We start from the raw sequence: 40,373 nt of genomic DNA on the forward strand, positions 1-40,373 counted from the left end.
ACCGGCGACATTCAGGCGCATATCGTCGCCCTGCAGCAAGGCGCACGCGAGGCTGTGGCCGCGATTGGCCAGGCTGGGCGCCAGGCCAATGAAGGATTGCTGGTACTGCGTGACAGTGCGCGTTTGCAGCAGTCGGTGCAGGCCTCGGTTGAACAGGTGCATGCGGCCATCGGCCTGGCAACGCAGGCGGCGGCGCACCAGGCGCAAGGCGCGCAGGCGGTGCGGGGACGGGTTGAAACGATTCATGCCCAAGCGGAGAAGGCCGCTCAGGCGGTGGTCGAGACCACCGCCAGCGGCAAGGTGCTGGATGGTTTGGCGGCGCAGCTGAAGGCAAGCCTGGGGCAGTTCAGGGCTTAGATTTTGTACTGGCAGGTCTGACGCTATCGCGGGCAAGCCCGCTCCCACAGTGACTTCTGTTGAGCACAGATTGTGTGTTCACCGAAGAACACTGTGGGAGCGAGCCTGCTCGCGAAAGCTATATCAGCGGCTCAAATACATCCGAGTCGTAAGCAAATACACAGGCAATCCGGAAACCACAATCAACAACGCCGCATAAGGCGCCGCCGCCGCAAACTCGACATTCGCCGTATGTGCCCAGACCTCGGTCGCCAAGGTGTTCAGTCCGGTCGGGCTGAGCAGCAACGTCGCCGTCAATTCCTTCATCGCATCGAGAAACACCAGCGCAAACGCCGCGCCCAATGCCGGGAAGATGATCGGCAACGTCACCCGGCAAAACGCGCTGAAGGACGAAGCCCCCAGCGTACGCGCAGCCTCTTCCAATTGCGGCGCAGCCTTGTTCAATGCCGTACGAATCGGCGCCTGAGCCAACGGCAAAAACAGCAGCGCATAAGCGATCAGCAAGAGCCCGGAGGTCTGGTACAGCACGGGCACGTAATGCAGCGCGAAATACACCAGCGTCAGCGCAATCACCAACCCCGGCAACGCATGCAGCAGGTACGGCAAGCGCTCCGCCCAGATCGCCAATTGGCCTTTGTAACGCACCACCAGCAGCCCGACCGGCACCGCCAACACCAGACACAGCGCCGCGCCGCCCAGCGAAAGAGCAAGCGACGACAGCAGCGCCTCGCTGATCGCTGCTACGGGAAAGGCCGCCGACGAACCTACCGCCAGCCAGTACGCCAGCATCCCCAAAGGAATGCCGCTGCCAATGATTGCCAGCATCAGGCAGTACAGCCTGTCCGACCGACAGCCCAAGGCCCCAGGCGAACCTGCGCAGCCTGTCGCGCCGCGCCCTGGCCGGTGCGCACATGTCGACCCTTGCCGCGCACTCGCAAGCTCGAGCCAGAGCAGTATCAGGCACAGCGCCAGCAGTACCGCCGAAAGCATTGCCGCGTTGGCGTTGCTGAATTCGAGCTCGAACTGCTGGTAGATCGCTGTGGTGAAGGTTTGCAGGCCGATGATCGACAGGGCGCCGAATTCCACCAGCATGTGCAGGGCAATCAGCAGCGAGCCGGCCAGCAACGACGGCCAAAGCAGGGGCAGGGTGACACGGAAGAACACGCCCCAGCGGTTCTGCCCAAGGGTGCGGGCAGATTCTTCAAGCGAGGGATCCAGGTTGCGCAGGGTTGCCGCGACCGGTAGAAAAATCAGCGGGTATTTCGATAGGCTCATCACCAGAATCGCACCGCCGAGGCCTTCGAACTGTGCGCTCAGCGAAACCCAGGTAAAGCTGCTGACAAAGGCTGGCACCGCGAACGGCAGGCACAGAATCACGCCCCACAAACGTCGCCCAGGCAGATTGCTGCGTTCCAGCAGCCAGGCCAGCGACAGGCCGATCACGCCACAGGTGATGGTTACGCCGACCATCAACGCCAGGGTATTGCGCAGCAGGCCGAACACATACGGCCGCCAGAGCAAGTGCAGCGCTTCGGCCCAGCCGGCCTGCCAGGTTTTGAGGCCGACATACACCAGCGGTAGAAGGCTGAGCACAACCAGTAGCAAAACCGGCAGTAACAGCCAGATAGAAGGCCGCTTGCGACGCGGCACATAACCCCCGCGCGAGGTGGGGGCGGATAACGATGCGCTCATCAGTTCAAGCCAACGTCACGTTCCAGGTCCAGTGCTTCTTCGGCATTGCCGAGGTCGGCGGGGGTGACTTTCGGTGCTTCCAGCTCGCTGAACGGCTTGAGGCCGCGGTCCGATTGCATGCCTTTGTGGAGCGGGTACTCGGCGGTGGTTTGGGTGATCACGCGCTGGCCTTCTTCGCTCGCCATGTAGGCCAGCAACTGCTGGGCTTCCTTTGGATGTTTGCTGGATTTCAGCACGGCAGCGCTGGAAACAGTGATCAAGCCGCCGACGTCGCCGCCGGTGAAGTAATGCAGTTTCGAATCCAGCTTGCCTTTCTCGCGCTGCAGGGCGAACCAGTAGTAGTTGTTCACCAGTACCGTGGCGACTTCGCCGTTTTCCACGGCTTTGAGGGCGACCATATTGTTGCTATAGGTCTTGCCGAACGCACGCAGGCCAGTCAGCCATTCTTCGGCAGCATCACGACCGTGCACCTTGATGATCGCAACGGCCTGTTCCTGGAACGCGCCGCTGGTCGGTACGAAACCGACTTTGCCTTGCCATTTCGGATCGGAGAATTCCAATACCGATTTCGGCAGGTCTTTTTCATCGACCAGTTTCGGGTTGTAAGCGACTACGCGAACCCGCGCCGTCACGCCGATCCAGGTGCCGTCCGCGGCAACATAGTCCTTGGGCAGCACGGCGAGGGTGGCCGCATCGGCAGGCGCGAGCACGCCCTGTTGCCCGAGTTTGTTCAGCGGAGGCGATTCTTCGGTATAGATCACGTCGGCAGGGGAGCGCTCGCCCTCTTCGACAACCTGGCTGGCCAGCTGGTTGCTGCTGCCCTTGCGCACATTGACGTGAATGCCAGTCTTGGCTTCGAAGGCTTTGGCGATCGCGTCGCCGACTTCCTTGTGCTGGCCGTTATAGAGAGTCAGGGAAACTGCATCGGCAGCCTGGGTGAGGGGAGTGGCGAGCGCCAGGCCGAGGAGGGTGAAGGTCAGGCCTCGGCGCAGGGTATTTCGAAACGTCATTCGCAGGGTTCCTCACTGTCGCATTGCAAAAACTTGCAACAATGATAAACGATATTGTTTCTCAAGTGCGCCTTGCGGGGTGGGAATGCCTGTGCTGGAAAAGGGCGGGATGCACCAGCCCGCCGTAGGAGCTGCCGAAAGCTGCGATCTTTTGATCTTCAGCGCCGTCAGATCAGTCAACAAGCAAGATCAAGAGATCGCAGCCTTCGGCAGCTCCTACAGGGGGGTTGTGTTTTTTCGGAAGCCAGAAACGCAAAAACCCGCTTTCGCGGGTTTTTGTGAAATCCAAGGTCGTAACCTTGAATTTGAATTGGTGCCCAGAAGAAGACTCGAACTTCCACGACCGTAAGGTCACCAGCACCTGAAGCTGGCGTGTCTACCAATTTCACCATCTGGGCAATCATCGCTAGCGTTGCCGCTGTTGATGTGGCGCACTATACGGAGCGCTTTTTGATCTGTAAACCCCTGATTTAATTTTAATAAATCAGTTTTAACAAAAGCGTTCCTTAGAATGCAAAAAACCCGCTTTCGCGGGTTTTTGTATGAGTCTTGAAACTGATCTAGTCTCAAACTCGAAATTGGTGCCCAGAAGAAGACTCGAACTTCCACGACCGTAAGGTCACCAGCACCTGAAGCTGGCGTGTCTACCAATTTCACCATCTGGGCAGCATCGGCAACGCTTGTGCGTCGTCGATGGCGCGCACTATACGGAGCGTGTTTTTAACTGTAAACCCCTGGCATCAAAAAACCTGCAAAATGTTACCAGTGGCATTTAAATCGGCGTTGAGGTGTCGATAAAGGGCTTTGGACAGGCTCTCGCAGCCTGAAATTTCCCGTTTCATTACGCCTATGCCAAACTAACCGCATATAGACAAGGTGAAAACTCTCTAATGGCCGATTGGCAGTCCCTCGATCCCGAGGCCGCTCGTGAAGCGGAAAAATATGAAAACCCTATTCCTAGCCGCGAACTGATCCTGGCGCATCTCGCCGATCGGGGTTCGCCCGCTGCCCGCGAGCAACTGGTTGAAGAGTTTGGTCTGACCACAGAAGACCAGATCGAAGCCCTGCGCCGCCGCCTGCGCGCCATGGAGCGCGACGCACAACTGATCTACACCCGCCGTGGCACGTACGCGCCGGTAGACAAGCTCGACCTGATCCTCGGCCGCATCAGCGGTCACCGTGACGGTTTCGGCTTCCTGGTGCCGGACGACGGCAGCGACGACCTGTTCATGAGCCCGGCGCAAATGCGTCTGGTGTTCGATGGCGACCGTGCATTGGCGCGTGTTTCCGGCCTCGACCGTCGTGGTCGTCGCGAGGGCGTGATCGTTGAAGTGGTCTCGCGTGCTCACGAAACCATCGTGGGTCGCTACTTTGAAGAAGGCGGCATTGGCTTTGTCGTTGCGGACAATCCGAAGATCCAGCAAGAAGTGCTGGTCACTCCGGGCCGCAACGCCAACGCGCAGATCGGTCAGTTCGTCGAGGTGAAAATCACCCATTGGCCGACACCGCGCTTCCAGCCGCAAGGCGATGTGGTCGAAGTGGTCGGCAACTACATGGCGCCGGGCATGGAAATCGATGTCGCCCTGCGTACCTACGACATTCCGCACGTCTGGCCTGAAGCGGTTCTGAAAGAAGCCGCCAAGCTCAAGCCGGAAGTCGAAGAAAAAGACAAAGAGAAGCGCGTCGACCTGCGCCATTTGCCGTTCGTCACCATCGACGGCGAAGATGCCCGCGACTTCGACGATGCGGTTTACTGCGAAGCCAAACCGGGCAAGCTGCGCCTGTTCTCCGGTGGCTGGAAGTTGTACGTGGCGATTGCCGACGTTTCCAGCTACGTGAAAATCGGTTCGGCGCTGGACAACGAAGCCCAGGTGCGCGGCAACTCGGTGTACTTCCCTGAGCGCGTGGTGCCGATGCTGCCTGAGCAGCTGTCCAACGGCCTGTGCTCGCTGAACCCGCACGTCGATCGTCTGGCCATGGTTTGCGAGATGACCATCTCCAAGTCCGGCGAAATGACCGACTACTGCTTCTATGAAGCGGTGATTCACTCCCACGCTCGTCTGACGTACAACAAAGTCAGCGCGATGCTGGAAACGCCGAAAATCACCGAGGCGCGTCAGCTTCGCGGTGAGTACAACGACGTTCTGCCGCACCTCAAACAGCTGTATGCGCTGTACAAGGTTCTGCTGGCGGCCCGTCACGTACGTGGCGCGATCGATTTCGAAACGCAGGAAACCCGAATCATCTTCGGTACCGAGCGCAAGATTGCCGAAATCCGTCCGACCACCCGAAACGACGCGCACAAGCTGATCGAGGAATGCATGCTGGCGGCCAACGTGGCCACCGCTGAATTCCTCAAGAAGCACGAAATCCCTGCGCTGTACCGCGTCCACGACGGTCCTCCGCCGGAGCGTCTGGAAAAACTGCGCGCCTTCCTCGGCGAGCTCGGTCTGTCCCTGCACAAAGGCAAGGACGGCCCGTCGCCGAAGGACTATCAGGCACTGCTGGCAAGCATCAAGGACCGTCCGGATTTCCATCTGATCCAGACCGTGATGCTGCGTTCGCTGAGTCAGGCGGTGTACAGCGCGGACAATCAGGGCCACTTTGGCCTGAATTACGAAGCCTATACCCACTTCACCTCGCCGATCCGTCGTTACCCGGATTTGCTCACGCACCGCGCAATCCGCAGCGTGATCCATTCGAAACAGGACACCCCGCACGTTCGCCGTGCCGGTGCGATGACCATTCCGAAAGCGCGCATTTATCCGTACGACGAAGCGGCGCTGGAGCAACTCGGCGAGCAATGCTCGATGAGCGAACGGCGTGCCGACGAAGCGACCCGCGACGTAGTGAACTGGCTCAAGTGCGAGTTCATGAAGGATCGCGTGGGCGAGTCGTTCCCGGGCGTGATCACCGCCGTGACCGGTTTTGGTCTGTTCGTCGAACTGACCGACATCTATGTCGAAGGTCTGGTGCACGTCACCGCGTTGCCGGGCGATTACTACCACTTCGATCCTGTGCATCACCGTCTGGCGGGCGAGCGCACCGGTCGCAGCTTCCGTCTCGGCGACACCGTTGAAGTGCGCGTGATGCGCGTTGACCTCGACGAACGCAAGATCGATTTCGAGATGGCCGAAAAAACCATCAGCGCGCCGATCGGTCGCAAAAAGCGTGGTGCTGAAACCGAGCCAGCCAGCAAGTCCACGGCTAAAACCGTTGCCGAGCCGGCTCCAGCGAAAACAGCGGGTCGCCGTCCCGCCAAAGAAAAGGCTGCCGAAGCCTATCGCCCTAGCGATGCCGTGGCGAAAAACGCCGAGCTGCGCAAAAGCCGTGAAATGAAGAAAGCCCTGCTTTCCGATGCCAAAAACGGTGGTAAAGCGGCGTCCGGGGGAAAGACCGGACGGTCGGCGCCTGAAAAGGCCTCCGGCAGCAAGCCAGCGAAACCGAGCAAACACCGTAAAGGCCCGCCAAAAGCGGGTTCTGCTCCAGCCAAAAGTGGCGGGGCACGTAAACCGAAGGCGAAGTCATGAGTCAGTTGGAAAAAATCTACGGCGTTCACGCGGTAGAAGCGTTGCTGCGTCACCACCCGAAACGCGTCAAGCAGATCTGGCTGGCGGAAAGCCGCAACGATCCGCGCGTGCAGACGCTGGTTGAGCTGGCCAACGAAAATCGCGTCCAGGTCGGTCAGGCCGAGCGCCGCGAAATGGACGCCTGGGTTGAAGGCGTCCATCAGGGTGTGGTCGCGGAAGTAAGCCCGAGCCAGGTCTGGGGCGAAGCAATGCTCGACGAGTTGCTCGACCGCACCGACGGCGCGCCATTGCTGCTGGTGCTCGACGGCGTGACCGATCCGCATAACCTCGGCGCCTGCCTGCGTTCGGCCGATGCTGCTGGTGCGCTGGCGGTGATCGTGCCGAAGGACAAGTCAGCCACCTTGACCCCGACAGTGCGCAAGGTCGCCTGTGGCGCGGCGGAAGTGATTCCGTTGGTTGCAGTGACCAACCTCGCGCGCACCCTGGAAAAACTTCAGCAACGCGGTCTGTGGGTTGTCGGCACAGCGGGCGAAGCTGAAGTCAGCATTTACGACCAGGATCTGACGGGCCCGACCATTCTGATCATGGGGGCCGAAGGCAAGGGCATGCGTCGCCTGACCCGCGAACACTGCGACTATCTGGTGAAACTGCCGATGGCCGGCAGCGTCAGCAGCCTCAATGTGTCGGTTGCCACGGGCGTCTGCCTGTTCGAAGCCCAGCGCCAGCGTAGCGTCAAGGCGGCCACCAAAAAGTCCTGACACTCCGCAGGCCCCGTAGGAGCTGCCGAAGGCTGCGATCTTCTGATCTTGCTTTAAAAACAAAATCAAAAGATCGCAGCCTCGCTTCACTCGGCAGCTCCTACAGATGTTCGGAACGGCGTCCGGGTGATTGTTCAAATAATCACCAATTGCCTTGCACCTCTTCAGTCCCTTCTCTACAATTGCGCCCCTTGCTGTGACGGCAGGCACGCATGTGCCCCGCGCCAGCAAGTCCATAAGTGTCATTCACTCCTTGTCTGACCGTTTTTGAGCGGCAGGCTACAACCCGTAAGGAGCATTCATGCGTCATTACGAAATCATCTTTTTGGTCCACCCGGATCAAAGCGAGCAAGTCGGCGGCATGGTTGAGCGTTACACCAAGCTGATCGAAGAAGACGGCGGCAAAATCCACCGTCTGGAAGATTGGGGCCGTCGTCAATTGGCCTACGCAATCAACAATGTTCACAAGGCTCACTACGTGATGCTGAACGTTGAGTGCACTGGCAAGGCCCTGGCCGAGCTGGAAGACAACTTCCGCTACAACGATGCAGTGATCCGTAACCTGGTCATCCGTCGCGAAGAAGCCGTTACCGGCCAATCCGAGATGCTCAAGGCTGAAGAAAACCGCAGTGAGCGCCGTGAGCGTCGCGACCGTCCTGAGCACGAAGGCGCCGAAGGCACCGATAGTGATGACAGCGACAACAGCGATAACGCTGACGAGTAATCCACGGACCTTATTAAGGAGCCTATCAAATGGCACGTTTCTTCCGTCGTCGTAAATTCTGCCGCTTCACCGCTGAAGACGTGAAAGAGATCGATTACAAAGATCTCAACACTCTGAAAGCTTATGTATCCGAGACCGGCAAAATCGTTCCAAGCCGCATCACCGGTACCAAAGCTCGTTATCAGCGTCAGCTGGCCACCGCTATCAAGCGCGCCCGCTTCCTGGCCCTGCTGGCCTACACCGACAGCCACGGCCGCTGAGACCGGGCAGTCGACAAGTAGCAAAGGATTGAATGCATGCGTGCCTTAGCTGAGTTCATCATGCGCGGCCGCATGCAGGCCACTCTGGTAGTGGCTGGATGCGCGGCATTGCCGTTGTTGTATTGGTTGGGTGCTGCCGCGGGATGCTTCGTGCTCCTGCGGCGCGGATTGAAGGACGCGACGAGCGTTCTTGCTCTGGGACTGCTGCCGGCCTTGGTCTGGTGGTTGTACGCGGATGATCCACGGGCACTTCTGGTGCTGCTGGGTTCTTCGGCACTTGCGTTGGTTTTGCGCGCAAGTGAATCCTGGGTTCGTACGCTGCTGGTCAGCGTAGCGATTGGAGTGGTGTTTTCGGTGGTGCTCGGGGCCGCATTTGCGGCCCAGATCGAGATGCTCGCGCAGGCCTTGATAAAGGTCATGCCGGCGCTCCTCGGTGAGACCTACAAGCAATTGTCGGTCGAAGAGCAAGCGCGTTTCGCGTCCCTGATAGCACCAGTCCTGACCGGACTGATTGCGGCTTTGTTGCAGATCGTCAGCGTGCTGAGCCTGATTGTCGGGCGTCATTGGCAGGCGTTGTTGTACAACCCGGGTGGTTTTGGTCGCGAGTTTCGCGCCATCCGGATCCCGCTGGGGCCGGCGATGTTACTGCTGGCGTTGATGCTTCTGGGCCCGAATCTCGGTGCACAGATGGCCATGTTGACGCCGTTGTGCAGTGTACCGCTGGTGTTCGCCGGACTTGCCCTGATTCACGGGCTGGTCGGGCAGAAGCGACTGGCCGGTTTCTGGCTGGTGGGGTTGTACGTCACGCTGTTGCTATTCATGCAGCTGATCTATCCGTTGCTCGTGGTCCTGGCCATTGTCGACAGCCTGATTGATTTTCGCGGTCGTCATGTGTCGAAAGACACCGATAGCGCGAACGGTGAAGGTTAAAAGTTAAGAGGATTTTCACATGCAACTGATCCTTCTGGAAAAAGTCACCAACCTGGGCAACCTGGGTGACAAAGTGAACGTTAAGGCCGGTTACGGTCGTAACTACCTGCTGCCTTACGGCAAAGCTACCGCCGCGACCCCAGCGAACATCGCTGCGTTCGAAGAGCGTCGTGCTGAGCTGGAAAAAGCTGCTGCAGACCGTAAAGCATCGGCTGAAAGCCGTGCTGCCCAACTGGCCGAGCTGGAAGTGACTATCACTGCCACCGCTGGCGACGAAGGCAAGCTGTTCGGTTCGATCGGTACTCACGACATCGCTGACGCACTGACCGCCTCCGGCGTTGAAGTTGCGAAAAGCGAAGTTCGTCTGCCGAACGGCACCATCCGCAACGTAGGTGAATTCGACGTGGCTGTGCACCTGCACGCCGAAGTTGAAGCCACCGTACGCGTTGTCGTGGTAGCAGCTTAAGCAACACCTGATCGGCTGGCACCCTTGGGTGCTTGCCGGTAACATCGGGCACGATCCTGTTTACAGGTCGTGCCCTTTGTCTTTCTGCAGTTCCTGTTTTTCACAAACCTATTCAAGTGGCCATGAACGATATCTCCGCTCCCGAGCAATACGATCTGCAAACCGCTGCCCTGAAGGTGCCGCCACATTCCATCGAGGCCGAACAGGCTGTACTCGGTGGTCTGATGCTGGACAACAACGCCTGGGAACGCGTGCTTGATCAAGTCTCCGACGGTGATTTCTATCGACATGACCACCGCCTGATCTTCCGGGCGATTGCCAAACTGGCCGATCAGAACTCCCCGATCGACGTCGTGACCCTTGCCGAGCAACTGGACAAGGAAGGTCAGACGTCGCAGGTGGGCGGCCTCGGTTACCTTGGCGAACTGGCGAAAAACACGCCGTCCGTCGCCAACATCAAGGCTTATGCGCAGATCGTCCGTCAGCGTGCGACGTTGCGCCAGCTGATCGGCATCAGCACCGAGATCGCCGACAGCGCCTTCAACCCGGAAGGGCGCACCGCCGAGGAGATCCTCGACGAAGCCGAGCGCCAGATCTTCGCGATTGCCGAGGCCCGGCCAAAAACCGGTGGCCCGGTGGGCGTGAACGATTTGCTGACCAAGGCCATTGATCGCATCGACACGCTGTTCAACACGGACAACGCCATTACCGGCCTGTCCACTGGCTACACCGACCTAGATGAGAAGACCAGCGGCCTGCAGCCGGCTGACTTGATCATCGTCGCCGGTCGTCCGTCGATGGGTAAAACCACCTTCGCGATGAACCTCGTGGAAAACGCCGTACTGCGTAGCGACAAGGCCGTTCTGGTGTATTCCCTCGAGATGCCAGGCGAATCGCTGGTCATGCGTATGCTCTCGTCCCTCGGCCGCATCGACCAGACCAAGGTGCGTTCCGGCCAACTGGAAGATGACGATTGGCCGCGTCTGACCTCGGCGGTCAACCTGCTCAATGACCGCAAGCTGTTCATCGACGACACCGCCGGTATCAGTCCGTCGGAAATGCGTGCGCGTACCCGGCGTCTGGCCCGTGAGCACGGTGACATCGGCTTGATCATGATCGACTACCTGCAATTGATGCAGATTCCAGGTTCCGGCGGCGACAACCGAACCAACGAGATTTCTGAAATCTCGCGTTCCCTCAAAGCCCTGGCCAAGGAATTCAACTGCCCGGTGGTGGCGCTGTCCCAGCTCAACCGTTCCCTCGAGCAGCGACCGAACAAACGCCCGATCAACTCCGACCTCCGGGAATCCGGAGCGATCGAGCAGGATGCCGACGTGATCATGTTCGTGTACCGGGATGAGGTGTATCACCCGGAGACCGAGCACAAGGGCATTGCCGAAATCATCATCGGCAAGCAGCGTAACGGCCCGATCGGCTTTATCCGCCTGGCGTTTATCGGCAAGTACACACGTTTCGAAAACCTTGCGCCGGGCAGCTACAACTTCGACGACGAATAAGCTGTAGCGCCTGAGAGAGCTTCATCGCGGGCAAGCCTGCTCCCACGAGAATCTCACCGAACCTGTGGGAGAGGGCTTGCCCGCGATGGCGGCGACGCAATTTCCGACCACAGCCGTCGGAATTGGTCAAAATTTGTGCTATATTCCGCGCCCGCGAAATTCAATGAAAGCCAACACCGGTTATCGACATGCAAGCAGCCAAGCCGTTATTTGACTATCCAAAGTACTGGGCCGAATGTTTCGGGCCAGCGCCATTCCTGCCGATGAGCAGGGAGGAGATGGATCAGCTTGGCTGGGATTCCTGCGACATCATCATCGTTACCGGTGATGCTTACGTCGATCACCCGTCGTTCGGCATGGCGATCATCGGCCGGCTGCTGGAGTCGCAAGGCTTCCGCGTCGGGATCATCGCGCAGCCAAACTGGCAGTCGAAAGACGACTTCATGAAGCTCGGCGAGCCGAACCTGTTCTTCGGCGTCGCGGCCGGCAACATGGACTCGATGATCAACCGCTACACCGCCGACAAGAAAATCCGTTCCGACGACGCCTACACCCCCGGCGGTATGGCCGGCAAGCGGCCGGATCGCGCGAGCCTGGTTTACAGCCAGCGCTGCAAAGAAGCCTACAAGCATGTACCGATCGTGCTTGGCGGCATCGAAGCTTCCCTGCGTCGCATCGCGCACTACGACTACTGGCAGGATCGCGTGCGTAACTCGATCCTGATCGACGCCAGCGCCGACATTCTGCTGTACGGCAACGCCGAACGCGCAATTGTCGAAGTGGCCCAGCGTCTGTCCTACGGTCACAAGATCGAAGACATCACCGACGTGCGCGGCACCGCATTCATTCGTCGTGACACGCCGCAAGGCTGGTACGAAGTTGACTCGACGCGTATCGACCGTCCGGGCAAGGTCGACAAGATCATCAACCCGTACGTCAATACCCAGGACACCCAGGCTTGCGCCATCGAGCAAGAGAAGGGGCCGGTCGAAGATCCGCAGGAAGCCAAGGTCGTACAGATTCTGGCCAGCCCGCGCATGACCCGCGACAAGACCGTGATTCGTTTGCCATCGGTTGAAAAGGTCCGTGGCGACGCCGTTCTGTATGCTCACGCCAACCGCGTGCTGCACCTGGAAACCAACCCGGGCAACGCCCGCGCACTGGTGCAGAAGCATGGCGAAGTCGACGTCTGGTTCAACCCGCCGCCGATTCCGATGACCACTGAAGAAATGGACTACGTGTTCGGCATGCCTTACGCCCGTGTTCCGCACCCGGCGTACGGCAAGGAGAAAATCCCGGCCTACGACATGATCCGTTTCTCGGTAAACATCATGCGTGGCTGCTTCGGCGGTTGCACCTTCTGCTCGATCACCGAGCACGAAGGCCGGATCATCCAGAACCGCTCCGAAGAGTCGATCATTCGCGAAATCGAAGAGATCCGCGACAAGGTGCCAGGCTTCACCGGCGTCATCTCCGACCTTGGCGGCCCGACCGCGAACATGTACCGCATCGCCTGCAAAACGCCGGAAATCGAATCCGCGTGCCGCAAGCCGTCCTGCGTGTTCCCGGGCATCTGTCCGAACCTGAATACCGACCACTCGTCGCTGATTCAGTTGTACCGCAGCGCCCGCGCCTTGCCGGGTGTGAAGAAGATCCTGATCGCCTCCGGCCTGCGTTACGACCTCGCGGTCGAGTCGCCGGAATACGTCAAAGAGCTGGTGACCCACCACGTTGGCGGTTACCTGAAGATCGCCCCGGAACACACCGAGGAAGGTCCGCTCAACCAGATGATGAAACCGGGCATTGGCAGCTATGACAAGTTCAAGCGCATGTTCGAGAAGTACACCAAGGAAGCGGGCAAAGAGCAGTACCTGATTCCGTACTTCATTGCCGCGCATCCGGGCACCACCGACGAAGACATGATGAACCTGGCCTTGTGGCTCAAGGGCAATGGCTTCCGCGCTGACCAGGTGCAGGCGTTCTACCCGTCGCCGATGGCCACTGCCACCGCGATGTACCACTCGGGCAAGAACCCACTGCGTAAGGTCACTTACAAGAGCGACGGCGTGACCATCGTCAAGAGCGAAGAGCAGCGTCGTTTGCACAAGGCGTTCTTGCGTTATCACGATCCTAAAGGCTGGCCGATGCTCCGCGAGGCGCTGATTCGCATGGGTCGCGCTGACCTGATCGGTTCGGGCAAGGATCAGCTGATCCCGACGCATCAGCCGGCCACCGACAGCTACCAGAGCGCACGTCGCAAGAACTCGACACCGGCCGGTAGCCATAAAGTGGCGAAGGAAGGCAAAGAGAAGACCACCAAGATTCTCACCCAGCACACCGGTCTGCCGCCGCGTGCCAGTGACGGTGGTAACCCTTGGGACAAGCGTGAACAGGCCAAGGCTGCGGCGTTCGCCCGCAACCAGCAAGCGGCCAAGGAGCGCAAGGACGCCGCCAAAGGCAAAGGGCCGAAGCCGACCCGCAAGCCAGTAGTGCCGCGCTAAGCAACGCTTAAGCTGAACAGAACGCCAACCTTCGGGTTGGCGTTTTGCATTTGAAGATCAAAAGATCGCCACATTTGCGTGCAATCGATCCCAACCAAATTCCCGCATCGCCCGATTTTGGTGCTGTACTGCCCTGAGCATTCCACTAAAGCGCCCAAGCCTCTGCATGGCATAAGTCTTGCGCGCTTTCGAATACGCTTAGGCTCGCAGGAGGCACGCCGTGTCGATTCATGTCGCATTGCATCACGTCACGCATTACCGCTACGACCGCGCTGTCGAACTCGGCCCGCAGATCGTTCGCCTGCGCCCGGCCGCCCACAGCCGCACGCGGATTCTCTCGTACGCGCTGAAAGTCTCGCCCGAGCAGCACTTCATCAACTGGCAGCAGGACCCCCAGGGCAATTACCTGGCGCGGTTGGTGTTTCCGGAAAAAACCGAAGAGCTGCGTATCGAAGTCGATCTGCTGGCGGAGATGGCCGTCTTCAATCCCTTCGACTTTTTCCTCGAGCCCTATGCCGAGAAAATCCCGTTCACCTACGCAGTCGACGAGCGCAAGGAACTGGCGCCGTATCTGGAAACCCTGCCGCTCACACCGAAGTTCAAGGCCTACCTCGACGGCATCGACCGCACACCCTTGCCCAGCGTCGACTTCCTGGTCGGCCTCAACCAGCGCCTGAGCGAAGACATTGGCTACCTGATTCGCATGGAGCCGGGTGTGCAGACGCCCGAGCACACGCTCGAACACGCGAGCGGTTCCTGCCGTGACTCCGCCTGGCTGTTGGTGCAACTGTTGCGCAACCTTGGCCTGGCGGCGCGTTTCGTGTCCGGGTACCTGATCCAGCTGACCGCCGATGTGAAAAGTCTCGATGGCCCTTCCGGTACCGAGGTGGATTTCACCGACCTGCATGCCTGGTGCGAAGTCTATCTGCCGGGTGCCGGCTGGATCGGCCTGGACGCCACCTCCGGGCTGTTTGCCGGCGAAGGCCACATTCCGTTGGCCTGCAGTCCCGATCCGGGCTCTGCGGCCCCGATCAGCGGCCTGGTGGAACCGTGCGAATGCGAATTTACCCATGAGATGTCCGTCGAGCGCGTCTGGGAAGCGCCTCGCGTCACCCGGCCCTACACTGAAGACCAATGGCTGGCGATTCAGGCGCTGGGTCGCCAGATCGATGCGGACCTGCTGGAAAGCGACGTACGCCTGACCATGGGCGGCGAGCCAACCTTTGTCTCCATCGACGACCCTGACGGCGCGGAGTGGAACACGGCCGCGCTCGGGCCAGACAAGCGGCGCCTGTCGGCCGAACTGTTCGAGCGCATGCGCAAGCACTACGCCCCCAATGGCCTGGTGCATTTCGGCCAGGGCAAATGGTACCCCGGTGAGCAACTGCCGCGCTGGTCGTTGAACTGCTACTGGCGTCGCGACGGTGTGCCGATCTGGAGCAACAGCGCGTTGATTGCCGACGAGCAGGAGGACTACGGCGCTGACGGCGCACTGGCCGGGCGTTTCCTGGCAAGCGTGGCTGAACGTCTGAAAATTCCGACGCGCTTTGTGTTTCCTGCCTACGAAGACAATTTCTATTACCTCTGGCGCGAAGGCACATTGCCCCAGAACGTCAGCGCCGAAGATTCGCGCCTGGAAGAGCCCCTGGAGCGGGCGCGCCTGCGCAAGGTCTTCAGCCAGGGCCTGGATAAAGTCATCGGCCAGGTACTGCCCCTGGCACGTACTGCCAAGGGGGACCAATGGCAAAGCGGTCGCTGGTACCTGCGCGACGAGCATTGCCGGCTGGTACCCGGTGACTCGCCCTTGGGGTATCGCCTGCCGCTGGGCTCGCAACCCTGGGTCAAGGCTGCAGAGTATCCCTTTATCCATCCCCGGGATCCGAACCAGGAGTTCCCGCCGCTGCCCGACTCGGCACAGTTGCAAAGCCAGGACCAACCGGCAGTAGTCGAGGAGCGCGCGCCAAAGATTGACGAATCCGCCGACTGGCTGACCCGCACCGCTTTCTGTGCCGAAGCGCGCGAGGGTCGCTTGTACCTGTTCATGCCGCCTCTGGAGCGGGCCGAGGACTATCTGGAACTGGTCGCCGCCATCGAGGCCACCGCAGAGGAGTTGCATTGCCCTGTGTTGCTGGAAGGCTACGAGCCGCCGAGCGATCCGCGCCTGAGCAACTTTCGCATCACCCCTGATCCGGGTGTGATCGAAGTCAACGTCCAGCCCTCTGCCACCTGGGACGAACTGGTCGAACGAACCGAGTTTCTTTACGAACAGGCACGCCAGACTCGCCTGACCACGGAAAAATTCATGATCGATGGCCGCCACACCGGAACCGGCGGCGGCAACCATTTTGTCCTGGGTGGTGCGACGCCGGCCGACTCGCCATTCCTGCGGCGCCCCGACCTGCTGCGCAGCCTGATCAGCTACTGGCATAACCATCCTTCTCTGTCCTACCTGTTCTCGGGGCTGTTCATCGGCCCCACGTCGCAAGCGCCGCGAGTCGATGAGGCGCGCAACGATGCGTTGTATGAACTGGAGATCGCCTTTGCGCAGATGCCCGAACCTGGCGAGGACTGTGCGCCGTGGCTGGTGGACCGGTTGCTGCGCAACCTGCTGATCGACGTGACAGGCAACACGCACCGTGCCGAGTTCTGCGTCGACAAGCTGTATTCCCCGGATGGCGCAACCGGTCGCCTGGGCTTGCTGGAGCTGCGCGCCTTTGAAATGCCACCCCATGCGCGCATGAGCCTGACCCAACAGCTGTTGCTGCGGGCGCTGGTCGCACGATTCTGGCGTGAACCCTATGCACCGCCGAAACTGGCGCGCTGGGGTACCGAACTGCACGACCGTTTCCTGTTGCCGCACTTTATCGAACAGGATTTTGCCGATGTTATCGTCGACCTGAATTCGGCCGGTTATCCCGTGCGTGCCGAGTGGTTCGCCGCACACCTGGAATTTCGCTTTCCCAAAGTGGGCGATTACGCGGTCAGCGGTATCGAACTGGAGGTGCGTCAGGCGCTTGAACCCTGGCATGTGCTGGGCGAGGAGGGCGCGCCTGGCGGCACCGTGCGCTATGTTGACTCATCCCTGGAACGCCTGCAGGTCAAGCTCAGCGGCTTGCCGCCGCAGCGCTACCTGCTGACCTGCAATGGCGTTGCCGTGCCGCTGCAACCGACCGGACGAGTCGGCGAGTTTGTCGCCGGCGTGCGTTTTCGCGCCTGGCAACCGGCCAACTGCCTGCAGCCGACCATCCCGGTTCACGCGCCATTGGTGTTCGACTTGCTCGACACCTGGATGCAACGCTCCCTGGGCGGTTGCCAGTATCACGTGGCTCATCCGGGAGGGCGTAGCTACGACAGCTTGCCGGTGAACGCGAACGAAGCCGAGAGCCGGCGCATGGCGCGGTTCTTCCGTATCGGCCACAGCCCCGGGAAACTGCCGGTGCCCCTTCTGGAGATCAACGACGAGCTGCCAATGACGCTCGATTTACGACGTTTTTGAACCGTACGCGACGCCCGGCTTTTTCGTCTATCCGGGTGTCATGAGCGTGCGTTAGTCTGACCGTTCCTTGCTGTCTGCCGAGCTTTCCATGCCTGACCTGCTTGACCGCTACCCGCCGACGGCGGGCAATTACCATGAACTGCTCGACGACAGCGGAGCCGTGCGCGCGCATTGGCGTCGGTTGTTCGACCAATTGCAGCGCAGCACCCCTGCGCAACTGGTGCAGCGTCAGGCCCTGTTGACCCGGCAGATCCACGAAAACGGTGTGACCTACAACGTCTACGCCGACCCCAAAGGCGCGGATCGGCCGTGGGAGCTGGACTTGCTGCCGCATGTGATCGCCGTCGATGAGTGGCAGCAATTGTCGGCCGGCATTGCCCAGCGCGCGCGCCTGCTCAATGCCGTGCTGGCAGACCTGTATGGCCCGCAACGCTTGATTGCCGAGGGGCTGTTGCCGGCCGAGCTGGTGTTCGGCCACAACAATTTCCTCTGGCCCTGCCAGGGCATCAAGCCGCCCGACGGGGCTTTTTGCACCTGTATGCCGTCGATCTGGCGCGTACGCCTGATGGTCGCTGGTGGGTAACGGCGGACCGCACCCAGGCACCTTCTGGCGCGGGTTATGCGCTGGAGAACCGCACCATCGTGTCGCGGGCGTTCCCGGAGTTGTACCGTGACCTGAAGGTGCAGCACCTGGCCGGTTTCTTCCGCACGCTGCAGGAGACCCTGGCGCGCCAGGCGCCGAGCGATGCCGAGGCGCCGCTGATCGTGTTGCTGACGCCCGGCCGTTTTAATGAAAGCTATTTCGAGCATCTCTACCTGGCGCGGCAACTCGGCTATCCGCTGGTGGAAGGTGGTGACCTCACGGTGCGCGATGCCACGGTCTACCTGAAGACCCTCAGCGGCTTGCGGCGGGTTCACGCGATCATGCGCCGCCTCGACGACGACTTCTGCGATCCGCTGGAGCTGCGCACCGATTCGGCGCTCGGCGTTCCGGGCCTGCTTGAAGCGGTTCGTCAGGGCCGCGTGCTGGTGGCCAACGCATTGGGCAGCGGTGTCCTGGAATCGCCGGGCCTGCTCGGGTTTCTGCCGAAAATAAATCAATACCTGTTTGGCGAAGAGTTGATCCTGCCGTCCATCGCGACCTGGTGGTGCGGTGAGGCGCCGGTGCTGGCTCAGGCGTTGGAAAAACTCCCCGAATTGCTGATCAAACCGGCCTTCCCCTCGCAAAGCTTCGCGCCGGTGTTTGGTCGTGATTTGAGTGAAAAACAGCGTCAGCAAATGGCTGAGCGCATGCAGGCGCGGCCTTATGCCTATGTCGCGCAAGAATTGGCTCAGCTCTCCCAAGCGCCGATCTGGCAGCCTGAGGACGGTCAACTGCAACCCCGTGCAATTGGTATGCGTATGTACGCGGTGGCCAGTCGTGACGGCTATCGCGTGCTGCCCGGTGGGTTGACCCGGGTCGCCGCTGAGGCCGATGCCGAGGTGGTGTCGATGCAACGCGGCGGGGCAAGCAAGGACACCTGGGTGCTTGGTGATCGGCCGCCAAGTGGCGAACAATGGAAAACCCAGCGCAATGTCGGCGTGCACGATCTGGTTCGTCGCGACCCCTACCTGCCGTCGCGGGTGGTGGAAAACCTGTTCTGGTTTGGTCGATATTGCGAGCGCTGCGATGACAGTGCGCGGCTGCTGCGCATCATGCTGACGCGTTACGTCGACGGTGATGACCCGCAAGCGTTGCAGGCAGCGGTCGAGCTCGGTGAGCGATTGACGCTGTTGCCGGATGAAGGCGAGCTGCCGGAGCGGTTGTTGGCGGCACTGCTCGGTGAAGACTGGTCGTTCAGCCTGCGCTCCAACCTGCAACGCTTGCAATGGGCCGCTTCGCAGGTGCGTGGCAAGCTCTCGCGAGAGAACTGGCAGGCGTTGGTGGAATTGCAGCGCGAAGCGATGGAACTGGAAACCGCCGAGCCTGACTTCGGCGAGTTGCTGGATTTCCTCAACCGTCTGGTGATGTCGCTGGCGGCGCTGTCGGGTTTTGCCCTGGACGACATGACCCGCGATGAGGGATGGCGCTTCCTGATGATCGGCCGCCGTATCGAGCGCCTGCAGTTTCTCAGCGGCAGCCTCGCGGCGTTTCTGCGTGGCGCCGGGGCGTTCGATCAGGCGGGGCTGGAATGGCTGTTGGAGTTGGGCAACAGCAGCATCACTTATCGGTCACGCTATTTGGCGGTGGCGCAGCTGATTCCAGTGCTCGACCTGTTGCTGCTCGACGAGCAGAACCCGCACGCGGTGTTGTTCCAGTTGAAACTGGTCACCCGCACGGTGAAACGTTTGAACGATGATTTCGCTGCGCCACGGGAGGCGGGTTTGTCATCACTGGTCGAGCGTCTGGCGCGATTCGATCTGGGCTGTCTGGAAAACCCGTTGTTCGGCGAGTCCAGCGTGCGTGCGGCGCTCGATGGTCTGGCGGACTTGCTGCAAGAGATTGCCGAGGCCAGTGGGCAAGTGTCGGATCGCCTGGCCCTGCGCCATTTTGCTCATGTCGATGATGTCAGCCAGCGTACGGTGTCCGTCTGATGAGTGCTCAGTACCAGATTTTCCACGACACCTGTTATCACTACGACAGCCCGGTGTCGCTCGCGCAGCAACTGGCGCACCTGTGGCCCCGGCCTTGCGCCTGGCAGCATTGCACCGATCAGCGCTTGCAGATCAGTCCGGATCCCACCTCTCGCAGGGACGAACTGGACGTATTCGGCAATCCGCTGACCCGACTCGCGTTCGAGCGACCGCATGATGAGTTGCAGGTCAATGCGCGGCTCAGCGTCGAAGTGCTGGCGCGACCGGCGCTCGACTTCAATCAATCCCCCGCGTGGGAGCAGACCCGCGACGCGCTGACCTACAGCAGCCAGCCGTTGTCTGCCGATTTGCTTGAGGCTTGCCGCTATCGTTTTCAGTCAACGTATGTGCATTTGAAGCGCAGTTTTGTCGAGTTCTCGCACAGTTGTTTTGCGCCGGGGCAGCCGTTGCTGATGGGCGTGCAGGCGTTGATGCAGAAGATCTTCAGCGAATTCACCTTTGATGCCGAGGCCACCCAGGTGGCGACGCCGCTGGTAGAAGTGCTGGAGCGGCGGCGTGGGGTCTGTCAGGACTTCGCGCATCTGATGCTGGCGTGTGTGCGCTCCCGCGGCCTGGCCGCGCGTTATGTCAGCGGCTATCTGCTGACCCAGCCGCCACCGGGGCAGCCGCGATTGATCGGCGCCGATGCATCGCATGCGTGGGTGTCGGTGTTTTGCCCGGTACTGGGTTGGGTCGATTTTGATCCGACCAACAACGTGCAGCCGGCACTGGAGCACATCACCCTGGCCTGGGGCCGGGACTTCTCCGATGTGTCGCCGCTACGCGGGGTGATCCTCGGCGGCGGCAACCACGATCCGGAAGTACGCGTCACCGTGATGCCCCTGGATTAACGCGCATCCTCCGGTAGGAGCTGCCGAAGGCTGCGATCTTTTGATCTTGAGCGTTTCCAGAGCGTTTGCAGAGCTAGATCAAAAGATCGCAGCCTTCGGCAGCTCCTTCAGGGTCAGCAGCAGCGCTGCCAACCCTGGACACAAATCCGCAGGGTCTGATTCGATCATCAAACCCGGTGGGGCTCAGGCGTCGGGCGCCTGATCTTTCGGTGCTTCAGTTGCATCAACATCGTCTTCCGTTGCCACTTCACCCTCAGGGTTCAGTGCTGCTTCTTCAGCGGTTTGTTTCTTGCGCTGAAGTTTTTCCTCTTTCTTCTGTTCCTTTGCCAAGTCGCGTTGACGTTTGGCGAAGGAGTAATTGGGTTTGGCCATGGGCGATCCTCTAGGGTCGAAGGTGAGGTTGAGCGGCGCGTATTCTGCCCTGTATCGACGTCAGAGGGTTAACCGGGTTTTTGGTCGACCCACTTTGGCGTGACGGTCGGCTTCCAGTTATCCAAGGCATCGAGCAGCGTTTGCGGCGATTCGCTCACTTGCAGCATGTCACGGTGTGGCGCGCGAACGAAGCCTTCGCCGACGATATGGTCGAGAAATGCAGTGAGTTTGCTGTAGTAACCGTTCACTTCCAGCAAGCCCAACGGCTTGCCGTGATAGCCGAGCTGGCCCCAGGTCCAGACTTCAAACAGCTCTTCGAGCGTGCCGAGGCCGCCGGGCAGCGCGATAAACGCATCGCTGAGTTCGGCCATCCGCGCCTTGCGCGCATGCATGCCATCGACCACTTCCAGGCGAGTCAGGCTTTTGTGGCCGATTTCCTTGTCCATGAGACTTTGCGGAATGATACCTATGACTTCCCCGCCGGCTGCCAGGGCGGCATCCGCGACTATCCCCATCAAACCCACGGCACCACCGCCGTATACCAGGGTCAGCTTGCGTTCGGCGATGGCACGCCCAAGGGCGATAGCCGCTTCACGATAAGCAGGGTGGGTGCCAGTGCTGGCACCGCAGAAAACACAAACGGATGCTAATGACATGCTTTGCTCCACGGTCACGATGACCACAGGGTAAAGGCACGGCGTTAGCGATCCAAGGGTTAAAGGTCGCGGGCAGCGGTTTCGTAACTGCCGCTGGCGCCACAGGCATACGCGGCAAGCAGGCTGCACAACAGGCTATTGAGGGTCATGACGGAGTCCAGGTAAATGGCGATGGACCGATGATAGGGCCGGGCCAGGCATCTGGCTGGTAGATTGTTTCGATCGGTGTCATAGCCCGAAAGTTGTATACAATTTTTGACTCAAGTCATAGGAACTTGCGAAGATTTCAGGCAGTCTTTCAACCATTAGTGTTTTTGTTAACCCTGCCTTGGAGATTCACCATGTTTTCCAAAGTTGTTGCGGTATCCCTGCTGGCGCTGGCCAGCAGCCAATTGATGGCTGCCGAGTGCAAAACCACCGTTGACTCCACCGATCAGATGTCCTTCAACACCAAGGAAATCGTGATCGACAAGAGCTGCAAGACCTTCACCGTCGAACTGACCCACTCCGGCAGCCTGCCGAAGAACGTCATGGGCCATAACCTGGTGATCAGCAAAGAAGCTGACATGCAGCCAATCGCCACCGATGGCCTGGCCGCCGGCATTGACAAGAATTACCTGAAAGAAGGCGATGCTCGCATCATCGCCCACACTAAAATCATCGGCGCCAAGGAAACCGACTCGTTGACCTTCGACGTGGCGAAGATTGCAGATGGCGGCTACGGCTTTTTCTGCTCGTTCCCTGGCCACATCTCGATGATGAAAGGCACGATTACACTGAAGTAAGCGAATCAGCTTCAAAAAAGCGTCCATTGCGGACGCTTTTTTGTGCCTGGCTTTTGACCGCGTCAGCGTTCATCGCGGGCAGGCCTTACTCCCACAGGGTTTGTGTCGGCCTCAACTGATGGCATGGCGCAGTACCTGTGGGAGCAAGGCTTGCCCGCGATGGCTCTGGTCATGGCGCCGCCGCATTCAAGGCGCAAACGGCATCACACGCTTGTGATGGGTCTTGTTGTACGTCGCGACGATGATGTCGAACGCTTCCTGACGTACCGGCTCGCCGTGCAGGAACGCATCGATCTCGGCATACGTCACACCATGCGACGCTTCGTCCGGTTTGCCCGGGGACAAATCCTCAAGGTCGGCCGTCGGTACTTTCTCGACCAGCGACTCGGGCGCGCCAAAGCTGCGGGCAATCGCCCGAACCTGGTTTTTCACCAGACCGCTGAGCGGCGCCAGGTCGCAGGCACCATCACCAAATTTGGTGAAGAAGCCCATCACCGCTTCCGCCGCGTGATCGGTGCCGATCACCAGCCCATGCGCCGCGCCGGCGATGGTGTACTGGGCGACCATGCGCATCCGCGCCTTGGTGTTGCCGAGGACGAAATCCACCGACACCGCGTGTTTGCCTTCAAACGCCGCGACTTCGCTGGCCAGCGACTTCACCGCTGGGCCGATGTTGACGGTGTGGCGTTCGTCCGGGGCGATGAAGTCCACTGAGGCTTGGGCGTCGTGTTCGTCGAACTGGGTTTCGTACGGCAGGCGCACAGCGATGAACTTGTAGCTGTTGTCGCCGCTTTGCTCGCGCAGTTCACGCATGGCGCGCTGGGCCAGCAGGCCCGCCGTCAGCGAGTCGACGCCGCCGCTGATGCCCAGCACCAGCGTTTTGAGCCCGGAGTTGACCAGGCAATCCTGAATGAAGGTAATGCGCCGTGCGACTTCGGCCTGCAAGGCCTGGTAGTCGGCGAACGGCGGTTGCACCTTGAGCTGCTGCGCAATCTCACGCTGTACGGCTTGCATGAATTCACTCCTTGCTAGATAGACGGGAATCGGCAGGAACCTGGAAAACATGTCGCAAGTAGGCGACGAAATTCGGGTCTTTGCAGTGGGACTTGCCTGGCTCGTCGGAGATCTTCGCCACCGGTTGGCCGTTGCATGCGGTCATTTTAAGCACGATGCTCATCGGTTCAACACCCGGAATGTCACAGGTGAGGTTGGTGCCGATGCCGAAGCTGACGTTGATCCGGCCGTGCAGTGCACGGAATATCTCCAGCGACTTGGGCAAGGTCAGACTGTCGGAGAACACCAGGGTCTTGCTCATCGGGTCGATACCGAGCTTGTGATAGTGCGCGATGCATTTTTCGCCCCAGACCACAGGATCCCCGGAATCGTGGCGCAGACCGTCGAAAAGCTTGGCAAAGAACAGATCGAAATCACCGAGAAAAGCATCGGTGGTGATGCAGTCAGTCAGTGCGATGCCGAGCAGGCCCCGATACTCGCGGACCCAGCAATCCAACGCGGCAATCTGGCTGTCGATCAGGCGCGGTCCGAGTTGCTGGTGCGCCATGATCCATTCGTGGGCCATGGTGCCCAAGGGCTTCATGTCCAGCTCGCGCGACAGGTGGACGTTGCTGGTGCCGACGAAACGGCCGGGGAAATCGTGCTTGAGCACGTTGACCACTTCTTCCTGCACCCGGTAGGAAAACCGCCGGCGAGTGCCGAAGTCGGCGACTTGCAGTTGCGATAACTCGTCAGCCGAGGCATTGGCGGTCAGCCAGTCGAACTTGCGATAGAGCTGCTCACGCGCCTGTTCCAGGACGACTTCCCGGTACCGATAGCGGTTGCGCACTTCGCTGACGATGGACAGCAGCGGTACTTCGAACAAAATCACATGCAGCCACGGCCCGCGCAGACGGATGAACAGCTCGCCGTTCTCGATCCCGGTGTGCACGTAGCGCAGGTTGAAGCGGAACAGCCCAAGGAAGCGCAGGAAGTCCGGTTTCAGAAAGCTGATGCGTTCAAGAAAACTCAGTTGATCGGCGCTCAGGCTCAGCTCGGCCAGACGCTCTATCTGATAGCGGATCTCGGCCAGATACGGACGCAAATCCTCGCTGTTACGGCAACGGAACTCCCATTCGACTTCGACGTTGGGGTAGTTGTGCAGCACCGCCTGCATCATCGTCAGTTTGTAGAAGTCGGTGTCGAGCAGGTTCTGCACGATGCGATCGGCAAACACACTCTCGCTCATAAAGGGGTTCTCCAGGCTGGCCGCGGCCTGTGGCGGCGACATTGCAGCTGATTCAATGAATGGGGCTAGTGGCGCATATCAACGGCAGTTATTGCCAGCGATTTTTTAGACGCTGGAGATCCCGTGGGAGCGAGCTTACTCGCGAAAGCGTTGTCTCAGACGATCAATCTGTTGGATGTGTCGACGCCTTCGCGAGCAAGCTCGCTCTCCAATAGGCGCTGTGATGCCTCAGTTTTGCGGCATATCCGGGCTATCAATCTGCTCCAGCATCCACTTCACGAAATCGCGCACCTTCGGCACGTCCGCCGAATGTTCCGGGTATGCCAGGTAGTAAGAATCAGTGCTGGGCATCGCATGCTGCCAGGGTATGACCAGTTTGCCGTCGGCCAATTCCTCTTCCACCAGAAACCTGGGCAACAACGCCACGCCACAGCCTACCTGGGCGGCGCGGATGCACATGTAGAAGGTTTCGAAGCGCGGCCCGTGGTAGCTGTGTTCGGTGTGATAGCCCTGACTGTCGAACCAGTCGTGCCAGGCTTGTGGCCGGGAGGCGTTTTGCAGCAGGACCAGGTCGGCGAGCTGGGTTGGGTCGGTGAAAGGCGTGGCCGGCAGGCTGCCGGGCGCGCACACCGGCACCAGCTCTTCGCCGAACAACTTCAAACATTCAGTCCCCGGCCGTGAACCCTGGCCGAAATAGAACGCCAGATCGCTGCGACCTTGCAGCAGATCATCGGCTTCCTGCTCGTTGCACAAATCCAGATGAATCGACGGATGACGCAAACGCCAGCCTTTCAGGCGCGGCACCAGCCAGCGGGCACCGAAAGTCGACGGTGTAGAGACACGCAGGACTTCAGTCTCACCGCCGTAGGAACGCAGGTAATGGGTCGACATTTCCACCTGCGTGAGGATTTTTCGTACTTCCACCAAGTACAAATCTCCAGCAGGCGTCATCTGCAAACGGCGGCGCACGCGGCGGAACAACAAATGCTGTAGCAACTCTTCAAGCTGTGCGACTTGTTTGCTGACTGCACTCTGGGTCAGGTTCAGCTCCTCGGCGGCCCGGGTGAAACTCAGGTGCCGGGTCACGGCCTCGAAGCACTGCAACGCAGTAATCGATGGCAAGTGGCGTTTGTTCAGCATGGGTGATCCCTTTTTCTTGTCTTTCTATGCTCAGCATGAATAAACGGAATGATATCTCGCGTAAAGGTCGTTTGTTGCCTCGCCATTGTGACGCTACAACTAAAGGCCTGCCCGGTCGCGAAAAAGCGCCCGCACACATTCAGTTTTTCGCTTGAGGAGTGACCCATGGTTGCCGCATTGCTTGATCGTCTTGGTGTGAACCCGGCCCTTTATCAAAACGGCAAAGTGCCGGTGCATTCGCCCATCGATGGCAGTCGCATTGCCGCCGTGAACTGGGAAGGCCCGGCCGAAGTCGAGCAGCACATCAGTCGCGCAGATCATGCGTTCGAGGCCTGGCGCAAGGTGCCGGCCCCGCGTCGCGGTGAGTTGGTGCGTCAGTTCGGCGAAGTATTGCGCGAATACAAAAATGATCTTGGCGAACTGGTTTCCTGGGAGGCGGGCAAGATCACTCAGGAAGGTTTGGGCGAAGTGCAGGAGATGATCGACATCTGCGATTTCGCCGTCGGCCTGTCGCGTCAGCTGTACGGTTTGACCATCGCCTCCGAGCGTCCGGGCCACCACATGCGTGAGAGCTGGCATCCGCTGGGCGTGGTCGGTGTGATCAGCGCGTTCAACTTCCCGGTTGCGGTGTGGGCGTGGAACACCACGCTGGCGCTGGTCTGCGGCAACCCGGTGGTGTGGAAACCGTCGGAGAAAACCCCGCTGACCGCGCTGGCCTGTCAGGCGCTGTTTGATCGCGTGGTGAAAAACTTCAGTGACGCTCCGGCCAATCTCTGCCAGGTGATCATCGGCGGTCGCGATGCAGGCGAGGCGCTGGTCGATGACCCGCGCGTGGCGTTGGTCAGCGCCACCGGCAGCACCCGCATGGGCCGCGAAGTGGCCCCGAAAATCGCTGCGCGTTTTGCCCGCAGCATCCTTGAGCTGGGCGGCAACAATGCGATGATCCTTGGCCCAAGTGCCGACCTGGACATGGCCGTACGCGCGATCCTGTTCAGTGCTGTCGGCACCGCCGGCCAGCGCTGCACCACGCTGCGTCGTTTGATTGCCCACGAGTCGGTGAAAGAAGAAATCGTCACCCGCCTCAAAGCCGCGTATTCGAAAGTGCGCATTGGCAACCCGCTGGAAGGCAATCTGGTCGGCCCGCTGATCGACAAGCACAGCTTCGAAAATATGCAGGATGCGCTGGAGCAGGCGCTAAGCGAGGGCGGCCGGGTGTTTGGTGGCAAGCGCCAACTCGAAGATCAATTCCCCAATGCCTACTACGTGTCGCCGGCCATCGTCGAAATGCCGGAGCAGAGCGATGTGGTGTGCAGTGAAACCTTCGCGCCGATTTTGTATGTGGTCGGCTACAGCGATTTCCACGAAGCGCTGCGTTTGAACAATGCAGTGCCTCAAGGCCTGTCGTCGTGCATCTTCACTACCGACGTGCGTGAAGCCGAGCAATTCATGTCGGCGGTCGGCAGCGACTGTGGCATTGCCAACGTCAACATCGGCCCGAGCGGTGCGGAAATCGGCGGCGCGTTTGGTGGCGAGAAGGAGACCGGCGGCGGCCGTGAATCGGGTTCGGATGCATGGCGCGGTTACATGCGCCGCCAGACCAATACCGTGAACTATTCGCTGGAGTTGCCGTTGGCTCAGGGGATCACGTTTGACTGATCGGTGATCGCCCTGTAGGAGCGAGCTTGCTCGCGAAAAACGTCAACGTAACGCGTTCATGCAGCAAGCACGCGTAATCGTTGACGTCCATCGCGAGCAAGCTCGCTCCTACATTGAATTGTGTGTTTGGCAGGTTTCTGTTGGAGTCTGGCAATGCCGTTACGCGAAGAATGTCTGTGGGAAAAACTCACGCCACAAAGGCCGGATAACACCGCGCTCAAGGGCGAGGTAAAAGTCGATGTCTGCGTGATCGGCGCCGGGTTTACCGGATTGTCGGCGGCGCTGCATCTGTTGGAAAAAGGCAAAAGCGTCTGTGTACTCGAAGCTCATCGCGCGGGTCATGGCGGGTCTGGGCGTAACGTCGGCCTGGTCAACGCCGGGATGTGGATCCCTCCTGACGAAATCGAAGCCGGGTTCGGCCAGGCGGTGGGCAGTCAGCTCAATCGCATGCTCGGTGCCGCGCCGTCCCTGGTGTTCAGCCTGGTCGACAAGTACAACATCGATTGCCAATTGCGCCGCGAAGGCACGCTGCACATGGCGCATAACGCCCGTGGCGAAGCGGATCTGCGCAGTCGTGAAGAACAATGGAAGCGTCGCGGCGCGCCGGTGGAATTGTTGACAGGCCAGGCCTGCGAGCAAGCCACCGGTACCCGCAAAATTGCCGCTGCACTGCTGGATCGGCGTGCCGGTACGATTAACCCGATGGCCTACACCAGTGGCCTGGCCAAGGCAGCCATTGGCCTGGGCGGGCAGTTGTTCGACCACTCAGCGGTGACTCGGCTGGAACGTCAGGGCCAGAAATGGTCGGTGCAGACTGCGCAGGGTTCGGTGTTGGCCGAACAGGTGGTCATCGCTTCCAACGCCTACACCGAGGGCGACTGGACCGAACTGCGACGTAATTTCTTCCCCGGTTATTACTACCAGGTGGCGTCAGTGCCGCTGACTGAAGATGCTGCGCAACAGATCCTGCCCGGTGGCCAGGGGTCCTGGGATACCCGGCAGGTGCTCAGCAGCATTCGCCGCGATAAAGAAGGGCGCCTGTTGCTCGGCAGTCTCGGCAATGGCAATCAGAAACCGGCCTGGTTTCTCAAGGCCTGGGCCGATCGCGTGCAGCAGCATTACTTCCCCAATCTGAAGCCGGTCGAGTGGGAATGCACCTGGACCGGACGTATTGCGTTTACCCCCGATCACCTGATGCGTCTGTTCGAACCCGCGCCCGGGCTGGTGGCCGTCACCGGCTATAACGGCCGTGGCGTGACCACTGGCACCGTGGTCGGCAAAGCCTTCGCGGATTATCTGTGTGACGGTAATCGGCAAGCGCTGCCGATTCCCTTCGCACCGATGCAGCCCTTGGCTGGCGTGGGCTTGCGCAGCTGTCTGTACGAGGCCGGGTTCTCGCTGTATCACGCGGGCCAGTGCCTGCGCATCGTCATCTGAGTGTTGAAATTTGTTGCCGGAAGCGGCGCTTTCCGATGCAGCGACTAGCCTGTAATGGTGCGGGTTGTAGCAGTCCCGCACCAGCGGTGTGCACTTCGGTGACGCGGGCTGTTACAGGCTGGTTGCACGTCGTTTGGTGCCGCGGTTGCAATGATGGCGCAGGCGGGTTGCGCCTGAAAAAATAAACGGTTTCACCTTCCGCGGTTTAGACGGTTGCACGCCCAATGAAAATGGGAACGAAACAGTCGAAATAACAAGAAAGCAGCGACTTTTTGAAGAATAAAAAACCGATGGCACGGCCCTTGCTCTGAGCATTCAGTGAAGTGAAGTCGCAGTGCCAACTAAAAAAAACCTTGGAGCACCACCTCATGTCCCAGACGTTTTACAAGAAAGGCTTTCTGGCCCTCGCAGTGGCTACTGCGTTGGGTGTTTCTGCGTTTGCTCAGGCTGATATCAAAATCGGCGTAGCGGGTCCAATGACGGGCGCCAACGCGGCATTTGGCGAGCAGTACATGAAGGGTGCACAGGCAGCAGCGGACGCCATCAACGCGGCGGGCGGCGTCAACGGTGAGAAAATCCAGCTGGTCAAGGGTGATGACGCTTGCGAGCCGAAACAGGCCGTGACGGTCGCCAAGGACCTGAGCAACCAGAAAGTCGCCGGTGTGGTCGGTCACTTCTGCTCCTCTTCGACCATTCCTGCTTCCGAGATCTACGACGAAGCCGGCATCATTGCGATCACTCCGGGTTCCACCAACCCGCAGGTGACCGAGCGCGGCTTGAGCGCCATGTTCCGTATGTGCGGGCGTGACGACCAGCAAGGCATCGTCGCCGGCGACTACATCGTCGATGTGCTCAAGGGCAAGAAAGTGGCGGTCATCCACGACAAGGACACCTACGGTCAAGGCCTGGCCGATGCGACCAAGGCCCAGTTGATCAAGCGCGGCGTGACGCCGGTCATCTATGAAGGCCTGACCCGTGGCGAGAAAGATTTCAGCGCCCTGGTGACCAAGATCCGCGCGGCCGGTGCCGACGTTGTCTACTTCGGCGGCCTGCACCCGGAAGCCGGTCCACTGGTCAAACAACTGCGTACCGAAGGCCTGAAAGACGTGAAATTCATGTCCGACGACGGCATCGTCACCGACGAACTGGTGACCACCGCTGGCGGCCCGCAATACGTTGACGGCGTACTGATGACCTTCGGTGCCGACCCGCGTCTGCTGCCAGAGAGCAAGACCGTTGTGGACGCGTTCCGCAAGGCCGGCACCGAGCCAGAAGGCTACACCCTGTACGCCTACGCTTCGGTTCAGACCCTGGCCGCCGCTTTCAACGGCGCCAAGTCGAACAAGGGCGAAAAAGCGGCTGAGTGGCTGAAGAAGAACCCGGTCAAGACTGTCATGGGTGAAAAGACCTGGGACAGCAAGGGCGACCTGAAAGTCTCCGACTACGTGGTTTACCAGTGGGACAAGGATGGCAAATACCACCAGCTGGAAAAACAGAAGTAAGGGCTGACTCGATCGGCTGAATCCACATCTCCCTTGTGGGAGCGGGCTTGCCCGCGATGACGGACTGACAGGAGACAATTTGTCGAATGTCCTACCGCTATCGCTGGCAAGCCAGCTCCCACAGGGGACGGTGTGGAACGGGTTGATCCTGACTGACATTGCTCCGACGTATATCTGTATTTTCCTTAGAAGAGCCGCACGCCCACAGGTGTGCAGGTTCTCACTGCGTGAGATTGCGTTATGGATGGTATTTTCCTGCAGCAACTGGTCAACGGCCTGACCCTCGGGTCGGTCTACGGCCTGATCGCCATCGGCTACACAATGGTCTACGGCATCATCGGCATGATCAACTTCGCCCACGGCGAGGTTTACATGATTTCCGCTTACCTGGCGGCAATCAGTCTGGCTCTGCTGGCGTACTTCGGTATCGAATCCTTCCCGCTGCTGATGCTCGGCACACTGATCTTCACCATCGTCGTCACCGCGGTGTATGGCTGGGTCATTGAGCGAGTCGCCTATAAACCCCTGCGCAACTCCACCCGGCTGGCACCACTGATCAGTGCCATCGGTATCTCCCTGATTCTGCAAAACTATGCCCAGATCAGTCAGGGCGCCCGCCAACAGGGTGTTCCGACGCTACTCACCGGCGCCTGGCGCATCGATATCGGCACCGGCTTCGTCCAGCTGACCTACACCAAGATCTTCATCCTCGTGGCCGCGTTCGTCGGCATGGGCCTGCTGACCTACGTGATCAAGTACACCAAGCTCGGCCGTATGTGCCGCGCCACTCAGCAAGACCGCAAGATGGCCTCGATCCTGGGGATCAACACCGACCGAGTGATTTCCTATGTGTTCATCATTGGTGCAGCCATGGCGGCGTTGGCCGGCGTGCTGATCACCATGAACTACGGCACGTTCGACTTCTACGCAGGTTTCGTCATCGGCATCAAAGCGTTCACTGCAGCGGTGCTCGGCGGCATCGGCTCGCTGCCCGGAGCGATGCTCGGCGGGATCATTCTCGGGATCTCCGAGTCGCTGTTCTCCGGCCTGGTCAACTCCGACTACAAAGACGTGTTCAGCTTCTCGCTGCTCGTACTTGTTCTGGTCTTCCGGCCGCAGGGCCTGTTGGGCCGTCCTCTTGTGTCGAAGGTGTAAGCGATGTCTTCAACCACCCCAAAAAGCATTGATATCAAAAAAAGCCTGGTTGAGGCGATTCTGGCCGGCCTGATTGCCCTGATCGTATTCGGGCCGATTGTCGGCGTCGTTCTTGAGGGCTACAGCTTCAACCTTGAACCGACCCGTGTAGCGTGGCTGATTGGCATCGTCATGATTGGCCGCTTTGCCCTCAGCCTGTTCCTGCAAACGCCCAAGGGCCTGAAGATTCTCGACGGATTCGAGAGCACCGGTTCTGGCGTGCATGTGTTGCCTGCCGATCACAAATCACGCCTGCGCTGGATCATCCCGCTGATGATTGTCATCGCCGTAGTCTTCCCGTTTGTCTCCAACTCCTACCTGCTGGGCGTGGTCATCCTCGGGTTGATCTACGTGCTGCTGGGGCTGGGGCTGAACATCGTGGTCGGGCTGGCCGGTCTGCTCGACCTCGGTTACGTGGCGTTCTACGCCATCGGTGCCTACGGTCTGGCGCTCGGCTACCAATATCTGGGGCTGGGCTTCTGGACCGTGCTGCCACTGGCGGCGATCACGGCGGGTCTGGCCGGTTGCATCCTCGGTTTCCCGGTGCTGCGCCTGCACGGCGACTATCTGGCGATCGTGACGTTGGGCTTCGGTGAAATCATTCGTCTGATCCTCAACAACTGGCTGTCGCTGACCGGCGGCCCGAACGGCATGGCTGCACCTCTGCCGACGTTCTTCGGCCTGGAGTTCGGCAAACGGGCGAAGGATGGCGGGGTACCGTTTCACGAGTTCTTCGGCATCGCCTACAACCCGGACGTGAAGTACTACTTCATTTATGCAGTGTTGTTCCTCGTGGTCCTGGCCGTGCTGTACATCAAGCATCGTCTGGTGAAAATGCCGGTCGGCCGCGCCTGGGAAGCCTTGCGTGAAGATGAAATTGCCTGCCGTTCAATGGGCCTCAACCATGTACTGGTCAAGCTCTCGGCATTCACTATCGGTGCATCGACCGCCGGCCTTGCCGGGGTGTTCTTCGCCACCTATCAAGGCTTCGTCAACCCGACCTCGTTCACCTTCTTCGAATCGGCGCTGATTCTGGCCATCGTCGTGCTCGGCGGCATGGGTTCGACCATCGGCGTGGTGATCGCCGCATTCGTGCTGACCGTCGCCCCGGAACTGTTGCGCGGCTTTGCTGAATATCGCGTGCTGCTGTTCGGCATCCTGATGGTGTTGATGATGATCTGGCGACCACGTGGGCTGATCCGCATCAGCCGTACCGGGGTCACTCCACGCAAAGGTGCCATTCACTATGAGAGGACTGCGCCATGAGTGAAGTCGTACTCTCTGTGGAAAAACTGATGATGCACTTCGGTGGCATCAAGGCCTTGAGCGATGTCAGCCTGAAGGTCAAACGCAACTCGATCTTCGCCCTGATCGGCCCTAACGGCGCGGGCAAGACCACGGTGTTCAACTGCCTGACCGGCTTCTACAAGGCCTCCGGCGGCAAGATCGAACTCAACGTGCGCGGCCAGAAGACTAACGTCATCAAACTGCTCGGTGAGTCGTTCAAACCAACCGATTTCGTTTCGCCGAAATCCTTCCTCAGCCGCCTGTATTACAAGATGTTCGGTGGCACTCACTTGGTGAACCGCGCAGGCCTGGCGCGGACTTTCCAGAACATTCGCCTGTTCAAGGAAATGTCGGTGCTGGAAAACCTGCTGGTGGCGCAGCACATGTGGGTCAACCGCAACATGCTCGCCGGCATCCTCAACACCAAGGGTTACCGCAAGGCCGAAAGCGATGCGCTGGATTGCGCGTTCTACTGGCTGGAAGTGGTCGATCTGGTGGACTGCGCCAACCGTCTCGCCGGTGAGCTCTCGTATGGCCAGCAACGCCGTCTGGAAATCGCCCGGGCCATGTGCACGCGGCCGCAGATCATCTGCCTCGACGAACCGGCCGCCGGCCTCAACCCTCAGGAAACCGAAGCGCTGAGCGCGATGATCCGGCTGCTGCGCGACGAGCACGATCTGACCGTGGTGCTGATCGAGCACGACATGGGCATGGTAATGAGCATTTCCGACCACATCGTGGTGCTGGACCACGGCATTGTCATCGCTGAAGGCGGACCGGAAGCGATTCGCAACGATCCGAAAGTGATTGCGGCCTACCTGGGCGCCGATGAAGAGGAGTTGGTATGACTCAACCGATCCTCGAGCTAAAGGAGCTGGACGTGTTCTACGGGCCGATTCAGGCACTCAAAGGCGTTTCGCTGCAGATCAACGAAGGCGAAACCGTCAGTCTCATCGGCTCCAACGGTGCCGGCAAGTCGACATTGCTGATGTCGATCTTCGGCCAGCCACGTGCGGCGGGCGGGCAGATCCTTTATCAAGGCGTCGACATTACCCAGAAGTCTTCGCACTACATCGCCTCCAACGGCATTGCGCAGTCGCCGGAAGGGCGGCGGGTGTTCCCCGACATGACCGTCGAGGAAAACCTGCTGATGGGCACCATTCCAATTGGTGACAAGTACGCTAAAGAAGATATGCAGCGCATGTTCGAACTGTTCCCGCGGCTGGAGGAACGACGTACGCAACGGGCGATGACCATGTCTGGCGGCGAGCAGCAAATGCTTGCCATCGCCCGCGCCTTGATGAGCCGGCCGAAGTTGCTGCTGCTCGATGAACCGAGCCTGGGTCTGGCGCCGATCGTGGTAAAGCAGATCTTCGCGACCCTGCGCGAGTTGGCCAAAACCGGCATGACCATTTTCCTCGTTGAGCAGAACGCTAACCATGCGTTGAAACTGTCGGATCGGGCGTATGTGATGGTCAACGGCGAGATTCGCCTGACCGGCACGGGTAAGGAGTTGCTGGTGAACGAGGAGGTGCGTAACGCTTATCTGGGCGGGCACTGATTCGTTGCCGAGATATCAACAGCCCCGACGAGCGATCGTCGGGGCTTTTTTTATCTGCACTGCCGCCGGACCCTGTGGGAGCGAGCCTGCTCGCGATAGGGAAATGTCAGTCGAAAAATGTCCCGCAGGACGACCGCTATCGCGAGCAGGCTCGCTCGCGCAGGTGCAGGGTGCGCGGTATTCCGAAATTGTGGAAAACAAATTCCGCTACCTGCCAAAGCGCGACATATAGACGCTGCAAATGGCTGTTTTTCCACAGTTTTGACTTGTCCCCGTTTGCTGTGGAGCTGGCTGTGAATAACGTGGGAGTAGCTGGCTGAAGCCACGGTAATCAAGGCCTGTAGCAATGTGGTTGTTTTTTGATCAGGCATTTTTGGCGGTGGGTTGGCCGGCTTTGTCAACCATTTTGTTGGACGTTTAATGGCTCTGAATCCAAGCCGGTCATCCTGTGGATAAGTCTGTGGTTAAACTCTGGAAAGACTCGGCTGAGGGCCGTAGTTACTGGCTTGGAGCCATCGTCTGTGACGCAGCTGGATCGTGCAAAATGCCATGGGCTACAACGCCCGTGGTCGAGGGTCAAGCTAAAAACTTGTGATCTGCCCGCAAAGCCTTGTACACAGCGGCTTGCGGCTTTTTGACTTGCCCCCGTTAACTGTGGACCTGCCTGTGGATAACGTGCGCGTACATGGCTGCAAGCCAGGCGGGCCATGGCTTGGCGCTGGGTGGTCGTTTTTTGTACAGTTGCTCGATGTTGCCGGTGCCTGCTAGGCCGGGCATGCTGCTGGCTGATTTTCTATTTCAGGGCTGCTCCGGTGGCCGAAGCAAGGAGAACACGATGTCCAACACCCTGTTTATCACCGGCGCAACGTCCGGTTTTGGTGAAGCCTGCGCCCGCCGTTTTGCCGAGGCTGGCTGGAAACTGGTGCTGACCGGCCGTCGTGAAGAACGCCTTGATGCGCTGTGCGCCGAACTGTCGAAGCAGACTGAAGTGCTCGGTCTGGTCCTCGATGTCCGTGACCGCAAGGCGATGGAAGAGGCGATTGCCAAGCTGCCGCCATCGTTCGCCAAACTGCGTGGCCTGATCAACAACGCCGGTCTGGCGCTGGGCGTGGACCCGGCGCCGAAATGCGATCTGGACGATTGGGACACCATGGTCGACACCAACGTCAAAGGCCTGATGTACGCCACGCGCTTGCTGCTGCCGCGCCTGATCGCCCATGGTCGTGGCGCCGGTATCGTCAACCTCGGCTCCATTGCCGGTAACTATCCGTATCCGGGCAGCCACGTGTATGGCGCGACCAAAGCGTTCGTTAAACAGTTTTCGCTGAACCTGCGCTGCGACTTGCAGGGCACGGGTGTGCGGGTCAGCAACATTGAGCCGGGGCTGTGCGAGAGCGAGTTTTCGCTGGTGCGTTTCGCTGGCGATCAGGAGCGTTACAACGCGACGTACGCGGGTGCCGAGCCGATCCAGCCGCAGGACATCGCCGAAACGATTTTCTGGGTCATGAATGCGCCTGCGCACATCAACATTAACAGCCTTGAGTTGATGCCGGTGAGCCAGACCTGGGCTGGGTTCGCCATTCATCGTGACGGCGGCAAGGCTTGATGCTGGAGTGATGGCCATCGCGAGCAAGCTTTGCTCCGACAGGAGAAAGCCTGCTCGCAGTGAAGGCTGTCAATTGCAGGAGCAAAACTTGCTCGCGATGACGGCTGCCGGATTAGCCCAGATACTCCGCCAGCCCGCGATAACAGGTCGCCAGGTGATAGGGCGTGGTTGAAGGCATATCCTTGCGGCTCACCTGGCCCTGTTCATCACGGCACTCATGCCAGCCTCCGGCATGCAGGAAGTTCTGCTGCAAGGCCAGGAGTTGACGCAGCACTGCGGCTTCGGCGTCTGGCCGCAAGGTCAGCGCGCGCAGGTATTCCGCCTGGGCCCAGATGCGCTGGGTGGCGTCCCTGGCCTGGCCGTTCAGCTCGAGCATGGCCTTGACGGCGCCTGAGTGTGGATCCACCCCCGATTGTTCGGTGAAGGCGAACGCCCGCTCCAGTGAGGCGTGCAGCTGCGAGCCGCGCAGCAGCGGTGACGATTCGAGCAGGAAGTACCATTCAAACTGGTGCCCCGGTTCATACCAGTTATCCACAGCGCCCAGCGGCTTTTCCATCAGTACGCATTGCTGCGGATCGATGAAGCGTTGCTGCATGGCTGTGCATAACGTCACCAGCATGCTTTGCACAGCGTCGTCCTGGCGTGCCGCCAGCGTCGCCAGTAAGGCTTCTGCCAGGTGCATCAGGGGGTTCTGCAAGGGCCCGGTTTGCAGCGATGACCAGTCGCGCTCCAGACACGCCTCGTACAGGCCGTCGCCTGTTGCGAAGCGCTGCGCAATCACCTCCAGCGCGGTATCGAGCACGTGCCCGACTGAAGGCTCGCGCACCTTGTCCCAGTAGTGTGCACAGGCGAACAGGATGAACGCGTGGGTGTAGAGGTCCTTGCGCGGGTCCAGTGGCGCGCCCAGCGCGTCGATGCTGTAGAACCAGCCACCGTGTTCGGCGTCGTGGAAGTGTCGTTGCAGAGAACTGAACAGCTGCGCGCTGCGTTCTTCGGCGGCGGGCACCTGGCCGATCAGGCTGGAAAACACATACAGCTGCCGCGCGCACGCCATGGCTCGATAACGCTGGGGCGGCAGTGGCGAGTGTTCGGCATCCAGTGCCTCGTAGGGCAGGTCCAGTTCAGCGTTCCAGCCGGGGCCTTGCCACAGTGGCACGATCACGTTCTGGAAATGCTGCTGCACCGAGGCGAACAGGGCGGTCAATTCTGGCTGGGAGGCGGAGCGGGAAACAGGCTGCATTGGCTGGCGTCGTCACGGCAGGGGCGATTGCGCGACATGTTAGCAGGCCTGAGAGACACGGTGTCTGTCAGGCCGCCATCGCGGGCAAGCCCGGCTCGCACAGGACCAAGGCCGGAATCCGGTCAGGGGTATTCACAACCCCCTAGGGGATCCGGGCCGGTACCCCATTGTCTGTCTCCACCGAACCCTGTGGGAGCCGAGCTTGCTCGCGATGAGGCCTGCCCAGGCCATACAGAACTCAGCCCGCCAGCAACCAGGCCCCGGTCACCGCCGAGGCCGCACCTGCCAGCCTGACCAGTGGCGCCGCTGCCTGCGGCAGCACTCGAACCACCGCATAACCTGCGGCATGCAATGCCGCCGTCGCCAGGACAAATCCGGCCGCGTAGGCCCATGGGCTGGACATGTCAGGCAGTTCCAGGCCATGGGCCACGCCATGAAACAGTGCAAACAAAGCCGTTGCCCCGACCGCCATGGCCAAAGGTGGGCGTACCGCCAAAGCCACTGCCAGACCCAAGGCCAGCACCGACGCCGCGATCCCGCTTTCCAGCGCAGGCATACTCAGACCTTCAAAGCCGCAATATCCGCCAAGCAACATAGTGCCGACGAAGGTGCAAGGCAGTGCCCAGCGTGCGGCGCCTTGCTGCTGCGCCGCCCACAACCCCACGGCAACCATCGCCAGCAAGTGATCAAGGCCACCGATCGGGTGGCTGATACCCGCGATCCATCCATTGTCGCCATGGCCCGGGTGGGCAAAGGCGACAGCCGGTGCCAGCAGCAGCGCGATCGCGCCGAGAATGCGTTTAAGTGTCATGAATAAGCTTCCTTGTTGATAAGTCGTGAATCAGGCAGCAGTCAGCAGGCCCTGACGTTCGATGAAGGCGATGATCTCTTCCAGACCCTGACCGGTTTTCTGATTGCTGAAGACGAACGGTTTGCCGTTGCGCATGCGTTTGGTGTCGCTGTCCATCATCTCCAGCGAGGCACCCACCAGCGGCGCCAGGTCGATCTTGTTGATCACCAGCAGGTCGGACTTGCAGATACCGGGCCCACCCTTGCGTGGCAGCTTGTCGCCGGCCGAAACGTCGATCACGTAAATGGTCAGGTCGGACAGTTCCGGGCTGAACGTCGCCGACAGGTTGTCGCCACCGGACTCCACCAGAATCAGATCCAGCCCGGGAAAGCGTCGGTTAAGTTGATCGACCGCTTCAAGGTTGATCGAGGCGTCCTCACGGATCGCGGTGTGCGGGCAGCCGCCGGTTTCAACGCCGATGATGCGTTCTGGCGCGAGGGCTTCGTTGCGCACCAGAAAATCGGCGTCTTCGCGGGTGTAGATGTCATTGGTCACGACGGCGAGGTTGTAGCGCTCGCGCAGCGCCAGACACAGGGCCAGGGTCAACGCGGTTTTGCCGGAGCCGACCGGGCCGCCGATGCCGACGCGCAGGGGTTGTGTATTCATGTGATTCTCCTAGGAACGGAATAGACGGCTGTACTGGCGCTCGTGGGCCATACACGCCAGGGACAGGCCGAAAGCGGCACTGCCAAAGTGTTCGGGGGTGATTCGGGTCGCGTCCTGCTGGGCTTGTTGCAGCAGCGGCAGCAGTTCGCTGGTCAGGCGTTGGGCGGCTTGCTGGCCCAGCGGCAGGGTTTTCATCAAGACCGCGAGCTGGTTTTCCAGCCAGCTCCACAGCCATGCGGCAAGGGCATCCTGTGGGCTGATGCCCCAGGCGCGCGCGGCCAGTGCCCAGCAGAGCGCCAGATGCGGTTCGCTGCATTGTTGGAGAAAGGTGCGGGCGGGCGCGTCGAGTTCCGGCAAGCCGTTGAGCAGTTGCTGCAACGAATAGCCCATCTGCCGGCTCTCCAGATGCAGCTCGCGGGTTTCGCGACTGGCGCGATGTTCTTCGCAGCGTTGCAGCAACTCGCTCCAGTTGTCGGCGGCGGCCGCCTCGCAATGAGCCAGTAGCAGCGGCGCTTCAAAACGAGCCAGGTTGAGCAGCAACTGGTCGCTGATCCAGCGTCGCGCACTGTCGGGGCTGTTCACCCGGCCGTTATCCACCGCCATTTCCAGGCCTTGTGAATAGCTGTAGCCGCCAATCGGCAGTTGCGGACTGGCCAGGCGCAGCAGCGCCCAGGCCGGATTCACAGGCGCACGCCGAACTGATGGAGTTTTGGCGCGTAGTTGAAATCTTCGTCGCCGTGACGTGAATGGTGATGGCCGCCGCCGTAGGCACCGTGTTCCGGCTGGAACGGCGCTTCAATGGCTTCGACCTGTGCACCGAGTTGTTCCAGCATTGCCTTGAGCACGTAGTCGTCGAGCAGGCGCAGCCAACCATCGCCAACTTGCAGGGCCACGTGGCGATTGCCGAGGTGATACGCGGCGCGGGTCAATTCGAAAGCGTTGGCGCAGGTGACGTGCAGCAGTTGTTCAGGACGCGCGCAAACGCGGACGATTCGGCCATCTTCGGCTTGCAGGCATTCGCCGTCATGCAGCGGCGCCTGGCCACGCTCCAAAAACAACCCGACGTCTTCACCCTCGGCACTGAAACAGCGCAAACGGCTTTTACTCCGCGCTTCGAAGGTCAGGTGCAATTCAGCGGCCCAGACGGGTTGGGGGTCGATTCTGCGGTGAATCACCAGCATCGGAAAACTTCCAGCTATGGACAATGCTCAGGCTAGAGCAAGGGCCTTGCCAATCGGACGAGATGTAGGAAATCCCTGTCGGAGCGTAGGAAATATCCTAATTAGTCGACTGGTTTGCCTGATGTTGGTGCGCCGCATTTTGGTGCTGCACCATCTTGTGGCGGATGGGCGGAATCACTTACTCCGTGCTGCCAAGCCCTTGCCAGTGCTTGAGGCCGATAAAGATGAAACGTAATTGCTGGGTAATCTTTGCCTGCGGCGTCAGGTGATCAGGCAGGGCTTCGGCCGGCGGGTCGATGATGTCCGGCAAAGTGGCGAACACGCTTTTGACGATCAGGTCGGCCATGACATTC

32 protein-coding genes, 2 tRNA genes and 4 pseudogenes are annotated in these 40,373 nt (G+C 60.1%); 23 read left to right on the plus strand and 15 right to left on the minus strand.

Annotation, left to right across the window (positions count from 1 at the left end):
• Window positions 1-357, plus strand: a pseudogene (locus JFT80_RS02780) (methyl-accepting chemotaxis protein); the annotation flags it as partial.
• 123 nt (window positions 358-480) lie between these two features.
• Here JFT80_RS02780 and JFT80_RS02785 read toward each other — a convergent pair.
• Both JFT80_RS02785 and JFT80_RS02790 read right to left on the minus strand, forming a co-directional pair.
• Window positions 481-2,049: pseudogene (locus JFT80_RS02785) on the minus strand (ABC transporter permease).
• Entirely contained in the window at window positions 2,049-3,059 is a 1,011-nt protein-coding gene (locus tag JFT80_RS02790) for an extracellular solute-binding protein (RefSeq protein WP_201146847.1), read from the minus strand. Before JFT80_RS02790 ends, JFT80_RS02785 begins: the two are co-directional and overlap by 1 nt.
• Before the next feature lie 85 nt (window positions 3,060-3,144).
• On the opposite strand from JFT80_RS02790, the gene JFT80_RS02795 reads away from it, so the two are divergent.
• The gene (locus JFT80_RS02795; RefSeq protein WP_201146848.1) at window positions 3,145-3,408 is read left to right on the plus strand and encodes a hypothetical protein; all 264 of its coding nucleotides are present in this window, start codon (window positions 3,145-3,147) and stop codon (window positions 3,406-3,408) included.
• Here the strand turns inward: JFT80_RS02795 and JFT80_RS02800 are convergent.
• A tRNA-Leu gene (locus tag JFT80_RS02800) sits at window positions 3,371-3,457 on the minus strand. The two genes, JFT80_RS02795 and JFT80_RS02800, sit on opposite strands and share 38 nt — an antisense overlap.
• A gap of 181 nt (window positions 3,458-3,638) precedes the next feature.
• Window positions 3,639-3,725, minus strand: a tRNA-Leu gene (locus tag JFT80_RS02805).
• A gap of 224 nt (window positions 3,726-3,949) precedes the next feature.
• Between JFT80_RS02805 and rnr the strand changes: the two genes are divergently transcribed.
• The 12 genes and pseudogenes from rnr to JFT80_RS02860 all read left to right on the plus strand — a co-directional run bounded on the left by rnr (window position 3,950) and on the right by JFT80_RS02860 (window position 20,705).
• A complete protein-coding gene (gene rnr, locus JFT80_RS02810) occupies window positions 3,950-6,589 on the plus strand; it encodes a ribonuclease R (RefSeq protein ID WP_201146849.1) in 2,640 nt (879 codons plus the stop codon).
• Window positions 6,586-7,347 (plus strand): 23S rRNA (guanosine(2251)-2'-O)-methyltransferase RlmB, encoded by a 762-nt coding sequence (rlmB, locus tag JFT80_RS02815; RefSeq protein WP_201146850.1) that lies wholly within the window; start codon window positions 6,586-6,588, stop codon window positions 7,345-7,347. The genes rnr and rlmB overlap by 4 nt, the downstream gene beginning before the upstream one ends.
• A gap of 301 nt (window positions 7,348-7,648) precedes the next feature.
• Window positions 7,649-8,071 (plus strand): 30S ribosomal protein S6, encoded by a 423-nt coding sequence (gene rpsF, locus JFT80_RS02820; protein ID WP_103304671.1) that lies wholly within the window; start codon window positions 7,649-7,651, stop codon window positions 8,069-8,071.
• Window positions 8,072-8,100: 29 nt separating this feature from the next.
• Window positions 8,101-8,331, plus strand: a complete 231-nt coding sequence (gene rpsR, locus JFT80_RS02825; protein WP_002551829.1) for a 30S ribosomal protein S18 — start codon at window positions 8,101-8,103, stop codon at window positions 8,329-8,331.
• Between the two features lie 36 nt (window positions 8,332-8,367).
• The gene (locus JFT80_RS02830) at window positions 8,368-9,261 is read left to right on the plus strand and encodes a hypothetical protein (protein ID WP_201146851.1); all 894 of its coding nucleotides are present in this window, start codon (window positions 8,368-8,370) and stop codon (window positions 9,259-9,261) included.
• A gap of 19 nt (window positions 9,262-9,280) precedes the next feature.
• Window positions 9,281-9,727 carry a 50S ribosomal protein L9 gene (rplI, locus tag JFT80_RS02835; RefSeq protein ID WP_008078307.1) on the plus strand — a complete coding sequence of 149 codons (447 nt, stop codon included), beginning with the start codon at window positions 9,281-9,283 and terminating at the stop codon, window positions 9,725-9,727.
• A gap of 122 nt (window positions 9,728-9,849) precedes the next feature.
• Window positions 9,850-11,244 carry a replicative DNA helicase gene (dnaB, locus tag JFT80_RS02840; RefSeq protein ID WP_201146852.1) on the plus strand — a complete coding sequence of 465 codons (1,395 nt, stop codon included), beginning with the start codon at window positions 9,850-9,852 and terminating at the stop codon, window positions 11,242-11,244.
• Between the two features lie 188 nt (window positions 11,245-11,432).
• Entirely contained in the window at window positions 11,433-13,745 is a 2,313-nt protein-coding gene (locus tag JFT80_RS02845; protein WP_201146853.1) for a YgiQ family radical SAM protein, read from the plus strand.
• Window positions 13,746-13,965: 220 nt separating this feature from the next.
• Window positions 13,966-17,241 (plus strand): DUF2126 domain-containing protein, encoded by a 3,276-nt coding sequence (locus JFT80_RS02850; protein WP_201146854.1) that lies wholly within the window; start codon window positions 13,966-13,968, stop codon window positions 17,239-17,241.
• A gap of 88 nt (window positions 17,242-17,329) precedes the next feature.
• Window positions 17,330-18,645 (plus strand): annotated as a pseudogene (locus JFT80_RS23735) (circularly permuted type 2 ATP-grasp protein); the annotation flags it as partial.
• 87 nt (window positions 18,646-18,732) lie between these two features.
• On the plus strand, window positions 18,733-19,815 hold the full coding sequence (locus JFT80_RS23740; RefSeq protein ID WP_242482757.1) for an alpha-E domain-containing protein: 1,083 nt from the start codon (window positions 18,733-18,735) through the stop codon (window positions 19,813-19,815).
• On the plus strand, window positions 19,815-20,705 hold the full coding sequence (locus tag JFT80_RS02860; protein WP_201146855.1) for a transglutaminase family protein: 891 nt from the start codon (window positions 19,815-19,817) through the stop codon (window positions 20,703-20,705). Before JFT80_RS23740 ends, JFT80_RS02860 begins: the two co-directional genes overlap by 1 nt.
• A 183-nt stretch (window positions 20,706-20,888) precedes the next feature.
• On the opposite strand, the gene JFT80_RS02865 is transcribed toward JFT80_RS02860, so the two are convergent.
• The gene (locus tag JFT80_RS02865) at window positions 20,889-21,077 is read right to left on the minus strand and encodes a hypothetical protein (RefSeq protein WP_158836123.1); all 189 of its coding nucleotides are present in this window, start codon (window positions 21,075-21,077) and stop codon (window positions 20,889-20,891) included.
• Window positions 21,078-21,145: 68 nt separating this feature from the next.
• Window positions 21,146-21,733 (minus strand): TIGR00730 family Rossman fold protein, encoded by a 588-nt coding sequence (locus tag JFT80_RS02870; protein WP_201146856.1) that lies wholly within the window; start codon window positions 21,731-21,733, stop codon window positions 21,146-21,148.
• A 341-nt stretch (window positions 21,734-22,074) separates the two neighbouring features.
• On the opposite strand from JFT80_RS02870, the gene azu reads away from it, so the two are divergent.
• On the plus strand, window positions 22,075-22,518 hold the full coding sequence (gene azu / locus JFT80_RS02875) for an azurin (protein ID WP_201146857.1): 444 nt from the start codon (window positions 22,075-22,077) through the stop codon (window positions 22,516-22,518).
• A gap of 186 nt (window positions 22,519-22,704) precedes the next feature.
• Here azu and nadE read toward each other — a convergent pair whose 3' ends face one another.
• From nadE to JFT80_RS02890, 3 genes are all read right to left on the minus strand, one after another.
• The gene (nadE, locus tag JFT80_RS02880; protein WP_201146858.1) at window positions 22,705-23,532 is read right to left on the minus strand and encodes an ammonia-dependent NAD(+) synthetase; all 828 of its coding nucleotides are present in this window, start codon (window positions 23,530-23,532) and stop codon (window positions 22,705-22,707) included.
• 4 nt (window positions 23,533-23,536) lie between these two features.
• The gene (gene pncB, locus JFT80_RS02885) at window positions 23,537-24,760 is read right to left on the minus strand and encodes a nicotinate phosphoribosyltransferase (RefSeq protein ID WP_201146859.1); all 1,224 of its coding nucleotides are present in this window, start codon (window positions 24,758-24,760) and stop codon (window positions 23,537-23,539) included.
• A gap of 228 nt (window positions 24,761-24,988) precedes the next feature.
• Entirely contained in the window at window positions 24,989-25,900 is a 912-nt protein-coding gene (locus tag JFT80_RS02890) for a LysR family transcriptional regulator (protein ID WP_201146860.1), read from the minus strand.
• Between the two features lie 165 nt (window positions 25,901-26,065).
• Between JFT80_RS02890 and JFT80_RS02895 the strand changes: the two genes are divergently transcribed.
• The 8 genes from JFT80_RS02895 to JFT80_RS02930 all read left to right on the plus strand — a co-directional run bounded on the left by JFT80_RS02895 (window position 26,066) and on the right by JFT80_RS02930 (window position 36,143).
• Window positions 26,066-27,556: an aldehyde dehydrogenase family protein gene (locus JFT80_RS02895; protein ID WP_201146861.1), complete on the plus strand. Its 1,491-nt coding sequence runs from the start codon at window positions 26,066-26,068 to the stop codon at window positions 27,554-27,556.
• A 153-nt stretch (window positions 27,557-27,709) separates the two neighbouring features.
• Window positions 27,710-28,993, plus strand: a complete 1,284-nt coding sequence (locus JFT80_RS02900) for an FAD-binding oxidoreductase (RefSeq protein ID WP_201146862.1) — start codon at window positions 27,710-27,712, stop codon at window positions 28,991-28,993.
• Window positions 28,994-29,361: 368 nt separating this feature from the next.
• Window positions 29,362-30,495, plus strand: a complete 1,134-nt coding sequence (locus JFT80_RS02905; protein ID WP_201146863.1) for a branched-chain amino acid ABC transporter substrate-binding protein — start codon at window positions 29,362-29,364, stop codon at window positions 30,493-30,495.
• 240 nt (window positions 30,496-30,735) lie between these two features.
• Window positions 30,736-31,650, plus strand: coding sequence for a branched-chain amino acid ABC transporter permease LivH (locus JFT80_RS02910; protein WP_201146864.1), 915 nt, complete (start codon window positions 30,736-30,738; stop codon window positions 31,648-31,650).
• Between the two features lie 3 nt (window positions 31,651-31,653).
• The gene (livM, locus tag JFT80_RS02915) at window positions 31,654-32,955 is read left to right on the plus strand and encodes a high-affinity branched-chain amino acid ABC transporter permease LivM (RefSeq protein ID WP_201146865.1); all 1,302 of its coding nucleotides are present in this window, start codon (window positions 31,654-31,656) and stop codon (window positions 32,953-32,955) included.
• Entirely contained in the window at window positions 32,952-33,824 is an 873-nt protein-coding gene (locus tag JFT80_RS02920) for an ABC transporter ATP-binding protein (protein WP_201146866.1), read from the plus strand. The genes livM and JFT80_RS02920 overlap by 4 nt, the downstream gene beginning before the upstream one ends.
• The gene (locus tag JFT80_RS02925; protein ID WP_201146867.1) at window positions 33,821-34,537 is read left to right on the plus strand and encodes an ABC transporter ATP-binding protein; all 717 of its coding nucleotides are present in this window, start codon (window positions 33,821-33,823) and stop codon (window positions 34,535-34,537) included. Before JFT80_RS02920 ends, JFT80_RS02925 begins: the two co-directional genes overlap by 4 nt.
• Before the next feature lie 835 nt (window positions 34,538-35,372).
• Entirely contained in the window at window positions 35,373-36,143 is a 771-nt protein-coding gene (locus JFT80_RS02930; protein ID WP_201146868.1) for an SDR family oxidoreductase, read from the plus strand.
• A 112-nt stretch (window positions 36,144-36,255) separates the two neighbouring features.
• Here the strand turns inward: JFT80_RS02930 and JFT80_RS02935 are convergent, their stop codons facing one another.
• From JFT80_RS02935 to JFT80_RS02960, 6 genes and pseudogenes are all read right to left on the minus strand, one after another.
• Entirely contained in the window at window positions 36,256-37,383 is a 1,128-nt protein-coding gene (locus JFT80_RS02935) for an AGE family epimerase/isomerase (protein WP_201146869.1), read from the minus strand.
• A 238-nt stretch (window positions 37,384-37,621) separates the two neighbouring features.
• Entirely contained in the window at window positions 37,622-38,194 is a 573-nt protein-coding gene (locus JFT80_RS02940; protein WP_201146870.1) for a HupE/UreJ family protein, read from the minus strand.
• Between the two features lie 30 nt (window positions 38,195-38,224).
• Entirely contained in the window at window positions 38,225-38,839 is a 615-nt protein-coding gene (gene ureG / locus JFT80_RS02945; protein WP_071174254.1) for an urease accessory protein UreG, read from the minus strand.
• Window positions 38,840-38,848: 9 nt separating this feature from the next.
• Window positions 38,849-39,523: an urease accessory protein UreF gene (locus tag JFT80_RS02950; RefSeq protein ID WP_201146871.1), complete on the minus strand. Its 675-nt coding sequence runs from the start codon at window positions 39,521-39,523 to the stop codon at window positions 38,849-38,851.
• A complete protein-coding gene (gene ureE, locus JFT80_RS02955) occupies window positions 39,520-40,020 on the minus strand; it encodes an urease accessory protein UreE (RefSeq protein WP_201146872.1) in 501 nt (166 codons plus the stop codon). The genes JFT80_RS02950 and ureE overlap by 4 nt, the downstream gene beginning before the upstream one ends.
• A gap of 178 nt (window positions 40,021-40,198) precedes the next feature.
• A pseudogene (locus tag JFT80_RS02960) lies at window positions 40,199-40,373 on the minus strand (TetR family transcriptional regulator); the annotation flags it as partial.

It is taken from the genome of Pseudomonas sp. TH10 (assembly GCF_016651255.1).
Taxonomy (GTDB): domain Bacteria; phylum Pseudomonadota; class Gammaproteobacteria; order Pseudomonadales; family Pseudomonadaceae; genus Aquipseudomonas.

Coding starts and splice junctions, on each gene's coding strand:
- JFT80_RS02790 (WP_201146847.1), bottom strand. CDS start 3,059: ATGACGTTTCGAAATACCCTGCGCCGAGGCCTGACCTTCACCCTCCTC.
- JFT80_RS02795 (WP_201146848.1), top strand. CDS start 3,145: ATGCCTGTGCTGGAAAAGGGCGGGATGCACCAGCCCGCCGTAGGAGCT.
- rnr (WP_201146849.1), top strand. CDS start 3,950: ATGGCCGATTGGCAGTCCCTCGATCCCGAGGCCGCTCGTGAAGCGGAA.
- rlmB (WP_201146850.1), top strand. CDS start 6,586: ATGAGTCAGTTGGAAAAAATCTACGGCGTTCACGCGGTAGAAGCGTTG.
- rpsF (WP_103304671.1), top strand. CDS start 7,649: ATGCGTCATTACGAAATCATCTTTTTGGTCCACCCGGATCAAAGCGAG.
- rpsR (WP_002551829.1), top strand. CDS start 8,101: ATGGCACGTTTCTTCCGTCGTCGTAAATTCTGCCGCTTCACCGCTGAA.
- JFT80_RS02830 (WP_201146851.1), top strand. CDS start 8,368: ATGCGTGCCTTAGCTGAGTTCATCATGCGCGGCCGCATGCAGGCCACT.
- rplI (WP_008078307.1), top strand. CDS start 9,281: ATGCAACTGATCCTTCTGGAAAAAGTCACCAACCTGGGCAACCTGGGT.
- dnaB (WP_201146852.1), top strand. CDS start 9,850: ATGAACGATATCTCCGCTCCCGAGCAATACGATCTGCAAACCGCTGCC.
- JFT80_RS02845 (WP_201146853.1), top strand. CDS start 11,433: ATGCAAGCAGCCAAGCCGTTATTTGACTATCCAAAGTACTGGGCCGAA.
- JFT80_RS23740 (WP_242482757.1), top strand. CDS start 18,733: ATGCAACGCGGCGGGGCAAGCAAGGACACCTGGGTGCTTGGTGATCGG.
- JFT80_RS02860 (WP_201146855.1), top strand. CDS start 19,815: ATGAGTGCTCAGTACCAGATTTTCCACGACACCTGTTATCACTACGAC.
- JFT80_RS02865 (WP_158836123.1), bottom strand. CDS start 21,077: ATGGCCAAACCCAATTACTCCTTCGCCAAACGTCAACGCGACTTGGCA.
- JFT80_RS02870 (WP_201146856.1), bottom strand. CDS start 21,733: ATGTCATTAGCATCCGTTTGTGTTTTCTGCGGTGCCAGCACTGGCACC.
- azu (WP_201146857.1), top strand. CDS start 22,075: ATGTTTTCCAAAGTTGTTGCGGTATCCCTGCTGGCGCTGGCCAGCAGC.
- nadE (WP_201146858.1), bottom strand. CDS start 23,532: ATGCAAGCCGTACAGCGTGAGATTGCGCAGCAGCTCAAGGTGCAACCG.
- pncB (WP_201146859.1), bottom strand. CDS start 24,760: ATGAGCGAGAGTGTGTTTGCCGATCGCATCGTGCAGAACCTGCTCGAC.
- JFT80_RS02890 (WP_201146860.1), bottom strand. CDS start 25,900: ATGCTGAACAAACGCCACTTGCCATCGATTACTGCGTTGCAGTGCTTC.
- JFT80_RS02895 (WP_201146861.1), top strand. CDS start 26,066: ATGGTTGCCGCATTGCTTGATCGTCTTGGTGTGAACCCGGCCCTTTAT.
- JFT80_RS02900 (WP_201146862.1), top strand. CDS start 27,710: ATGCCGTTACGCGAAGAATGTCTGTGGGAAAAACTCACGCCACAAAGG.
- JFT80_RS02905 (WP_201146863.1), top strand. CDS start 29,362: ATGTCCCAGACGTTTTACAAGAAAGGCTTTCTGGCCCTCGCAGTGGCT.
- JFT80_RS02910 (WP_201146864.1), top strand. CDS start 30,736: ATGGATGGTATTTTCCTGCAGCAACTGGTCAACGGCCTGACCCTCGGG.
- livM (WP_201146865.1), top strand. CDS start 31,654: ATGTCTTCAACCACCCCAAAAAGCATTGATATCAAAAAAAGCCTGGTT.
- JFT80_RS02920 (WP_201146866.1), top strand. CDS start 32,952: ATGAGTGAAGTCGTACTCTCTGTGGAAAAACTGATGATGCACTTCGGT.
- JFT80_RS02925 (WP_201146867.1), top strand. CDS start 33,821: ATGACTCAACCGATCCTCGAGCTAAAGGAGCTGGACGTGTTCTACGGG.
- JFT80_RS02930 (WP_201146868.1), top strand. CDS start 35,373: ATGTCCAACACCCTGTTTATCACCGGCGCAACGTCCGGTTTTGGTGAA.
- JFT80_RS02935 (WP_201146869.1), bottom strand. CDS start 37,383: ATGCAGCCTGTTTCCCGCTCCGCCTCCCAGCCAGAATTGACCGCCCTG.
- JFT80_RS02940 (WP_201146870.1), bottom strand. CDS start 38,194: ATGACACTTAAACGCATTCTCGGCGCGATCGCGCTGCTGCTGGCACCG.
- ureG (WP_071174254.1), bottom strand. CDS start 38,839: ATGAATACACAACCCCTGCGCGTCGGCATCGGCGGCCCGGTCGGCTCC.
- ureE (WP_201146872.1), bottom strand. CDS start 40,020: ATGCTGGTGATTCACCGCAGAATCGACCCCCAACCCGTCTGGGCCGCT.